At 54.6% G+C, this 53,997-nt stretch carries 69 protein-coding genes, 2 tRNA genes and 2 rRNA genes (2 of these 73 running past the window's edge); 59 read left to right on the plus strand and 14 right to left on the minus strand.

The features are described from left to right. Both SANT_RS02040 and SANT_RS02045 read right to left on the minus strand, forming a co-directional pair. Positions 1-337 carry the 5' portion of a phosphoribulokinase gene (locus tag SANT_RS02040; RefSeq protein WP_025420659.1) on the minus strand. 533 nt of this gene lie to the left of the window's left edge, so the window shows 337 of its 870 coding nt (coding positions 1-337); the start codon lies at positions 335-337; its stop codon lies off the left edge, out of view. 167 nt (positions 338-504) lie between these two features. Then, a complete protein-coding gene (locus tag SANT_RS02045; RefSeq protein ID WP_025420660.1) occupies positions 505-726 on the minus strand; it encodes a YheU family protein in 222 nt (73 codons plus the stop codon). Between the two features lie 128 nt (positions 727-854). Here SANT_RS02045 and SANT_RS02050 point away from each other — a divergent pair, with 128 nt between their 5' ends. Further along, complete coding sequence (locus SANT_RS02050; protein WP_025420661.1) at positions 855-1,457, plus strand: LysE family translocator; 603 nt, start codon at positions 855-857, stop codon at positions 1,455-1,457. A gap of 125 nt (positions 1,458-1,582) precedes the next feature. On the opposite strand, the gene SANT_RS02055 is transcribed toward SANT_RS02050, so the two are convergent. Then, positions 1,583-3,502 carry an ABC transporter ATP-binding protein gene (locus SANT_RS02055; RefSeq protein ID WP_025420662.1) on the minus strand — a complete coding sequence of 640 codons (1,920 nt, stop codon included), beginning with the start codon at positions 3,500-3,502 and terminating at the stop codon, positions 1,583-1,585. Between the two features lie 130 nt (positions 3,503-3,632). Between SANT_RS02055 and kefG the strand changes: the two genes are divergently transcribed. The 4 genes from kefG (at position 3,633) to slyD (ending at position 6,895) form a co-directional block, all read left to right on the plus strand. Next, entirely contained in the window at positions 3,633-4,196 is a 564-nt protein-coding gene (gene kefG / locus SANT_RS02060; protein WP_038668989.1) for a glutathione-regulated potassium-efflux system ancillary protein KefG, read from the plus strand. Further along, positions 4,186-6,030, plus strand: coding sequence for a glutathione-regulated potassium-efflux system protein KefB (gene kefB / locus SANT_RS02065; RefSeq protein ID WP_025420664.1), 1,845 nt, complete (start codon positions 4,186-4,188; stop codon positions 6,028-6,030). Before kefG ends, kefB begins: the two co-directional genes overlap by 11 nt. Next, positions 6,014-6,217, plus strand: a complete 204-nt coding sequence (locus SANT_RS02070; RefSeq protein WP_025420665.1) for a YheV family putative zinc ribbon protein — start codon at positions 6,014-6,016, stop codon at positions 6,215-6,217. The genes kefB and SANT_RS02070 overlap by 17 nt, the downstream gene beginning before the upstream one ends. Before the next feature lie 93 nt (positions 6,218-6,310). Continuing rightward, positions 6,311-6,895, plus strand: coding sequence for a peptidylprolyl isomerase (slyD, locus tag SANT_RS02075; protein WP_025420666.1), 585 nt, complete (start codon positions 6,311-6,313; stop codon positions 6,893-6,895). Positions 6,896-6,944: 49 nt separating this feature from the next. Here slyD and SANT_RS02080 read toward each other — a convergent pair whose 3' ends face one another. After that, a complete protein-coding gene (locus SANT_RS02080) occupies positions 6,945-7,163 on the minus strand; it encodes a protein SlyX (protein WP_025420667.1) in 219 nt (72 codons plus the stop codon). Between the two features lie 321 nt (positions 7,164-7,484). Here SANT_RS02080 and fkpA point away from each other — a divergent pair, with 321 nt between their 5' ends. The 9 genes from fkpA (at position 7,485) to tuf (ending at position 14,907) form a co-directional block, all read left to right on the plus strand. Next, positions 7,485-8,321: an FKBP-type peptidyl-prolyl cis-trans isomerase gene (fkpA, locus tag SANT_RS02085; RefSeq protein WP_025420668.1), complete on the plus strand. Its 837-nt coding sequence runs from the start codon at positions 7,485-7,487 to the stop codon at positions 8,319-8,321. A gap of 275 nt (positions 8,322-8,596) precedes the next feature. Continuing rightward, entirely contained in the window at positions 8,597-9,319 is a 723-nt protein-coding gene (locus tag SANT_RS02090) for a helix-turn-helix transcriptional regulator (RefSeq protein ID WP_025420669.1), read from the plus strand. Then, positions 9,316-9,708 (plus strand): sulfurtransferase complex subunit TusD, encoded by a 393-nt coding sequence (tusD, locus tag SANT_RS02095; RefSeq protein ID WP_025420670.1) that lies wholly within the window; start codon positions 9,316-9,318, stop codon positions 9,706-9,708. Before SANT_RS02090 ends, tusD begins: the two co-directional genes overlap by 4 nt. 7 nt (positions 9,709-9,715) lie before the next feature. Next, positions 9,716-10,075: a sulfurtransferase complex subunit TusC gene (gene tusC, locus SANT_RS02100; protein ID WP_025244017.1), complete on the plus strand. Its 360-nt coding sequence runs from the start codon at positions 9,716-9,718 to the stop codon at positions 10,073-10,075. Positions 10,076-10,090: 15 nt separating this feature from the next. Beyond that, positions 10,091-10,378 carry a sulfurtransferase complex subunit TusB gene (gene tusB / locus SANT_RS02105; protein ID WP_025420671.1) on the plus strand — a complete coding sequence of 96 codons (288 nt, stop codon included), beginning with the start codon at positions 10,091-10,093 and terminating at the stop codon, positions 10,376-10,378. Between the two features lie 133 nt (positions 10,379-10,511). Next, positions 10,512-10,886 carry a 30S ribosomal protein S12 gene (gene rpsL / locus SANT_RS02110; protein WP_011412094.1) on the plus strand — a complete coding sequence of 125 codons (375 nt, stop codon included), beginning with the start codon at positions 10,512-10,514 and terminating at the stop codon, positions 10,884-10,886. 94 nt (positions 10,887-10,980) lie between these two features. Continuing rightward, positions 10,981-11,451, plus strand: a complete 471-nt coding sequence (gene rpsG / locus SANT_RS02115) for a 30S ribosomal protein S7 (RefSeq protein ID WP_011412093.1) — start codon at positions 10,981-10,983, stop codon at positions 11,449-11,451. Positions 11,452-11,545: 94 nt separating this feature from the next. After that, entirely contained in the window at positions 11,546-13,651 is a 2,106-nt protein-coding gene (fusA, locus tag SANT_RS02120; RefSeq protein WP_025420672.1) for an elongation factor G, read from the plus strand. A 71-nt stretch (positions 13,652-13,722) separates the two neighbouring features. After that, positions 13,723-14,907 (plus strand): elongation factor Tu, encoded by a 1,185-nt coding sequence (tuf, locus tag SANT_RS02125; RefSeq protein ID WP_025420673.1) that lies wholly within the window; start codon positions 13,723-13,725, stop codon positions 14,905-14,907. Positions 14,908-15,116: 209 nt separating this feature from the next. Here tuf and SANT_RS02130 read toward each other — a convergent pair whose 3' ends face one another. The 3 genes from SANT_RS02130 to SANT_RS02140 all read right to left on the minus strand — a co-directional run bounded on the left by SANT_RS02130 (position 15,117) and on the right by SANT_RS02140 (position 17,262). Further along, entirely contained in the window at positions 15,117-16,340 is a 1,224-nt protein-coding gene (locus SANT_RS02130) for an MFS transporter (RefSeq protein ID WP_025420674.1), read from the minus strand. Further along, a complete protein-coding gene (locus tag SANT_RS02135) occupies positions 16,337-16,663 on the minus strand; it encodes a hypothetical protein (RefSeq protein WP_038668111.1) in 327 nt (108 codons plus the stop codon). The genes SANT_RS02130 and SANT_RS02135 overlap by 4 nt, the downstream gene beginning before the upstream one ends. Before the next feature lie 146 nt (positions 16,664-16,809). Then, the gene (locus SANT_RS02140) at positions 16,810-17,262 is read right to left on the minus strand and encodes a MarR family winged helix-turn-helix transcriptional regulator (RefSeq protein WP_025420676.1); all 453 of its coding nucleotides are present in this window, start codon (positions 17,260-17,262) and stop codon (positions 16,810-16,812) included. 279 nt (positions 17,263-17,541) lie between these two features. Between SANT_RS02140 and bfd the strand changes: the two genes are divergently transcribed. The 31 genes from bfd to SANT_RS02285 all read left to right on the plus strand — a co-directional run bounded on the left by bfd (position 17,542) and on the right by SANT_RS02285 (position 34,100). Next, on the plus strand, positions 17,542-17,736 hold the full coding sequence (gene bfd, locus SANT_RS02145) for a bacterioferritin-associated ferredoxin (protein WP_025420677.1): 195 nt from the start codon (positions 17,542-17,544) through the stop codon (positions 17,734-17,736). 74 nt (positions 17,737-17,810) lie between these two features. Next, positions 17,811-18,290: a bacterioferritin gene (bfr, locus tag SANT_RS02150; protein WP_025243897.1), complete on the plus strand. Its 480-nt coding sequence runs from the start codon at positions 17,811-17,813 to the stop codon at positions 18,288-18,290. A gap of 627 nt (positions 18,291-18,917) precedes the next feature. After that, positions 18,918-19,229 (plus strand): 30S ribosomal protein S10, encoded by a 312-nt coding sequence (gene rpsJ / locus SANT_RS02155; RefSeq protein ID WP_009639175.1) that lies wholly within the window; start codon positions 18,918-18,920, stop codon positions 19,227-19,229. 32 nt (positions 19,230-19,261) lie between these two features. After that, on the plus strand, positions 19,262-19,891 hold the full coding sequence (gene rplC / locus SANT_RS02160; RefSeq protein WP_025420678.1) for a 50S ribosomal protein L3: 630 nt from the start codon (positions 19,262-19,264) through the stop codon (positions 19,889-19,891). 16 nt (positions 19,892-19,907) lie between these two features. Continuing rightward, positions 19,908-20,513 carry a 50S ribosomal protein L4 gene (rplD, locus tag SANT_RS02165; RefSeq protein ID WP_025420679.1) on the plus strand — a complete coding sequence of 202 codons (606 nt, stop codon included), beginning with the start codon at positions 19,908-19,910 and terminating at the stop codon, positions 20,511-20,513. After that, the gene (gene rplW / locus SANT_RS02170; protein WP_011412086.1) at positions 20,510-20,812 is read left to right on the plus strand and encodes a 50S ribosomal protein L23; all 303 of its coding nucleotides are present in this window, start codon (positions 20,510-20,512) and stop codon (positions 20,810-20,812) included. Before rplD ends, rplW begins: the two co-directional genes overlap by 4 nt. Before the next feature lie 18 nt (positions 20,813-20,830). Further along, positions 20,831-21,652 (plus strand): 50S ribosomal protein L2, encoded by an 822-nt coding sequence (gene rplB / locus SANT_RS02175; RefSeq protein WP_025420680.1) that lies wholly within the window; start codon positions 20,831-20,833, stop codon positions 21,650-21,652. Positions 21,653-21,668: 16 nt separating this feature from the next. Continuing rightward, positions 21,669-21,947, plus strand: a complete 279-nt coding sequence (rpsS, locus tag SANT_RS02180; protein ID WP_011412084.1) for a 30S ribosomal protein S19 — start codon at positions 21,669-21,671, stop codon at positions 21,945-21,947. Between the two features lie 14 nt (positions 21,948-21,961). Beyond that, positions 21,962-22,294 (plus strand): 50S ribosomal protein L22, encoded by a 333-nt coding sequence (rplV, locus tag SANT_RS02185; RefSeq protein ID WP_011412083.1) that lies wholly within the window; start codon positions 21,962-21,964, stop codon positions 22,292-22,294. Positions 22,295-22,311: 17 nt separating this feature from the next. After that, positions 22,312-23,010: a 30S ribosomal protein S3 gene (gene rpsC, locus SANT_RS02190; RefSeq protein WP_025420681.1), complete on the plus strand. Its 699-nt coding sequence runs from the start codon at positions 22,312-22,314 to the stop codon at positions 23,008-23,010. Positions 23,011-23,022: 12 nt separating this feature from the next. After that, positions 23,023-23,433, plus strand: coding sequence for a 50S ribosomal protein L16 (rplP, locus tag SANT_RS02195; RefSeq protein WP_025243890.1), 411 nt, complete (start codon positions 23,023-23,025; stop codon positions 23,431-23,433). Next, the gene (gene rpmC / locus SANT_RS02200) at positions 23,433-23,624 is read left to right on the plus strand and encodes a 50S ribosomal protein L29 (protein WP_025243889.1); all 192 of its coding nucleotides are present in this window, start codon (positions 23,433-23,435) and stop codon (positions 23,622-23,624) included. The genes rplP and rpmC overlap by 1 nt, the downstream gene beginning before the upstream one ends. After that, entirely contained in the window at positions 23,624-23,878 is a 255-nt protein-coding gene (rpsQ, locus tag SANT_RS02205) for a 30S ribosomal protein S17 (RefSeq protein ID WP_025243888.1), read from the plus strand. Before rpmC ends, rpsQ begins: the two co-directional genes overlap by 1 nt. Positions 23,879-24,051: 173 nt before the next feature. Next, positions 24,052-24,423: a 50S ribosomal protein L14 gene (rplN, locus tag SANT_RS02210; protein ID WP_011412078.1), complete on the plus strand. Its 372-nt coding sequence runs from the start codon at positions 24,052-24,054 to the stop codon at positions 24,421-24,423. Between the two features lie 10 nt (positions 24,424-24,433). Then, a complete protein-coding gene (gene rplX / locus SANT_RS02215) occupies positions 24,434-24,748 on the plus strand; it encodes a 50S ribosomal protein L24 (RefSeq protein WP_025420682.1) in 315 nt (104 codons plus the stop codon). Between the two features lie 14 nt (positions 24,749-24,762). After that, complete coding sequence (rplE, locus tag SANT_RS02220) at positions 24,763-25,302, plus strand: 50S ribosomal protein L5 (protein WP_025420683.1); 540 nt, start codon at positions 24,763-24,765, stop codon at positions 25,300-25,302. 13 nt (positions 25,303-25,315) lie between these two features. Then, positions 25,316-25,621 carry a 30S ribosomal protein S14 gene (gene rpsN / locus SANT_RS02225; protein ID WP_025243885.1) on the plus strand — a complete coding sequence of 102 codons (306 nt, stop codon included), beginning with the start codon at positions 25,316-25,318 and terminating at the stop codon, positions 25,619-25,621. A 34-nt stretch (positions 25,622-25,655) separates the two neighbouring features. Further along, entirely contained in the window at positions 25,656-26,048 is a 393-nt protein-coding gene (gene rpsH / locus SANT_RS02230) for a 30S ribosomal protein S8 (RefSeq protein WP_025420684.1), read from the plus strand. A 13-nt stretch (positions 26,049-26,061) separates the two neighbouring features. Beyond that, positions 26,062-26,595 carry a 50S ribosomal protein L6 gene (gene rplF / locus SANT_RS02235; RefSeq protein WP_025420685.1) on the plus strand — a complete coding sequence of 178 codons (534 nt, stop codon included), beginning with the start codon at positions 26,062-26,064 and terminating at the stop codon, positions 26,593-26,595. Positions 26,596-26,604: 9 nt separating this feature from the next. Then, positions 26,605-26,958, plus strand: coding sequence for a 50S ribosomal protein L18 (gene rplR, locus SANT_RS02240; RefSeq protein WP_025243882.1), 354 nt, complete (start codon positions 26,605-26,607; stop codon positions 26,956-26,958). A 14-nt stretch (positions 26,959-26,972) separates the two neighbouring features. After that, positions 26,973-27,473, plus strand: a complete 501-nt coding sequence (gene rpsE / locus SANT_RS02245; protein WP_025243881.1) for a 30S ribosomal protein S5 — start codon at positions 26,973-26,975, stop codon at positions 27,471-27,473. A gap of 6 nt (positions 27,474-27,479) precedes the next feature. Beyond that, the gene (gene rpmD, locus SANT_RS23170) at positions 27,480-27,659 is read left to right on the plus strand and encodes a 50S ribosomal protein L30 (protein ID WP_011412070.1); all 180 of its coding nucleotides are present in this window, start codon (positions 27,480-27,482) and stop codon (positions 27,657-27,659) included. A gap of 3 nt (positions 27,660-27,662) precedes the next feature. Next, on the plus strand, positions 27,663-28,097 hold the full coding sequence (gene rplO / locus SANT_RS02250) for a 50S ribosomal protein L15 (RefSeq protein WP_025420686.1): 435 nt from the start codon (positions 27,663-27,665) through the stop codon (positions 28,095-28,097). A gap of 7 nt (positions 28,098-28,104) precedes the next feature. Further along, complete coding sequence (gene secY, locus SANT_RS02255; RefSeq protein WP_025420687.1) at positions 28,105-29,436, plus strand: preprotein translocase subunit SecY; 1,332 nt, start codon at positions 28,105-28,107, stop codon at positions 29,434-29,436. Between the two features lie 33 nt (positions 29,437-29,469). After that, the gene (gene rpmJ, locus SANT_RS23175) at positions 29,470-29,586 is read left to right on the plus strand and encodes a 50S ribosomal protein L36 (protein WP_002227352.1); all 117 of its coding nucleotides are present in this window, start codon (positions 29,470-29,472) and stop codon (positions 29,584-29,586) included. A 147-nt stretch (positions 29,587-29,733) separates the two neighbouring features. Next, positions 29,734-30,090 carry a 30S ribosomal protein S13 gene (gene rpsM, locus SANT_RS02260; RefSeq protein WP_025420688.1) on the plus strand — a complete coding sequence of 119 codons (357 nt, stop codon included), beginning with the start codon at positions 29,734-29,736 and terminating at the stop codon, positions 30,088-30,090. Positions 30,091-30,106: 16 nt separating this feature from the next. Beyond that, positions 30,107-30,496, plus strand: a complete 390-nt coding sequence (gene rpsK, locus SANT_RS02265) for a 30S ribosomal protein S11 (protein WP_025420689.1) — start codon at positions 30,107-30,109, stop codon at positions 30,494-30,496. 30 nt (positions 30,497-30,526) lie between these two features. Continuing rightward, positions 30,527-31,147 (plus strand): 30S ribosomal protein S4, encoded by a 621-nt coding sequence (rpsD, locus tag SANT_RS02270; protein ID WP_011412065.1) that lies wholly within the window; start codon positions 30,527-30,529, stop codon positions 31,145-31,147. 25 nt (positions 31,148-31,172) lie between these two features. Further along, entirely contained in the window at positions 31,173-32,162 is a 990-nt protein-coding gene (locus SANT_RS02275; protein WP_025420690.1) for a DNA-directed RNA polymerase subunit alpha, read from the plus strand. Positions 32,163-32,202: 40 nt separating this feature from the next. Beyond that, on the plus strand, positions 32,203-32,598 hold the full coding sequence (gene rplQ / locus SANT_RS02280; RefSeq protein WP_025420691.1) for a 50S ribosomal protein L17: 396 nt from the start codon (positions 32,203-32,205) through the stop codon (positions 32,596-32,598). A 482-nt stretch (positions 32,599-33,080) separates the two neighbouring features. Then, positions 33,081-34,100: an ankyrin repeat domain-containing protein gene (locus SANT_RS02285; protein WP_025420692.1), complete on the plus strand. Its 1,020-nt coding sequence runs from the start codon at positions 33,081-33,083 to the stop codon at positions 34,098-34,100. Positions 34,101-34,305: 205 nt separating this feature from the next. Here the strand turns inward: SANT_RS02285 and fhuE are convergent, their stop codons facing one another. After that, a complete protein-coding gene (gene fhuE / locus SANT_RS02290) occupies positions 34,306-36,498 on the minus strand; it encodes a ferric-rhodotorulic acid/ferric-coprogen receptor FhuE (RefSeq protein WP_025420693.1) in 2,193 nt (730 codons plus the stop codon). An 867-nt stretch (positions 36,499-37,365) separates the two neighbouring features. Here fhuE and SANT_RS02295 point away from each other — a divergent pair. The 4 genes from SANT_RS02295 to SANT_RS02310 all read left to right on the plus strand — a co-directional run bounded on the left by SANT_RS02295 (position 37,366) and on the right by SANT_RS02310 (position 40,148). Continuing rightward, positions 37,366-37,770 carry a hypothetical protein gene (locus tag SANT_RS02295; protein WP_025420694.1) on the plus strand — a complete coding sequence of 135 codons (405 nt, stop codon included), beginning with the start codon at positions 37,366-37,368 and terminating at the stop codon, positions 37,768-37,770. A gap of 985 nt (positions 37,771-38,755) precedes the next feature. Next, positions 38,756-39,148, plus strand: a complete 393-nt coding sequence (locus SANT_RS02300) for a hypothetical protein (RefSeq protein ID WP_025420695.1) — start codon at positions 38,756-38,758, stop codon at positions 39,146-39,148. 338 nt (positions 39,149-39,486) lie between these two features. Continuing rightward, a complete protein-coding gene (locus tag SANT_RS02305; protein ID WP_025420696.1) occupies positions 39,487-39,855 on the plus strand; it encodes a DUF1992 domain-containing protein in 369 nt (122 codons plus the stop codon). A gap of 44 nt (positions 39,856-39,899) precedes the next feature. Further along, positions 39,900-40,148, plus strand: a complete 249-nt coding sequence (locus tag SANT_RS02310; RefSeq protein WP_025420697.1) for an alternative ribosome-rescue factor A — start codon at positions 39,900-39,902, stop codon at positions 40,146-40,148. A 5-nt stretch (positions 40,149-40,153) separates the two neighbouring features. Here the strand turns inward: SANT_RS02310 and mscL are convergent, their stop codons facing one another. From mscL to def, 5 genes are all read right to left on the minus strand, one after another. Beyond that, positions 40,154-40,615 (minus strand): large-conductance mechanosensitive channel protein MscL, encoded by a 462-nt coding sequence (mscL, locus tag SANT_RS02315; protein WP_025420698.1) that lies wholly within the window; start codon positions 40,613-40,615, stop codon positions 40,154-40,156. Positions 40,616-40,712: 97 nt separating this feature from the next. After that, complete coding sequence (gene trkA, locus SANT_RS02320; protein ID WP_025420699.1) at positions 40,713-42,089, minus strand: Trk system potassium transporter TrkA; 1,377 nt, start codon at positions 42,087-42,089, stop codon at positions 40,713-40,715. Between the two features lie 102 nt (positions 42,090-42,191). After that, positions 42,192-43,493 (minus strand): 16S rRNA (cytosine(967)-C(5))-methyltransferase RsmB, encoded by a 1,302-nt coding sequence (rsmB, locus tag SANT_RS02325; protein ID WP_025420700.1) that lies wholly within the window; start codon positions 43,491-43,493, stop codon positions 42,192-42,194. 73 nt (positions 43,494-43,566) lie between these two features. Further along, the gene (gene fmt / locus SANT_RS02330) at positions 43,567-44,517 is read right to left on the minus strand and encodes a methionyl-tRNA formyltransferase (RefSeq protein ID WP_025420701.1); all 951 of its coding nucleotides are present in this window, start codon (positions 44,515-44,517) and stop codon (positions 43,567-43,569) included. A gap of 22 nt (positions 44,518-44,539) precedes the next feature. After that, positions 44,540-45,055 (minus strand): peptide deformylase, encoded by a 516-nt coding sequence (def, locus tag SANT_RS02335; RefSeq protein WP_025420702.1) that lies wholly within the window; start codon positions 45,053-45,055, stop codon positions 44,540-44,542. 132 nt (positions 45,056-45,187) lie between these two features. Here def and dprA point away from each other — a divergent pair, with 132 nt between their 5' ends. Genes dprA through SANT_RS02365 form a run of 6 tightly spaced genes read left to right on the plus strand, consistent with a single transcriptional unit; the run spans position 45,188 to position 48,986 of the window. Further along, on the plus strand, positions 45,188-46,309 hold the full coding sequence (gene dprA, locus SANT_RS02340) for a DNA-protecting protein DprA (protein ID WP_025420703.1): 1,122 nt from the start codon (positions 45,188-45,190) through the stop codon (positions 46,307-46,309). Then, entirely contained in the window at positions 46,281-46,754 is a 474-nt protein-coding gene (locus SANT_RS02345) for a DUF494 family protein (RefSeq protein ID WP_025420704.1), read from the plus strand. The genes dprA and SANT_RS02345 overlap by 29 nt, the downstream gene beginning before the upstream one ends. Positions 46,755-46,777: 23 nt before the next feature. Continuing rightward, positions 46,778-47,332, plus strand: coding sequence for a topoisomerase DNA-binding C4 zinc finger domain-containing protein (locus SANT_RS02350; protein WP_025420705.1), 555 nt, complete (start codon positions 46,778-46,780; stop codon positions 47,330-47,332). Then, on the plus strand, positions 47,322-47,894 hold the full coding sequence (gene tsaC, locus SANT_RS02355) for an L-threonylcarbamoyladenylate synthase type 1 TsaC (RefSeq protein ID WP_025420706.1): 573 nt from the start codon (positions 47,322-47,324) through the stop codon (positions 47,892-47,894). The genes SANT_RS02350 and tsaC overlap by 11 nt, the downstream gene beginning before the upstream one ends. Before the next feature lie 19 nt (positions 47,895-47,913). After that, positions 47,914-48,732 (plus strand): shikimate dehydrogenase, encoded by an 819-nt coding sequence (aroE, locus tag SANT_RS02360; RefSeq protein WP_025420707.1) that lies wholly within the window; start codon positions 47,914-47,916, stop codon positions 48,730-48,732. Further along, positions 48,729-48,986: a DUF1488 domain-containing protein gene (locus SANT_RS02365; protein WP_025420708.1), complete on the plus strand. Its 258-nt coding sequence runs from the start codon at positions 48,729-48,731 to the stop codon at positions 48,984-48,986. Before aroE ends, SANT_RS02365 begins: the two co-directional genes overlap by 4 nt. 109 nt (positions 48,987-49,095) lie before the next feature. Here the strand turns inward: SANT_RS02365 and SANT_RS02370 are convergent, their stop codons facing one another. Further along, positions 49,096-49,674 (minus strand): gamma carbonic anhydrase family protein, encoded by a 579-nt coding sequence (locus SANT_RS02370; RefSeq protein WP_025420709.1) that lies wholly within the window; start codon positions 49,672-49,674, stop codon positions 49,096-49,098. Between the two features lie 460 nt (positions 49,675-50,134). Between SANT_RS02370 and SANT_RS02375 the strand changes: the two genes are divergently transcribed. From SANT_RS02375 to SANT_RS02390, 4 genes are all read left to right on the plus strand, one after another. Continuing rightward, a 16S ribosomal RNA gene (locus SANT_RS02375) occupies positions 50,135-51,671 on the plus strand. Positions 51,672-51,744: 73 nt separating this feature from the next. Further along, positions 51,745-51,821: transfer RNA gene (locus SANT_RS02380), tRNA-Ile, on the plus strand. 195 nt (positions 51,822-52,016) lie between these two features. Then, positions 52,017-52,092: transfer RNA gene (locus SANT_RS02385), tRNA-Ala, on the plus strand. A 210-nt stretch (positions 52,093-52,302) separates the two neighbouring features. Beyond that, positions 52,303-53,997 (plus strand): 23S ribosomal RNA (locus SANT_RS02390) (it continues 1,209 nt past the right edge of the window). The 16S and 23S rRNA genes sit together here with 2 tRNA genes alongside, the layout of an rRNA operon.

Below are 53,997 nucleotides of genomic sequence, written 5' to 3' on the forward strand. Positions count from 1 at the left end.
TGCCGGGGACCTGATTATAAGGAACCGCTTCGTCGTAGGTATGCAAATATTTGCGCGCCTGCCCGCGTCCGCTTTCCCCATAGTGATAAAATGTTCTTTCCAGAAGATCGAAGTTATTCGCATCCGGGCCGAAATAACTCACGTGCCGACCTAAATCGCGCGCTTTACGAATGGCTAAATCCATTTCCGGCCGGGTGAAGTGGTGAAAGCTATCGCCTTCCAACTCCGCGGCGCGAATGTTCAACTGTTGAAAGATTTTGCGAAAAGCCAGGCTGGTGGTCGTGGTCCCGGCGCCGCTGGAGCCGGTAACCGCAATAATTGGATGTTGTGCTGACATGATGAGACCTTAATAGTGTTGATAACCTCTGTCAGATGACGTGCGGGCGGCCGAAGGTTATTGTTATCACGTTTGGCGCCGCAGGGCCACCGCGAGGCTTGCTCGTTTCCGCCATGCGGACGCACGGCCGGGCGCGGCGGCGGCGGGGAAGAGCCGCATCGCCGTCGCTAATCGGGGCGGAACTGACCGCGCGGCATGATGTTAATGCTTTCGTGCAGCTCCGACCACACCAGCACCGCTTCGCCGGACTGCACCTGGCGTAACACATCCGCTACCTTTTGTTGCAGGCTTTGTTCCCGCTCGCCATAATCCGTGCCCTCGCGCAGCACAAACGATTCGATCAAATTATATAACGTGGCGGGATCGATCTGCTCCCAGGGAATGATCATTCTCGGCATTTCTCCAGTGGTGGTCGGGGCGACAGCGTGACGAAATTTCACCGACAATTCGCTTGTCGAATCGGCATCGCACTGTTAATTTCATAAACGTCATCGTCGGGAGCAATAGTGCGGGATATATGGAGCTGGGTCTGTTTTTATCGATGTTGGGTTTTCTCTGGGTCGCCGCTATTACTCCCGGTCCTAATAATATGTTGCTCACCGCCTCGGCCGCCCATTTCGGCTTTTGGCGTTCCATGCCGCTGATGCTCGGCATTATGCTCGGCATGCAGTGCATGCTGCTGCTGGTGGCTTGCGGCGTCGGCAGTCTCATCACCCTTTATCCCGCCCTGCATTTTACGCTAAAAGTCGCCGGCAGCCTCTATCTGCTGTGGCTTTCGTGGAAAATTGCCACCGCCGTTTATGAAAAGCTCGATACCGACTCGGCGCCGCCGCGGCCGGTGCCATTTTATCAAGGCGGGCTGCTACAATTTCTCAATCCGAAAGCGTGGTTGATGGCCCTCGGCGCGGTGGCCAGCTTTAGCCTGGCCGGGGAGGCGTATGCGGGGTCGGTGATCGCGATAAGCATCGGCATCGCCGCCGTCAATATCGTCTCGGGCGCCATCTGGCTCGTGTTTGGTACGGTGATCGGCCGGCTGCTGAAAGGGCGGCGGGCCTGGACGCTTTTCAATCTGGCCATGGGACTGCTGACCGCGGCTTGCGTATTGCTGATTTGGCGCTGAGCGCGCTCAGCCCGTGGCGACGTTGACGCTGCCCGCGGTCCGCAGACTACTGTTTTGGCGCTCAGCCCGTGGCGACGTTGATGTCGCCCGCGGTCTGCGCAATGCTGGTGTGACGCTGAGCGCAACTATTCCGCGCTAAACGCCTGCGACAGCGTCTCCAACTGTTCCTGGGCTTCCAGCCAGCCCAGCTCCGCTTCCTCCAGCGCCGATTTCAGTTTCCCTTGCCGCTGCAGACAGTCACTCAGTTCGCTTTTGCGGGCGCTTTCGTACAGCGCGCTATCCCCCAGCCGGCCTTCCACCTCGGCCAGCTCCGCTTCAAGCGTAGCCAACTGCTGTTCATAGCGGCCGATGGCCTGACGCAGCGGCTGGGTCTCTTTACGAAATTCCGCCTCGCGCCGTTTCTGATCTTTGCGCGTCTGCGCCGTATTGACGCCGGCGGGGGACGCTTGTGTATCGTCATCCTGCGTGCGCGGGCGCTGAAGTTCGGCCAGCCACTGCTGATAATCCTCCAGGTCGCCGTCAAAGGCCGCAACCTGGCCGTCATGCACCAGGTAAAATTCATCGGTGGTGGAGCGCAGCAGATGGCGATCGTGGGACACGACCACCAGCGCGCCGGCGAAATCGATAAGCGCTTCGGTGAGCGCCTGACGCATATCCAGGTCCAGGTGGTTGGTGGGTTCGTCAAGCAACAGCAGATTGGGACGCTGCCAGACAATCAGCGCCAGCACCAGCCGCGCTTTCTCGCCGCCGGAAAAGCGCGCCGTCTGGTCGGTGACGTTATCGCCCTGAAAGCCGAAGCCGCCCAGGAAATCGCGCAGCGCTTGCTCCGACTCCTTTGGCGCCAGCCGGCTCAGGTGTTGCAGCGGCGTTTCATCGGCGCGCAAAAACTCCAACTGGTGCTGGGCGAAGTAGCCAAGCTTGATGCCTTTCGCCAGCGACACCGTCCCCGACTGTGGCGGCAGGGTTCCGGCCAGGAGCTTGATAAGCGTCGATTTACCGGCGCCGTTGCGTCCCAGCAGACCGATGCGTGAACCGGGTACCAAATTGAGCTTGATGGAGCGTAAAATCAGGTTATCGCCATAGCCGGCGCTGACTTTTTCCAGGGTGAGCAGCGGATTGGGCAAATTTTCCGGCGCGCGGAAACTGAATTGAAAGGGGTTATCCACATGCGCCGGGGCGATAAGCTCCATTCTTTCCAGCATTTTGATGCGGCTTTGCGCCTGCTTGGCTTTGGTTGCCTTGGCGCGGAAGCGATCGATGTAGTGCTGCAAATGCGCCACTTTTTCCTGCTGATGCTGGTAGAGCGACTGCTGCTGCGCCAGTTTGGTGGCGCGCTGCTGCTCGAACGACGAGTAGTTGCCGGTATATTCATTTAGGATCTGTTGTTCGATATGCAGCACCCGATTGATGATAGGATCGAGAAAATCGCGATCGTGGGAAATCAAAACAAGCGTACCCGGATAATTTCTGAGCCACTTTTCCAGCCAGATGACCGCATCCAAATCCAAATGGTTGGTCGGCTCGTCCAGCAACAGCAGATCAGACCGGCACAGCAGGGCTTGCGCGAGGTTAAGACGCATGCGCCAGCCGCCGGAGAACGCGCGCACCGGCTGCGTCAGCTGCGGCTGGCTAAAGCCCAGACCGCTCAAAAGGCTGGCGGCGCGGGCGCGAATGGTCCAAGCGTCGATGGTGTCCAGTTTCCCGTGTAGCGTGGCGATGGCATGACCATCATTTTTTTCATTGGCAACAAGTAATTCAGATTCGAGCTGACGATATTCCCGGTCGCCATCGATAACATACTCCAGTGCCGGCACGTCAAGAGCGGGGGTTTCCTGATTAACCCAGGCCATCGCCCAGTTCGCGGGCAGGCTGACGCTGCCGGCGTCGGCGCTGAGTTCTTGTTTCAACAGCGATAGCAGCGTGGATTTGCCGCAGCCGTTTTTGCCGACCAACCCGACTTTTTGCCCCGGGTTGACCGTGGCGGTGGCGTTATCCAGCAGTACGCGGGTACCGCGACGAATTTGCAACGAGGAGAAAACAATCATAAAGCGCCGTCGTTAGAGTATGTTAAATTGACATAGTTGAATGTTAAACAGGATATCGCGTCCTGATGTTATCTTTGCGAAGCATGGTAGCGGAAATCCCGCTTCCTGACGACGCTTTGGAGGGGAATTGATCTCTGAGCCGCCCAAAGTTTTGCTGTTGTACGCGCATCCTGAGGCCCAGGATTCGGTGGCGAACCAGGTGTTACTCAAGGCTGCGGCTACGCTCAGTCATGTCACCGTACATGATCTGTATGCGCACTATCCGGATTTTTTTATCGATATACCTCACGAGCAACAGCTGCTGCGCGATCACCAGGTGATTGTGTTTCAGCACCCGTTATACACCTACAGCTGTCCCGCGTTGCTCAAAGAGTGGCTGGATCGCGTGCTGACCCGCGGCTTCGCCAGCGGTGTCGGCGGCGACGCGCTGGCCGGCAAACACTGGCGGTCGGTTATCACCACCGGCGATGCCGAGAGTGCCTATCAGACCCGCGGCGCGTTAGGGGTGGAGATGGCGGATATCCTGCGTCCTTTCGCCCTGACCGCCGCGCTGTGCCGTATGCACTGGCAGCCGCCGATGATTATTTATTGGGCGCGGCGCCAGGGTGCGGCGCGCCTCGCCCGCAGCGCCAGCGAATATGCGCGCTGGCTATCGTTACCGTTGTCGTCGGAGGGTGAACGCCATGGAGAGTAGTCCCTCTTTTCTGATTGCGGTGGTGCTGTTTCTTTTTGCCGCGGTGGTGGCGGTGCCTATCGCGCAACGGCTCGGCATCGGCGCGGTGTTAGGCTACCTCGCCGCCGGCATCGCCATCGGCCCCTGGGGTCTGGGTTTTATTCGCGATGTCGATGAGATCCTGCATTTCTCGGAGCTGGGGGTGGTGTTTTTGATGTTCATCATCGGCCTGGAACTGAACCCCGCCAAGCTCTGGCATTTACGGCATTCGATATTCGGTGTCGGCGCCGCGCAGGTGGCTATCACCGCGGCGTTGCTGGGGGCTGCGCTTACCTTTACCAGCATGCGCTGGCAGGCGGCGCTTATCGGCGGCATCGGTCTGGCCATGTCCTCAACCGCCATTGCGCTGCAGTTGATGCGCGATAAAGGCATGAACCGCAATGAGGGCGGTCAACTGGGTTTCTCGGTGTTACTGTTTCAGGATATGGCCGTGATCCCGGCGCTGTCGCTTATCCCGTTTCTCTCCGGCGGCGCCGGCGGCCACGGCGATTGGATGAAAATCGGCATCAAGCTGGCGGCGTTTTTCGGCATGCTGGTGGGCGGGCGCTATCTGCTGCGTCCGCTCTTTCGCTATATCGCCTCGGCGAATGTGCGCGAAGTTTTCACCGCCGCCAGCCTGCTGCTGGTGCTGGGAGCCGCGCTGTTTATGGATCTGCTGGGCCTGTCGATGGCCCTCGGAACCTTTATCGCCGGCGTGCTGCTGGCCGAAAGCGAGTACCGTCACGAGCTCGAAATTGCCATTGAACCGTTTAAGGGGCTGCTGCTGGGGCTGTTTTTCATTTCGGTCGGCATGGCGCTGAATCTCGGCATTTTGTATGTGCACGTGCTGACGGTGCTGGCCGGGGTCGCCATACTGGTGGCGATAAAAGGCACGGTATTGTATATCCTGGCGCGGCTGTCGGGGCTTAAGCGTTCCGTCCGGCTGCAATTCGCCGGCGTACTCAGCCAGGGCGGGGAGTTCGCTTTCGTCCTGTTTTCGGCCGCCTCGGCGCAGAAAATCCTTACCGGCGATCAATTATCGTTATTGCTGGTGATTGTCACATTGTCGATGATTACCACGCCGTTAATGATGCAATTGATCGATCGTATCCTGGTCCGGCGCTATAATGCAGTTGAAGAGGACGATGAAAAACCTTTTGTCAACGACGACGAGCCGCAGGTGATCATTGTCGGTTTTGGCCGTTTCGGCCAAGTGATAGGCCGTCTGCTCATGGCGAATAAAACGCGCATTACCGTGCTTGAGCGCGATATCAGCGTCGTCAGCCTGATGCGCAGCTACGGCTACAAAGTGTATTACGGCGACGCGACCGAATTGGAGCTGCTGCGGGCCGCGGGCGCGGAAAAAGCCAGCACCATCGTGGTCGCAGCCAACACGCCCGAAGATAATATGGCCATTATCCACCTTTGCCAGCAGCACTTTCCCCATTTGCAGATTCTGGCGCGCGCGCGCGGGCGCGTTGAAGCGCATGAGTTACTGCAGGCCGGCGTGTCGCGATTTTCACGCGAAACCTTCTCCAGCGCGCTGGAGTTGGGGCGCAAGGTGCTGCAATCGTTGGGTATGCATCCGCATCAGGCCTACCGGGCGCAGCAACACTTCCGCCGGCTGGATATGCGTATGCTGCGTGAATTGATGCCCCAACCCCAAGAGGAAGGGCGGCACAGTTCGCGCGTTATGGAGGCGCGGCGCGAGCTGGAGGACATTTTCCAGCGCGAGATGCAGCAGGAACGCAGGCTGCTCGACGGTTGGGGCGAGGATGAACAACAGGGGGAACGACCCAATGACGGCAAAGCGTAAACGCTTTATCGCTGGCGCCACCTGCCCCGTCTGCCACAGCAGCGACACGCTGGCGGTATGGCGCGAGGAGAATAGTGACCGGGTGGGCTGCGTCAAATGCGGCTATAGTCAGCGGCAGGATGACGAAATGATTAGCGCGAAAAAACCGGATAAGGAACACATTATCGGTATTTTTCATCCGGAGTAGCGTGATTGACCGCTTTTTTACGGCTAAAGCTTACATACGTGCGGTTTTTGGTTAGAATCAGCGCCAAATTAGTTTCCAATGGTGGGAGATATCATGAAAGTAGCAAAAGATCGGGTGGTCAGTCTGGCCTACCAGTTGAGGACAGAAGACGGTGTATTGGTCGATGAATCCCCGGTGAGCGCACCGTTGGAGTACCTGCATGGTCATGGTTCGTTAATTCCCGGGCTGGAAAAAGCGCTGGAAGATCACGCCGCGGGCGACAGCTTTGATATCAGTATCGAAGCCAACGATGCCTACGGCCCCTACGATGAAAATCTGGTGCAGCGCGTGCCTAAAGATGTTTTTATGGGCGTCGACGAACTGGAAGTGGGTATGCGTTTCCTGGCGGAAACCGATCAGGGCCAGGTCCCGGTGGAAATCACCGAAATCGATGGCGATCATGTCGTGGTTGACGGCAACCCTATGCTGGCCGGCCAGAACCTGAACTTCCATGTGGACGTCATCGCCGTGCGTGAAGCGACCGAGGAAGAACTGGCGCACGGTCACGTTCATGGCGAACACGGCCATGATCATGGCCATGACCACGGCGACGGCTGCTGCGGCGGTCATGGCCACAGCCATGATCATGAGCATAAAGGCGGCGGTTGCGGCGGCCACGGCGGCTGCGGCTGCTACTAAGCGCGATCGGCGCGGGACCCGTGCGGGCCCCGCCATGGGCGCCACCCGCTCAGTAATGGGGCGGGGGCGTTTCCTCGCTTTGCGAAGCGATTAGCGAGGTGTTCTGCGCGCGTAACTTATCCGACAACAAGCGTAATTGCTCCTGCAGCCGGCTAATATCGCGCTGGTGGGCCACCACCGTCTGATTCAGTTCCTCAATCGTTATCTCCTGGAAAGCGACCCGTCCCTCCAATAATTCCAGACGTTGTTCCAGCTGCGATAGTTCCATCATTTTCCCCTCTCGGTACCGATCAAGACCAATGAAACCGGCGTCGCACCGTTCCCATTTCGCGGTTGCCTCGCGCGGGCAATCCCGGTAGATTCTACCTTGCTTTGCGCGGATCGCCCGTATAAAGGTCATCATTAGGCGGTGATATCAAACCGAGACGCAATGAAAATGCATTATCAGGAAACTTCTTGTTGTAAAAAAAGTCCCAGAAAGCGTTAATCAACCGGCATAGCGATTGTGTTGTGTTTATGCTCACAGCTATAGTATTTGCCTGACTTTGCTATCGACCCCGGGACCGCTATCCCAGGAAAATGGAGATTTATGAAATCATTGATTAAAGTATCGCTGCTGGCCTCTACTATGGCATTTGCCCTGAACGCAAGCAGCGCTCTGGCCGCCGATGCGGCGCCCAGCGCCACCCCGCCGGCGACCGCCGCACCCGCCAGCGCCACCTCGGACAAATTCAAAAGCAGCGAAGATCAGGCCGCCTATGCGCTGGGCGCCTCCCTGGGGCGTTACATGGATAATTCGCTGAAAGAGCAGGAAAAACTCGGGATCAAGCTGGATAAAGGTCAGCTGATCTCCGGCGTTCAGGACGCCTTCGGCAACAATAGCAAGCTGTCCGATCAAGAGATTGAAGCCACGCTGCAAAGCTTTGAGGCGCGCGTCAAACAGGCCGCCCAGACCAAAATGGAGCAGGAAGCCAAGGACAATGCCGCCAAGGGCGACAAATACCGCGCCGACTATGCCAAGCAGAAGGGCGTGAAGAAAACCGCCAACGGCGTGCTGTATAAAGTCGATAAAGCCGGCACCGGCAGCGCGCCGACCGACAGCGATACCGTGGTCGTGAACTATAAAGGCACCCTGGTCGACGGGACGGAATTCGACAACTCCTACAAACGCGGCGAGCCGCTCTCCTTCCGCCTGGACGGCGTCATTCCCGGCTGGACCGAAGGGCTGAAGCACATTAAGAAAGGCGGGAAAATCCAGCTGGTTATTCCGCCGGAGCAGGCGTATGGCAAAACCGGCGTTCCCGGTATTCCAGCCAACTCCACGTTGGTGTTTGATGTCGAGCTGCTGGATATCAAACCGGCCGCGGCCGCGCCGGCCGCCGGAGAGGCCGAGCAGGCTCCCGACGCGGGCGCGCAGCAAAAATAAGATTACCGTTATCGCCAACGGGCCGCCGCCCGTGAGCGTCGCGCAGGCCATCCCCTCGGGGATGGCTTTTTTTTGCGCGCCCTGCTGGCCAGCGCTTCTTACGCCTTTGGCCGCGGCGTGGGCGGATAGTATCTATGCGGAATAATAAAAAATCTCACCAAACACAAGGACAGCGTTTTACCGGATTTGCTAGACTAGCGGCCGGATAACAGAATTACAGCCAAATCTGCCCGATACTATCCCGGCAGATTCACAACCACGGGTGGTATTTCCACATGTCTACGTCTCTCCCACATTCTGATTCCGGCGAGCTGGATTTACTGGACGAACGTCCTTTCAGCGCCGTGGATCATGAAATTCTCGCCTCTTATGAGGCCGTCGTGGACGGTCTGGCGATGCTTATTGGCGGACATTGCGAGATTGTATTGCACTCCCTGGAGGACCTGAAATGTTCGGCCGTGCGTATCGCTAACGGCGAACATACCGGACGTAAAGTGGGGTCGCCGATCTCGGATCTGGCGCTGCGCATGCTACATGACATGGCCGGTGAGGACAGCAGCGTTTCCCGCGCCTACTTTACCCGGGCGAAAAACGGCGTCCTGATGAAATCCGTCACCATTGCTATCCGCAACCGCGAGCAGCGGGTGATAGGGCTTCTGTGCATCAATATGAATTTGGACGTGCCGTTCTCGCAGATTATGCAAACGTTTATCCCGCCGGAAACGCAGGACATCGCGACCTCGGTGAATTTTGCCTCCTCGGTGGACGATCTGGTGGCGCAAACGCTGGAGTTCACTATCGAAGAAGTCAACGCCGATCGCAACGTATCCAACAACGCCAAAAATCGACAGATCGTGCTTAATCTGTACGAGAAAGGCATCTTTGACATCAAGGACGCCATCAACCAGGTCGCCGATAGACTCAATATCTCCAAGCACACGGTGTATCTGTATATTCGTCAGTTCAAAAGCGGCGATTTTGTAGGGCAGGAGCGGTGAGTCTGAATTACTGCCTGATGGTCACCGGACCGGCCTATGGCAACCAGCGCGCCAGCAGCGCGTTACAGTTCGCCCAGGCGCTGCTGGCGTGCGGCCACCGTCTCGGCACCGTGTTTTTTTACCAAGAGGGCGTGGCTAACGCCAATCGTCTGAGCGCGCCCGCCGGCGATGAGGTGGATCTGGTGCGCGCCTGGCACGATCTGGCGCAGCAGCATCGGGTGGCGCTGCATGTCTGCGTTGCCGCCGCCCTGCGCCGCGGCGTGACCGATGCCCAACAGGCGTCGCTGCAAAACCGCGCCGGCGAGAACCTTCAGCCGGGCTTCGAGCTCAGCGGCCTGGGCACGCTGGCGCAGGCGGTGCTCGGCTGCGATCGCTTTATTCAGTTTTAAGGCCGCCATGAACCGCATCGCTTTTGTTTTTACCCACGGGCCACACGGCGACGCCGCCGGACGGGAGGGGCTTGACGCACTCTTGGCCACCTCGGCGCTGGCCGAAGATATCGGGGTCTTTTTCATCGCCGACGGCGTATTACTGCTGTTGCCGCAGCAGCAGCCGGCGCAAATTCTGGCGCGGGACTTCGTCGCCACCTTCGGCGTGCTCTCGCTGTATGATGTCGACAGGCTCTATCTCTGCGCCGATTCGGCGGCGGAGCGCGGACTGGATGCCGGCGCTGGCTGGGTGCTGGACGCCGAGTGGCTGCCGGCGGCGGATTGGCGCCAACGTCTGGCCGCCTACGATACCGTTTTGACGTTTTAACGCCGGAGGGCGCCCATGCTGTATACCCTGAGCCGTTCTCCCTATGCCTGCGATCTGGCGGCGCTGCTGCGTACCGCGCGGCCCGGCGACGATCTGCTGCTGCTGTCCGATGGCGTTATCGCCGGTCTGCGCGGCTCGCCGCCCGCCCGCGCGCTAAGCGCCTCGCCTCTGGCGCTGCACGCGCTGGAAAACGACATCGCCGCCCGCGGATTGTCTGTTCATTTTTCGCCCAATATCGCGATAATCAGTTATACTGATTTCGTCAGGCTGACCGAAAAACAGCCGCAGCAGATGGCGTGGTAAGTCAGGGTGGGTTGTATATTTCTTGACACCTTTACCCGTCAGCCATAAAATTCTGCGTCCTCGTACTTTGCCCCGCGGCATCACGAGGCGATTTATTACGTGTTTACGAAGCAAAACCCAGGAGCTTTATTGAATGGCAACGATTAACCAGCTGGTACGCAAACCGCGCTCCATGAAGGTTGCGAAGAGCAACGTTCCGGCGCTGGACGCCTGCCCGCAGAAACGTGGCGTATGTACCCGCGTATATACCACCACCCCGAAAAAACCGAACTCCGCGCTGCGTAAAGTATGCCGTGTTCGTTTAACCAACGGGTTTGAAGTCACCTCCTACATCGGCGGTGAAGGTCATAACCTGCAGGAGCACTCCGTGATCCTGATCCGCGGCGGTCGTGTAAAAGACCTGCCGGGTGTGCGTTACCACACCGTTCGTGGCGCCCTTGACTGCTCCGGTGTTAAAGACCGCAAGCAGGGCCGCTCCAAGTACGGCGTGAAGAAGCCAAAGGCTTAATGGTTCTCCGTTAAGTAAGGCCAAACGTTTTATTAACTCTGTCAAAGAACTCATCGAGTTTTGGACAATCCTGAATTAACAACGGAGTATTTCCATGCCACGTCGTCGCGTCATTGGTCAACGTAAAATCCTGCCGGATCCGAAGTTCGGATCGGAGCTTTTGGCCAAATTTGTTAACATCCTGATGGTAGATGGCAAAAAATCTACCGCAGAAGCAATCGTCTATACCGCGCTGGAGACCCTGGCTCAGCGTTCGGGTAAAGGCCATCTGGAAGCTTTTGAAGTTGCTCTGGACAACGTGCGTCCGACTGTCGAAGTCAAATCGCGCCGCGTCGGTGGTTCGACTTATCAGGTGCCAGTAGAAGTTCGTCCGGTTCGCCGCAATGCCCTGGCAATGCGTTGGATCGTTGAAGCAGCTCGTAAACGCGGTGATAAATCTATGGCTCTGCGCTTGGCGAACGAACTTTCCGATGCAGCAGAAAACAAAGGTACTGCTGTGAAGAAACGTGAAGACGTTCACCGTATGGCAGATGCCAACAAGGCGTTCGCCCACTACCGCTGGTAATCCTACCGCCGTAGTCACGCTAACCTGGCGGACGCTCATGAGCTGTCCCTGCCGGGTTGGCTCGGAATGAACGCCCCAGTAATCGAGGATTCAAATGGCTCGTATAACACCCATCGCACGCTATCGTAACATCGGTATCAGTGCACACATCGACGCGGGTAAAACCACCACGACTGAACGTATTCTGTTCTACACGGGTGTGAACCACAAGATCGGTGAAGTTCATAATGGCGCAGCCACCATGGACTGGATGGCGCAGGAGCAGGAACGTGGTATCACCATCACGTCCGCCGCGACCACCTGTTTCTGGGCCGGCATGGCCAAACAGTTTGATTCGCATCGCATCAACATCATCGACACCCCGGGACACGTTGACTTCACCATCGAAGTCGAACGTTCCATGCGCGTGCTCGATGGCGCCGTCATGGTCTACTGTGCGGTCGGCGGCGTGCAGCCGCAGTCTGAAACCGTATGGCGTCAGGCAAACAAATACAAAGTGCCGCGTATCGCGTTCGTAAACAAAATGGACCGTATGGGCGCCAACTACCTGCGCGTCGTCGAGCAGCTGAAAACCCGTCTGGCCGCTAACCCGGTTCCGATTCAGCTGGCTATCGGCGCGGAAGAAAAATTCACCGGCGTCGTCGATCTGGTGAAAATGAAAGCCATCAACTGGAGCGAAGCGGACCAGGGCGTGACCTTCACTTATGAAGACATCCCCGCCGATTTGACCGAGCTGGCTGACAAATGGCACCAGCACCTGGTGGAATCCGCAGCTGAAGCCTCTGAAGAGCTGATGGACAAATACCTGGGCGGCGAAGATCTGACCGAAGAAGAGATCAAGACCGGTCTGCGCCAGCGCGTTCTGAACAACGAAATCATTTTGGTCACCTGTGGTTCCGCGTTCAAGAACAAGGGCGTGCAGGCGATGCTGGATGCGGTTATCGAATACCTGCCGGCACCGACCGACGTTGCCGCCATCAATGGCGTGCTCGACGACGGCGAAACCCATGCTGAGCGTCATTCCAGCGATGATGAGCCGTTCTCGGCGCTGGCGTTCAAAATCGCCACCGACCCGTTCGTCGGCAACCTGACCTTCTTCCGCGTCTACTCCGGCGTCGTCAACTCCGGCGATACGGTGCTGAACTCGGTGAAGGACAAGCGCGAACGTTTCGGCCGTATCGTACAGATGCACGCCAACAAACGTGAAGAAATCAAGGAAGTCCGCGCCGGCGATATCGCCGCGGCCATCGGCCTGAAAGACGTGACCACCGGGGATACCCTGTGCGATCCGTCCTCGCCCATCATCCTTGAGCGTATGGAATTCCCGGAACCGGTTATCTCGGTTGCCGTGGAACCGAAAACCAAAGCCGACCAGGAAAAAATGGGTCTGGCTCTGGGCCGTCTGGCGCAGGAAGACCCGTCTTTCCGCGTTTGGACCGATGAAGAGTCCGGCCAGACTATCATCGCCGGTATGGGTGAGCTGCACCTTGAAATTCTCGTTGACCGTATGCGTCGCGAATTCAACGTTGAAGCCAACGTCGGTAAGCCGCAGGTGGCCTACCGCGAAACGATCCGCTCCACCGTCGAACAGGAAGGTAAATTCGTTCGTCAGTCCGGTGGTCGCGGTCAGTTCGGCCACGTATGGCTGCGTATTGAACCGATGGAACCGGGTGGCAAAGGCTACGAGTTCCTGAACGAAATCGTCGGCGGCGTGGTACCGAAAGAGTACGTTCCGGCGGTGGATAAAGGCGTTCAGGAACAGCTGAAGAGCGGTGTTCTGGCCGGCTACCCGATCGTAGACGTCCGCGTTGCCGCCTTCGATGGTTCTTACCACGAAGTCGACTCCTCGGAAATGGCGTTCAAGATCGCCGGTTCCATGGCGTTCAAAGAAGGCTTCATGAAGGCGAAACCGGTGCTGCTGGAACCTATCATGAAGGTGGAAGTTGAAACGCCTGAAGACTACATGGGTGACGTGATTGGTGACTTGAACCGTCGTCGCGGTATGATTGACGGTATGGAAGACACCACGACCGGTAAAACCGTTCGTGCGCAGGTCCCCTTGTCTGAAATGTTCGGTTATGCTACTGATCTGCGTTCACAGACTCAGGGCCGTGCTTCTTACTCCATGGAGTTCCTGAAGTACAATGAAGCACCGAACAACGTTGCTCAGGCCATTATCGAAACCCGCAGAGCCAAGTAAGCTTTAAGGGTTACAATTAATATCCCGTGCTCTCACCCGTTGGTGAGAGCATAAGAGTAAGGAATATAGCCGTGTCTAAAGAAAAGTTTCAACGCACCAAACCCCACGTTAACGTCGGTACTATCGGCCACGTTGACCATGGTAAAACGACCCTGACCGCCGCCATCACCACCGTTCTGGCCAAGGCCTACGGCGGTAGCGCGCGCGCGTTCGATCAGATCGACAACGCGCCGGAAGAAAAGGCCCGTGGTATCACCATCAACACTTCGCACGTTGAATACGATACCCCGACCCGCCACTACGCGCACGTAGACTGCCCTGGGCACGCCGACTATGTGAAAAACATGATCACCGGCGCGGCCCAGATGGACGGCGCGATCCTGGTTGTAGCCGCCACCGACGGCCCGATGCCGCAGACCCGTGAGCACATCCTGCTGGGTCGCCAGGTTGGCGTACCTTACATCATCGTGTTCATGAACAAATGCGACATGGTTGATGACGAAGAGCTGCTGGAACTGGTGGAAATGGAAGTGCGCGAACTGCTGTCGCAGTACGACTTCCCGGGCGATGACACGCCGGTTATCCGCGGTTCCGCGCTGAAAGCGCTGGAAGGCGACGAAGCCTGGACGCAGAAAATCATTGAACTGGCGGAAGCGCTGGACAGCTACATTCCGGAACCGGAACGCGCCATCGACAAGCCGTTCCTGCTGCCGATCGAAGACGTATTCTCCATCTCCGGCCGCGGCACCGTGGTAACCGGTCGTGTAGAGCGCGGCATCGTCAAAGTGGGTGAAGAAGTGGAAATCGTCGGCATCAAAGACACCACCAAAACCACCTGCACCGGCGTTGAAATGTTCCGCAAACTGCTGGACGAAGGCCGTGCCGGCGAGAACGTTGGCGTGCTGCTGCGCGGCACCAAGCGTGACGACGTCGAGCGTGGTCAGGTTCTGGCCAAGCCGGGCTCGATCAAGCCGCACACCCAGTTTGAATCGGAAGTGTATATTCTGAGCAAAGACGAAGGCGGTCGCCACACGCCGTTCTTCAAAGGCTACCGTCCGCAGTTCTATTTCCGTACCACTGACGTGACCGGTACCATCGAACTGCCGGAAGGCGTTGAAATGGTGATGCCTGGCGACAACATCAAGATGGTTGTTAACCTGATTGCCCCGATCGCCATGGACGACGGTCTGCGTTTCGCTATTCGCGAAGGCGGCCGTACCGTTGGCGCCGGCGTTGTTGCCAAAGTTATCGCTTAAGACACTACGTCTTACAGCCAATGCCGGCGTTAAGCCGGCAGCATGAAAGGGCGCCTCGGGCGCCCTTTTTTTATGGTTGCGTTTTCTGGGCGGCGGTTGCTGTCGCACTCGGGTCCGCGGCACGCATTGGGTGTTCCAACGCGTCGCGGCGCTATCGCGGCCGTGCGGGCACGGTGGTCCGGAGCATTGTCCGCTGCTTTACATCCACATTAACGTATCTGATAGTCTCGCCACCTAAAAGCGTATAAGGCCACCATGGCCGCGGCAAATCCCGCCGCTGCGCCCAGGCCAAGCGCCCAGCGCGGGCCGAAATGGTCGGCCACCCCACCGACAATAGGTGCGCCGATAGGCGCTCCACCCAAAGCGATGCCCAAACGCAGCGCCATCACCCGCCCGCGCATGGCCGGTTCGGTGGAAAGCTGCATCAGGCTATTGGTAGCATTGGTAAACGTTAGGGCGGCGACGCCGATAATGATAAGCGCCCCCGCGAAAAGCCAATAGCCCGGCGCGACGGCGGCCAGTAAACAGCCTAATCCAAATACCGCGGCGCCGCTCAGCAACGCCGTCTGGCGTGGAGCGCCGCCGCCGGCGGCAAGCAAGGCGCCCGATAAGGTACCGATAGCCATAATTGACGACAACAGACCAAAACCGCGGGCGTCGGTATGGAACACGTTAACGGCCATCGTGGATATGAAGATAGGAAAATTCAGGCCAAAGGTGCCGATAAGAAACAACATGACCAGGATGACTTTCAAATCCGGGCGGGACGCGACATAGCGAAAGCCTTCCGTCAAACTGCCTCGGGTGCGGCGCGCACGCGCATTCGCCTGCAGATCGGCGACGCGCAGGAACGATAAGGACACCAGCACCGCCAGGAAAGAGACGCCGTTAAGCAGAAAAGCCCAGCCGGTGCCGACCGAGGCAATAATGACGCCGGCGATGGCCGGTCCGACCAGGCGCGCGCCGTTATACAGGGTTGAATTAAGTGCGACGGCATTGGGCAAATCCGCATCACCTACCATTTCCGCGACAAAGGTTTGCCGCACGGGGGCGTCGAACGCCGCCGCGCAGCCGAACAATAACGCGAAAAGATAAACCTGCCAGAGTTGAACGACGCCGAATAGGGTAAGTGCGCCCAGCACCAGCGCAAGTAGGCCCATCGACGCCTGGGTGGCGAGCAGAAGTCGACGCTGATTGAAATGGTCGGCCGCAAAACCGGTCCAGGGTAACAGCAGCAGCTGCGGACCCAATTGTAACGCCATGACCGTGCCTACGGCCGAGGCGTTATGCGGCGTGAGCTGGGTCAGCACTAACCAGTCTTCCCCGGTGTTCTGCATCCAGGTGCCCAGATTGGAAACCAGGGCGCCGGCGGCCCACAAGCGATAATTGTAGAGCCGCAGCGAACGGAAAACCCCGCTTGTCGGGGGATTCATCGCCGTTGCGCCGGATTCGTGCCCTGCAGGCGGCCGAAATGCATAGCCAGAAACAGCCCCATCGTCAGAATGCCGAGCCCGATAGCGGCGGCGTCGGCGGTAATGCGGATGTCGAAATCGCCAATACGGCACAGAAACACATAACCGAGAACCAGGTTAACGCACCCCCAAAGTACGTTGACCGACGCGGAGGAAAGTCCTCGCCCTCTTGGTTTGGCAAAGGGCGTAGGAAATGCATGGCCCATTAAACCGCCGCAAAGGTGGGGCACCGCATTGGTAAGCAAAAGCCCGCCAGCGAACCAGGAAAACCAATAATGCCACATCAGAGACCTCCTTTCGGATCGCCAAGGTTGGATGCGCGTTTGCTTCAAATCGGTGTAGCCGGCCGCGGAAAGGCAACACCTATCGGGTAGGTGCACGCTTTAACGGGCGTCACTGCCGTGTTCGCTTCAAGCTGGCTAAGACCGGGTCAATAATCGGCAAGCCGCTGCAGCAACCTGACCGCGGCGGCGAGCTGCGCCTGCTCGGCGGCGGACAGCTGCATTTCCAGGGCGCCGTGCAGCCAGTCGTTCTTCGCCGAGCGATGGGCCTGCAGGCGTTGGCGAAACGCATCCGTCAAGGTGATAAGCGTTTGCCGGCCGTCAACAGGATCGGCAACGCCCATGACCGCCCCCAGCGCCTGCAGCGCCGCTACCGTGCTGCGCATAGACTGCGGACGCACGCTTTCGGCCCGCGCCAGCGCCGAAACGGTGGCGGGACCATCGCGATCCAGCCGTAGCAACACCGATTTTTGCGCAGAGGTGAAATCGTTGGGCGGTGTTTGCTCGCGCAGCCGCCGCACCAGTTTACCCAGCGAAATACGCAGCTCGCCGGCCAACGCGGCTAACGAGGTTTCTTCAGCGTTAGGAATAGGATTCGTCATACGCAGAGTATGGTCTGAACAGGGATAATCTGTACAGGTAAACTGTACAGATTAACTGTTAGTATTCATTTCCGCGCTGTTAGGACGCACAGCGGGCACAACACAGCGGCATGAACAACCGCGCGAAACGCATCGCGTCATGCCTGTAAAAAAATTGCCCCATTAAGCGGACTAAGATCAGCAGGTTAATCAACAAAACGCAAACAGCAATACTTTCGCTATTGTAATGACACGCGTTCTCATCTAAATTGGCGTGAGATTAGCCAGTGAGTACCAGCAATGTATGTTTGTTTATGTAATGCGGTAAGCGACAAAGCCATACGCGCCGCTGTGAGGCTGCACCAGCCCCAGACTTTCCAGCAGTTGAAACGATTGGTGCCGGTGGGTACCCAATGCGGAAAATGCGTCTGCGTCGCGCGCCGTATAATGGAGGATGAACTACAGCACATCGCGCCGTTGGAAAATATCGCTTAAAAAAGTAAGGTTATTCCTTTGCATTACTCTGTCGCGGTTATATTCTGATATAACACGCAACGGAGGACCTCGTCATGAAAGGTGATGCCCAGATTATCAACCATCTCAACAAGCTGCTTGGCAACGAGCTTGTGGCTATCAATCAGTATTTCCTGCATGCCCGGATGTTCAAGAATTGGGGCCTGATGCGCCTCAACGATGTTGAATACCACGAATCCATTGATGAAATGAAACACGCGGATCGCTACATCGAACGTATTCTCTTCCTGGAGGGGCTGCCTAATCTGCAGGACCTCGGCCGGCTGAATATCGGTGAGGACGTGGAAGAAATGCTGCGCTCCGATCTCTATTTGGAATTGCAGGGCGCGCAGGATTTGCGTGAAGGCATCGCCTACGCCGATTCGATACGCGACTACGTGTCGCGGGACTTAATGATAGAAATCCTTACCGACGAAGAAGAGCATATTGATTTTCTGGAAACCGAGCTGGCGCTTATCACCCGTATCGGTACCCAGAACTACCTGCAGTCGCAGCTCAAAGACGCCGCTCAGTAAGCCGGGCCGCGACGGTCACTGTCACGGGGCAACGGTGTCATCACCGCACCCCGCGCCGCTGCGCGGGGCAGGGCGCCTTATCTCCTCCTCATAACCGCCCGTTCGGGACAAAGCGTCGCTTGTCCGGCGTCGCTTTCCTTTATCGCCCGCTGAGGCAGAGCGTCGCTTATCTGGCGTCGTTTTCCTTTACCGTCGGCTGGCGGCAAGAGGCTTGGCGCATAGGGTCAAGACCTCTTCCACCGTACGCCCAGAGGAAGGAACATTGCGCCCGACTGTCAGTGCGCATAACATCAACCGCGTGCGGCCCGCGCCGAGCATGGCCTTTTTCGCCGCAGCGCTTCTCCCTTTTCGCCGCAGCGCTTCTCCCCTTTCGCCGCAGCGCTTCTCCCTTTTCACCGCCCGCGCTTGCTTCCTGTACAGATTTGCGTATAATGCGCGGGCTTGTCTTGTAGATATTACCATGACAGGCCGACCCGCTCGTCGGGTCCGCGCTGGCCGCGCAGGCGGTAAGCCAGCTAACAACATCCCCAATAGGGGGATAACACTGAACGATTACACTCCCCCATCAATCGAAATGGGTGTGAGGAGTAGTTTTTTACGTTTATAAATAATTGGAGCTCTGGTCTCATGCAGAACCAAAGAATCCGTATCCGTTTGAAAGCGTTTGATCATCGTCTGATCGATCAATCAACCGCGGAAATCGTCGAGACTGCCAAGCGTACCGGTGCCCAGGTACGTGGTCCGATCCCGCTGCCGACCCGCAAAGAGCGCTTTACCATTCTGATCTCTCCGCACGTCAACAAAGATGCGCGCGATCAGTATGAAATCCGCACTCATAAGCGTCTGGTTGACATCGTTGAGCCAACCGAAAAAACCGTTGATGCTCTGATGCGTCTGGACCTGGCTGCCGGTGTAGACGTGCAGATCAGCCTGGGTTAATCAGGTCGTTGAACGATTGAGAGGTTGAAACAATGAAGGGTTTAATCGGACGTAAAGTGGGCATGACTCGCATCTTCACCGAAGATGGCGTTTCTATCCCCGTCACCGTTATTGAAATTGAAGCAAACCGCGTGACCCAGGTTAAAGATCTGGAAAACGACGGATACCGCGCAATCCAGGTTACCGCCGGCACCAAAAAAGCCAACCGCGTAACCAAACCGGAAGCCGGTCATTTTGCGAAGGCGGGCGTTGAAGCCGGCCGTGGTCTGTGGGAATTCCGCGTCGAAGACGGCGAAGAAGTCACCGTTGGCCAGAGCATCACCGTAGAACTGTTTGCTGATGTTAAAAAAGTCGACGTTACTGGTACCTCCAAAGGTAAAGGATTTGCCGGCACTGTAAAGCGCTGGAACTTCCGTACCCAGGATGCTACCCACGGTAACTCCTTGTCCCACCGCGTTCCGGGTTCCATCGGTCAGAACCAGACTCCGGGCAAAGTATTCAAGGGCAAGAAAATGGCAGGCCAGCTGGGCAACGAGCGCGTAACCGTTCAGAGCCTGGACGTGGTACGTGTTGACGTAGAACGCAACCTGCTGCTGGTCAAAGGCGCCGTCCCGGGAGCAACCGGTGGTGACCTGATCGTTAAACCGGCTGTCAAGGCGTAACGTCGAGGAGATAGGAATGGAATTGGTATTGAAAGACGCGCAAAGCGCGCTGACTGTTTCCGAAACTACCTTCGGGCGTGACTTCAACGAAGCGCTGGTCCACCAGGTTGTTGTGGCTTACGCAGCAGGTGCCCGGCAGGGGACCCGTGGTCAGAAGACCCGTGCCGAAGTCACCGGTTCCGGTAAAAAACCCTGGCGTCAGAAGGGTACCGGCCGTGCGCGTTCCGGTAGCGTTAAGAGCCCGATCTGGCGTTCTGGTGGCGTGACCTTTGCCGCCAAGCCGCAGGATCACAGTCAGAAAGTGAATAAGAAGATGTACCGCGGGGCGCTGAAAAGCATCCTGTCTGAACTGGTACGTCAGGATCGTTTGATCGTTGTTGAACAGTTCTCTGTCGAAGCGCCGAAAACCAAGCTGCTGGCACAGAAACTGAGAGACATGGCGTTGGAAGATGTGCTGATCATTACCGGCGAACTGGACGAAAACCTGTTCCTGGCCGCGCGTAACCTCTACAAAGTAGACGTACGCGATGCTAATGGTATCGACCCGGTTAGCCTGATCGCCTTCGACAAAGTTGTTATGACGGCTGACGCTGTTAAGCAAGTTGAGGAGATGCTGGCATGATTCGTGAAGAACGTCTGCTAAAAGTACTGCGCGCGCCGCATGTTTCTGAAAAAGCATCTACCGCGATGGAAAAACACAACACCATCGTTCTCAAAGTAGCTAAAGATGCGACCAAAGCAGAAATCAAAGCCGCTGTGCATAAACTGTTTGAAGTCGAAGTCAATGACGTGCGTACCCTGGTTGTCAAAGGGAAAACCAAACGTCACGGACAGCGTATCGGTCGTCGTAGCGACTGGAAAAAAGCTTACGTCACCCTGAAAGAAGGCCAGAACCTGGACTTCATCGGCGGCGCAGAGTAAGTCGGAGGAGTAAGAACAATGGCAATTGTTAAATGTAAACCGACATCTCCGGGTCGTCGCCACGTTGTTAAAGTGGTCAACCCTGAGCTGCACAAGGGCAAACCTTATGCCCCGTTGCTGGAAACCCTCAGCAAATCCGGTGGCCGTAACAACAATGGCCGTATCACTACGCGCCATATCGGCGGTGGCCACAAGCAACATTATCGTCTGATTGACTTCAAACGCAATAAAGACGGTATCCCGGCAGTGGTAGAACGTCTGGAGTATGATCCTAACCGTTCCGCCAACATCGCGCTGGTGTTGTACAAAGATGGTGAACGTCGTTACATCCTGGCACCGAAAGGCCTGAAGGCCGGTGATCAGATTCAATCTGGCGTCGATGCGGCAATCAAAGCCGGTAACGCTCTGCCGATGCGCAATATTCCGGTTGGTTCCACCGTGCATAACGTGGAAATGAAACCGGGTAAAGGTGGTCAGCTGGCGCGTTCCGCCGGTGCTTATGTTCAGATCGTGGCTCGTGATGGCGCTTATGTCACGCTGCGTCTGCGTTCCGGTGAGATGCGCAAAATTCAGTCTGAATGCCGCGCGACCCTGGGCGAAGTAGGTAATGCCGAACATATGCTGCGTGTACTGGGTAAAGCCGGCGCCAGCCGCTGGCGTGGCATCCGTCCGACCGTTCGCGGTACGGCGATGAACCCGGTGGACCACCCGCACGGTGGTGGTGAAGGTCGTAACTTTGGTAAGCACCCGGTATCGCCGTGGGGCATTCAGACCAAAGGTAAGAAGACCCGTAGCAATAAGCGTACTGATAAGTTCATCGTACGTCGCCGTAGCAAATAATATTAGAGGATAAACCATGCCACGTTCTCTCAAGAAAGGTCCATTTATTGACCTGCACTTGCTGAAGAAGGTAGAGAAAGCGGTGGAAAGCGGTGACAAGAAGCCTATTCGCACTTGGTCCCGTCGTTCAACGATCTTTCCAACAATGATCGGTTTGACCATCGCTGTCCATAATGGTCGTCAGCACGTACCCGTTTTTGTCGCCGATGAAATGGTCGGTCACAAACTGGGTGAATTCGCGCCGACGCGTACTTATCGCGGCCATGCGGCCGACAAAAAGGCCAAGAAGCGCTAAGGTAGGAGGAAGAGATGGAAACTATCGCTCAACATCGCCACGCTCGTTCTTCTGCTCAAAAGGTTCGCCTGGTGGCTGACCTGATTCGCGGTAAGAAAGTGTCGCAAGCTCTGGAAGTTCTGACCTATACCAACAAGAAAGCTGCTGGTCTGGTGAAGAAAGTACTGGAGTCTGCCATTGCTAACGCTGAACACAACGATGGCGCAGATATCGATGATCTGAAAGTCGCGAAGATTTTCGTCGACGCTGGCCCGAGCATGAAGCGCATTATGCCGCGTGCCAAGGGTCGTGCAGATCGTATCCTGAAGCGCACCAGCCACATTACTGTGGTTGTGTCCGATCGCTGAGACTCTGGAGACTAGCAATGGGTCAGAAAGTACATCCTAATGGTATTCGCCTGGGTATCGTCAAACCCTGGAACTCTACCTGGTATGCGAATACTAAAGAATTCGCTGACAACCTGGACAGCGACTTTAAAGTTCGTCAGTTCCTGACCAAGGAATTGTCGAAAGCTTCGGTTTCCCGCGTGGTGATCGAGCGTCCGGCCAAGAGCATCCGTGTGACCATTCACACCGCTCGTCCGGGCATCGTGATCGGCAAGAAAGGCGAAGACGTCGAAAAACTGCGTAAGGTCGTAGCGGATATCGCTGGCGTCCCGGCGCAGATTAACATCGCCGAAGTCCGTAAGCCGGAACTGGACGCCAAACTGGTGGCCGACAGCATCTCTTCGCAGCTGGAACGCCGTGTTATGTTCCGTCGCGCGATGAAACGTGCCGTGCAGAACGCCATGCGTCTTGGCGCCAAGGGGATCAAGGTTGAAGTCAGCGGCCGTCTGGGCGGCGCTGAAATCGCGCGTACCGAATGGTACCGCGAAGGTCGTGTTCCGTTGCACACCCTGCGTGCGGATATCGACTACAACACCTCCGAAGCGCACACCACTTATGGTGTCATCGGCGTAAAAGTGTGGATCTTCAAAGGTGAGATCTTAGGTGGTATGGCTGCCGTTGAACAACCGGAACCGGCTGCTCAACCTAAAAAGCAGCAGCGTAAAGGCCGCAAGTAAGGAGAGTCGCTGATGTTACAACCAAAGCGTACAAAATTCCGTAAGATGCACAAAGGCCGCAACCGTGGCCTGGCAGCGGGTACGGATGTTAGCTTCGGTACTTTCGGTCTGAAAGCTGTTGGCCGTGGTCGTTTGACCGCTCGTCAAATCGAAGCAGCACGTCGTGCCATGACACGTGCAGTTAAGCGTCAAGGTAAGATCTGGATCCGGATTTTCCCGGACAAACCGATCACCGAAAAGCCGCTTGAAGTGCGTATGGGTAAAGGTAAAGGTAACGTGGAATACTGGGTTGCCTTGATTCAGCCGGGAAAAGTCCTGTACGAAATGGACGGCGTTCCGGAAGAGCTTGCCCGTGAAGCCTTCAAGCTGGCAGCAGCAAAACTGCCGATTAAAACCACCTTTGTAACTAAGACGGTGATGTAATGAAAGCAAATGAGCTGCGTGAAAAAAGCGCTGAAGAGCTGAACACCGAACTGCTGAACCTGCTGCGCGAGCAATTCAACCTGCGTATGCAGGCTGCCAGCGGCCAGCTGCAGCAGACTCACCTGTTAAAGCAGGTGCGCCGCAATGTTGCGCGCGTGAAGACGTTATTGACTGAGAAGGCGGGTGCGTAATGAGTGACCAAATCCGTACTCTGCAAGGTCGTGTGGTTAGCGACAAAATGGAGAAATCCATCGTTGTGGCCATTGAACGTTTTGTGAAACACCCGATCTACGGCAAGTTCATCAAACGTACGACCAAGCTCCACGTACATGACGAGAACAATGACAGCAATATCGGCGACATCGTTGAAATCAGCGAATGCCGTCCGATTTCCAAGACCAAGTCCTGGACGCTGGTTCGCGTTGTAGAGAAAGCGATCCTGTAAAACGGTAAGCGCGCTCTAAACAGATAAACGGCTCGTCCTTTGAGCCGTTTATTTTTTCTACCCATACACCAGGAGCGGTGTTATAATGCTGCGCCCTGTATTATGGGGTTTTTTCTTACGACCGATTCAGGTCATTAAGTATAAGTAGTAGTTGACATTAGCGGAGCACTAACATGATCCAAGAACAGACTATGCTGACCGTGGCCGACAACTCCGGTGCACGTCGCGTAATGTGTATCAAGGTTCTAGGTGGCTCGCACCGTCGCTACGCAGGCGTCGGCGACATTATCAAAATTACCATCAAGGAAGCGATTCCTCGTGGCAAAGTAAAAAAAGGTGATGTCCTGAAGGCGGTAGTGGTGCGCACCAAGAAGGGTGTTCGTCGCCCTGACGGTTCTGTCGTTCGCTTCGATGGTAATGCTTGTGTTTTGTTGAACAACAACAGTGAGCAACCTATCGGTACGCGTATTTTTGGGCCGGTGACTCGTGAACTGCGTACCGAAAAGTTCATGAAGATCATTTCCCTGGCACCTGAAGTACTCTAAGGAGCGAATCATGGCAGCGAAAATCCGTCGTGATGACGAAGTTATCGTGCTGACCGGCAAAGATAAAGGTAAGCGCGGTAAAGTAAAAAATGTCCTGTCTACCGGCAAGGCCATTGTTGAAGGTATCAATCTGGTTAAGAAGCATCAAAAACCAGTGCCGGCCATGAACCAGCCGGGCGGCATCGTTGAGAAAGAAGCGGCAATCGATCTTTCCAACCTTGCAATCTTCAATGCGGCTTCCAGCAAGGCGGACCGTGTGGGCTTTAAGATTGAAGACGGTAAGAAAGTACGTGTCTTCAAATCTAACGGCGAAACTATTAAGTAATTTGGAGTAGTACGATGGCGAAACTGCATGATTACTACAAAGACGAAGTAGTCTCTCAACTGATGAAACAGTTCGGCTACCATTCTGTCATGCAAGTCCCTCGGGTCGAGAAGATCACCCTGAATATGGGTGTGGGTGAAGCAATCGCCGATAAAAAGCTGCTGGATAACGCCACAGCCGATTTGACCGCGATTTCAGGCCAAAAGCCGCTTATCACCAAAGCACGCAAATCTGTTGCTGGCTTCAAAATCCGTCAGGGCTATCCGATCGGTTGTAAAGTAACCCTGCGTGGCGAACGCATGTGGGAGTTCTTCGAGCGACTGATTTCCATTGCTGTACCGCGTATCCGTGACTTCCGTGGCCTGTCCGCCAAGTCATTCGATGGCCGTGGCAACTACAGCATGGGCGTGCGTGAACAGATCATCTTCCCGGAAATCGACTATGACAAAGTCGATCGCGTTCGTGGCTTGGATATTACCATCACCACCACTGCGAAATCCGATGATGAAGGCCGTGCGCTGTTGACCGCCTTTAACTTCCCATTCCGCAAGTAAGGTAGGGTTACTGATGGCTAAACAATCCATGAAAGCACGCGAAGTAAAACGCGTGAAATTAGCTGATAAATTCTTCGCAAAACGCGCTGAACTTAAAACCATCATTTCCGACGTGAATGCTTCCGATGAAGAACGTTGGGATGCGGTTCTCAAGCTGCAGACTCTGCCGCGTGATTCCAGCCCGTCTCGTCAGCGTAACCGCTGCCGCCAAACTGGTCGTCCGCACGCTTTCCTGCGGAAATTCGGGTTGAGCCGTATCAAGGTCCGTGAAGCCGCTATGCGCGGTGAAATCCCGGGTCTGAGAAAGGCTAGCTGGTAAATTGTCACCAATTGAATCACGGGAGTAAAGACAGATGAGCATGCAAGATCCGATCGCGGATATGCTGACCCGTATCCGTAACGGTCAAACCGCGAACAAAACCGCGGTCTCCATGCCTTCCTCCAAGCTTAAAGTGGCAATTGCCAACTTGCTGAAAGAAGAAGGCTTTATTGAAGATTACAAAGTTGAAGGCGACACCAAGCCGACGCTGGAACTGGTACTTAAGTACTTCCAGGGTAAGCCGGTGGTAGAAAGCATTCAGCGTATCAGCCGCCCCGGCCTGCGTATCTATAAGAAAAAAGATGCGCTGCCGAAAGTGATGGCAGGCATGGGTATCGCGGTTGTTTCTACCTCTAAAGGTGTCATGACTGATCGTGCGGCTCGCCAGGCTGGTCTTGGTGGCGAGATTATCTGCTACGTAGCGTAATTGGGAGGAAAGAATGTCTCGTGTTGCTAAAGCACCCGTCGTCATTCCTGCCGGCGTAGAGGTAAAACTCAACGGTCAGGATATTTCGATTAAGGGTAAAAACGGCGAGCTGACTCGTACTATCCACGAAGCTGTTGACGTTCAGCATGCTGATAACCAGCTGACCTTTGCTCCGCGCGAAGGCCATGCCAATGGTTGGGCGCTTGCAGGCACGACTCGTGCGCTGCTGAACGGCATGGTGATTGGTGTGACCGACGGCTTCACTAAAAAGCTACAGCTGGTAGGTGTAGGTTACCGTGCTGCAGTGAAAGGTAATGTGGTGAATTTGTCTCTGGGCTTTTCTCACCCCATCGACCATCAACTGCCGGCAGGTATCACCGCAGAATGCCCGAGCCAAACTGAAATCGTGCTGAAAGGCGCTGATAAGCAGACTATTGGCCAGGTTGCGGCAGATCTGCGTGCCTATCGTCGTCCTGAGCCTTATAAAGGCAAGGGTGTTCGTTACGCCGACGAAGTCGTGCGTACCAAAGAGGCTAAGAAGAAGTAAGGTAACACTATGGATAAGAAAGCAGCTCGTATCCGTCGTGCGACCCGCGCACGCCGCAAGCTCCAGGAATTGGGTGCAACCCGCCTGGTGGTACATCGTACCCCGCGTCATATATACGCACAGGTTATTGCACCAAACGGTTCTGAAGTCCTGGTAGCCGCTTCTACTGTAGAAAAAGCTATCGTGGAGCAATTAAAGGGTACCGGTAACAAAGACGCCGCCGCCGCAGTAGGTAAAACTATTGCCGAGCGCGCGCTGGAAAAAGGCATTAAAGATGTGTCCTTTGACCGTTCCGGGTTCCAATATCATGGTCGAGTCCAGGCACTGGCAGATGCTGCCCGTGAAGCTGGCCTTCAGTTCTAAGGTGAGGGTGTAAGATGGCACACATCGAAAAACAAGCTGGCGAACTGCAGGAAAAGCTGATCGCGGTAAACCGCGTATCTAAAACCGTAAAAGGTGGCCGTATTTTCAGCTTTACCGCACTGACGGTTGTTGGTGATGGTAACGGTCGCGTTGGTTTTGGCTACGGCAAAGCACGCGAAGTTCCGGCAGCGATCCAGAAAGCGATGGAAAAAGCCCGTCGCAACATGATGAATGTCGCGCTGAACAGCGGCACCCTGCAGCACCCGATTAAAGGTGCGCATACGGGTTCCCGCGTGTTCATGCAGCCGGCTTCCGAAGGTACCGGTATTATCGCCGGTGGTGCAATGCGCGCCGTCCTGGAAGTCGCAGGGGTTCACAACGTACTGGCAAAAGCCTATGGTTCCACCAACCCGATCAACGTGGTTCGTGCAACTATCGACGCTCTTGGCAATATGAAGTCTCCTGAAATGGTCGCTGCCAAGCGTGGTAAATCCGTTGAAGAAATTCTGGGGTAATTGACCATGGCACAGACTATTAAAATCACTCAGACTCGCAGTTCCATCGGTCGTCTGCCGAAACACAAGGCAACTCTGGTTGGCTTGGGCCTGCGTCGCATTGGCCACACCGTAGAGCGTGAAGATACGCCTGCAGTACGCGGTATGGTCAATTTGGTTTCCTACATGGTCAAAGTTGAGGAGTAAGAGATGCGTTTAAATACTCTGTCTCCGGCTGAGGGTTCCAAACACGCCTCTAAGCGTCCAGGCCGCGGTATTGGTTCTGGCTTGGGCAAAACCGGCGGTCGCGGTCACAAAGGTCAGAAGTCTCGTTCTGGCGGTGGCGTACGTCGCGGGTTTGAAGGCGGCCAGATGCCTCTGTACCGTCGTCTGCCGAAATTCGGCTTTACGTCGCGCAAATCCATGGTCACCGCGGAAGTCCGCCTGTCCGATTTGGCGCACGTTGAAGGCGAAGTCGTGGATCTGAACGCGCTGAAAGCCGCTAACATCGTTGGCATCCAAACTGAATTCGCCAAAATCATGCTGTCCGGCGAAGTCAAACGTGCGGTTACCGTGCGTGGCCTGCGTGTAAGCAAAGGCGCGCGTGCCGCAATCGAAGCTGCCGGCGGTAAAATTGAGGAATAAGTAGCAGATGGCTAAACAACCGGGATTAGATTTTCAAAGCGCCAAAGGCGGACTGGGTGAACTGAAACGCAGACTTCTGTTTGTTATCGGGGCGCTTATTGTCTTCCGCATCGGCTCTTTTATTCCGATCCCTGGTATTGATGCCACCGTACTTGCGAAATTGCTCGAACAGCAGCGCGGCACCATCATAGAAATGTTCAACATGTTCTCTGGTGGTGCGCTCAGCCGTGCTTCTATCTTCGCATTGGGGATCATGCCGTATATCTCGGCATCGATCATCATCCAGCTGCTCACGGTGGTACACCCGGCGCTGGCGGAGATTAAAAAAGAGGGCGAGGCTGGCAGACGTAAAATCAGCCAGTACACGCGCTACGGCACCCTGGTGTTGGCAATATTTCAGTCAATCGGTATCGCAACCGGTTTGCCGAATATGCCGGGAATGCAAGGTCTGGTGATTAATCCAGGCTTTGCGTTTTACTTTACTGCGGTAGTGAGCCTGGTCTGCGGGACAATGTTCCTGATGTGGCTGGGTGAGCAGATCACTGAACGAGGTATCGGCAACGGTATCTCCATCATTATCTTCGCGGGTATCGTAGCGGGCTTGCCGCCTGCCATCGGCCACACCATAGAGCAAGCTCGACAAGGCGATATGCACTTCCTCGTGTTGCTATTGGTTGCAGTTCTGGTGTTCGCGGTGACGTTTTTCGTGGTGTTCGTTGAACGTGGTCAGCGTCGTATCGTCGTTAACTACGCCAAGCGTCAGCAAGGACGTCGCGTTTATGCGGCCCAGAGCACGCATTTGCCGCTGAAAGTGAACATGGCCGGGGTTATCCCGGCAATTTTCGCCTCCAGTATCATTCTGTTTCCGGCCACGATTGCATCCTGGTTCGGAGGCGGCACAGGTTGGGGCTGGCTGTCTGCGATTTCGCTCTATTTGCAGCCTGGTCAACCGCTTTATGTGTTACTATATGCGGCTGCAATCATATTCTTCTGTTTCTTTTACACGGCGTTGGTGTTCAACCCGCGCGAGACAGCAGATAACCTGAAGAAGTCCGGTGCATTTGTACCAGGCATTCGTCCGGGAGAGCAAACGGCAAGGTATATTGATAAGGTGATGACCCGCCTCACGCTGGTCGGCGCCATGTACATTACCTTTATCTGCCTAATCCCGGAGTTCATGCGTGACGCAATGAAAGTTCCCTTCTATTTTGGGGGCACGTCTTTATTGATCGTCGTTGTGGTTATCATGGACTTTATGGCTCAAGTGCAGACTCTGATGATGTCGAGTCAATACGAGTCCGCATTGAAGAAAGCAAACCTGAAAGGCTATAACCGCTAATTCGGGAAGCTTGAGAAGTTACGGAGAGTAAAAATGAAAGTTCGTGCTTCCGTCAAGAAATTATGTCGCAACTGCAAAATCGTTAAGCGTAACGGTGTCGTTCGTGTGATTTGCAGCGCTGAGCCTAAGCATAAACAACGCCAAGGCTAATATTTCCGGCATTTTTTTCTTGCAAAGTTGGGTTGAGCTGGCTAGATTAGCCAGCCAATCTTTTGTATGTCGCTGCAACATTGTTTGAGTATCCTGAAAACGGGCTTTTCAGAATGGTGTTGCCGTTAAAAATTTTAGGAGTGCATAGTGGCCCGTATAGCAGGCATTAACATTCCTGATCATAAACATACCGTTATTGCCCTAACATCAATCTACGGTATCGGCAAAACCCGCTCGCAGCACATCTGCGCGGCTACGGGTATTGCTGAAAATGTTAAGATCAGTGAGCTGTCTGAAGAGCAGATTGACACGCTGCGTGACGCAGTTGCCAAGTTTGTTGTCGAAGGCGATCTGCGCCGTGAAGTAACCCTGAGTATCAAGCGTCTGATGGACCTTGGTACCTATCGTGGTTTGCGTCATCGTCGTGGTCTTCCGGTCCGCGGTCAGCGTACCAAGACCAATGCCCGTACCCGTAAGGGTCCGCGCAAACCGATCAAGAAATAATCGGGGTGAGTAAATAATGGCTAAGGCACCTATTCGTGCACGTAAGCGTGTTAAAAAACAAGTTTCAGATGGTGTGGCTCATATCCATGCGTCTTTCAACAATACCATCGTAACTATTACCGATCGTCAGGGTAATGCGTTGGGTTGGGCGACCGCCGGTGGTTCCGGTTTCCGTGGTTCTCGTAAGTCCACGCCTTTCGCCGCACAGGTTGCAGCAGAACGTTGCGCTGAAGCAGTGAAAGAATATGGCATCAAGAATCTGGAAGTTATGGTTAAAGGACCAGGTCCGGGCCGCGAGTCTACCGTCCGCGCGTTGAACGCGGCTGGTTTCCGCATCACGAACATTACTGATGTGACTCCGATCCCCCATAACGGTTGTCGTCCGCCTAAAAAGCGCCGCGTATAACGCCGCTTTTAGGTTAGTTGGAGAAAGAAAATGGCAAGATATTTGGGTCCTAAGCTCAAGCTGAGCCGTCGTGAGGGCACAGACCTATTCCTGAAGTCTGGCGTTCGTGCGATCGATTCCAAGTGCAAAATTGAGCAACCGCCCGGTCAGCACGGTGCGCGTAAACCGCGTCTGTCTGATTACGGCGTACAGTTGCGTGAAAAACAAAAAGTTCGTCGTATCTACGGCGTGCTGGAACGTCAATTCCGCAACTACTACAAAGAAGCAGCACGCCTGAAAGGCAATACCGGTGAAAACCTGTTGCAGTTGCTGGAAGGTCGTCTCGACAACGTTGTTTACCGCATGGGCTTTGGTGCTACCCGCGCTGAATCGCGTCAATTGGTCAGCCACAAGGCGATCATGGTGAACGGCCGCGTTGTCAACATCGCTTCTTACCAGGTTACTCCGAATGACGTTGTCAGCATCCGTGAGAAAGCGAAAAAGCAATCCCGTGTTCGTGCCTCATTGGAACTGGCTGAGCAGCGTGAAAAGCCGACCTGGCTTGAAGTCGACGCTGCTAAGATGGAAGGGGTGTTCAAACGTATTCCAGAACGTACCGATCTGTCTGCGGACATTAATGAACACCTGATCGTCGAGCTTTACTCTAAGTAAGGCTTAGTACCAAAGAGAGGACACAATGCAGGGTTCTGTGACAGAGTTTCTAAAACCGCGCCTGGTAGATATCGAGCAAGTCAGTTCGACGCACGCCAAGGTGACCCTTGAGCCCTTAGAGCGTGGCTTTGGCCATACTCTGGGTAACGCACTGCGCCGTATTCTGCTTTCATCGATGCCGGGTTGCGCGGTGACCGAGGTTGAGATTGATGGTGTACTGCACGAGTACAGCACCAAAGAAGGTGTACAGGAAGACATCCTGGAGATTCTGCTCAACCTGAAAGGGCTGGCGGTGAGAGTTCAAGGTAAAGATGACGTTGTCTTGACCCTGAATAAATCTGGCATTGGCCCTGTGACCGCAGCCGACATCACCCATGATGGGGATGTCGAAATCGTCAAGCCGCAGCATGTCCTGTGCCACCTGACCGATGAAAACGCATCCATCAATATGCGTATCAAGGTTCAGCGTGGTCGTGGTTATGTTCCGGCTTCTGCCCGAATTCATTCGGAAGAAGATGAGCGCCCGATCGGTCGTCTGCTGGTAGACGCATGCTATAGCCCCGTAGAGCGTATCGCCTACAATGTGGAAGCAGCGCGCGTTGAGCAGCGTACCGACCTGGACAAGCTGGTTATCGAAATGGAAACCAACGGCACGATCGATCCTGAAGAGGCGATCCGCCGTGCGGCAACCATTCTGGCTGAACAACTGGAAGCTTTCGTTGACTTACGTGATGTACGTCAGCCGGAAGTGAAAGAAGAGAAACCAGAATTCGATCCGATCCTGCTGCGCCCCGTTGACGATCTGGAATTGACTGTCCGCTCTGCTAACTGCCTCAAGGCAGAAGCTATCCACTACATCGGTGATCTGGTACAGCGCACCGAGGTTGAGTTGCTGAAAACGCCCAACCTTGGTAAAAAATCTCTTACCGAGATCAAAGACGTGTTGGCTTCCCGTGGGTTGTCTCTGGGCATGCGCCTTGAGAACTGGCCTCCGGCAAGTATCGCTGATGAATAACCCGATCACAGGTTAAGGTTTTACTGAGAAGGATAAGGTCATGCGCCATCGTAAGAGTGGTCGTCAACTGAACCGTAACAGCAGCCATCGCCAGGCTATGTTCCGTAACATGGCCGGCTCTTTGGTTCGTCATGAAATCATCAAGACGACCCTGCCGAAAGCGAAAGAGCTGCGCCGCGTTGTTGAACCGCTGATTACACTTGCCAAGACCGACAGCGTTGCAAATCGTCGTCTGGCATTCGCCCGCACTCGTGATAACGAGATCGTGGCAAAACTGTTTAACGAGCTGGGCCCGCGTTTCGCGAGCCGCGCCGGTGGTTACACTCGCATTCTGAAGTGTGGCTTCCGTGCAGGCGACAACGCGCCGATGGCATACATCGAACTCGTTGATCGCGCTGAAGCAACAGCTCCAGCAGCGGAAGCGACTGCAGAGTAATCTGCCGTTGTGCAAGCTTGTAAAAAGCCGGGCCTAGCCCGGTTTTTTTATGCCCCAAAGTTGCCTGCCGCTTGGCGTAATACGTGTAGCGCAGTGGTTGTTTTAGCGCGCAAGCGTCCATGTCGGCGACTCAAGGCACATCCGCAGCCCGCAATATTCTCTGTTGGCGCTGCCACCGTAGCTGAGCTGAATTTTCCCTTCTGCCGACAACCGCCGCAAAAATCCCTTCCCCATTGCCGTCACCGTTTCCATAGCCGGCGATAAGGCACGATGGCATTGTCCCAAATCAACCCCTGACCTGCGCCATCGAGATAATTTATCAATTAATAAGAGCTGCATAAGATATGTGCCAATAGCGCTTCTTACTCGTCGTGTTAAAAAACTTTCGTTAATGAAAAAATGAATATACAGGGTCTAATATTGACTCAACTCAGCGTTATGGTCAGAAAAGTTACTACTTAACCCATGAGAAGGAGCGATTGATGCCTATTTCCAGTATTTCATCTTCATTAAGTCATTATCCTTTTGCCACATCAGCTTCGTCAGCGTACCTCGTCGCTGATTTGAAGAATAGGATAGTTACAGGCGATCACAATGCATTTATTGCCGCGCTGGAAAACGCCAAAGCGGCAGATATCAGTATTGATGTTGAGATTGACAGCGATAAAAACACCTTACTCATGTACGCATTAAGAAAAGGGCGTTATCACATCGCCACCCACCTTCTGGAGATGGGCGCGGATCACAAGATAACTGATGATGATGGGAACACGGTATTGATGTTGTTGTTTTCTCATTACGTCACTGATGCGGACCTCAGTGAGGCTACACGACAAGCTTTCCTCGAACTGTCGGGCAAACTGATTAACAAAGAGGGCGATATCAACAGGGTTAACGACCGAAAGGAGACGGCCGCTATGATAGCCCTATCTTCGGGCATCGATGATGACATGCTTATGACGCTTCTCGCGCTTATGGAGCCAAGGGGCTTGAATGTCAATTTATATGATGCTGATGGTCATTCGGCAATGACTAAGGCAATTATTTTTACCCCGGGGACGACCGTGGTCAAAAAAATTATTGATATGGGCTTTAAGGTCGATGATTTTGCAACATTAAGTTTTTTACAAAAACGTAGGTTACCCGGAGCAGATAACTTCATGAATTATCATCAGTACCAATATACGCCGCTGTATTTTGCTATAGAGAGAAATGATTATGATAAAGTGAAGCTTCTGCTTGATAAAGGCGCTAATGGAAATGGTTTCTCACTATGGGATGTCAATTTCAGAGGCGCAAGGAAACAAATAACGCCACTCAGGCTGGCGGAAAAATTAGGACATAAAGATATCGTCAAGTTGTTGATGGATAGAGGCTTTAATGACAGCCGGTCGTCCTCAAGATGGAACTCCTCCGACAGCGAAGAGAGTGGCACGGTTTCATTATCAGACATTGAAAGTTATCAAGATCTCCTGTTCGATAGCGATGAGCCTATTGTATGAGGGTGACGTTAGAAGACAGGCCCCGTCGCCGCCAGCATCGGGCGCGTTATGGCCGCCAATCCGGTAAATGCGATCGCTAGATGTCTATTCAGCCTCTTCTCGTCTTTTCTAGCGCGGGTAGTCGTTGCGAAATTCTGCCTATCTGCAATGGATTTATACCAACCGAGACTAAGACGGGAGCGCATGCTCCCGCCGTCATTAAGCGTTAGAAATGGTAGTTTGCTGAGAGGCTAAAGTTGCGCGGCTCGCCGTAAACGATCGTATTGGAAACGCTGGTATCGTAGGTTTTATCAAACAAGTTGTGAATGTTGGCCTGTATCGACAGATTTTTGGTCAGCTGGTAGCGGCTGAACAAGTCGACCACCGCATAGCTGCCCTGTTCCGCACGCCAAGTACCGTAGGCGGTGGAGATATCCTGGTACACGTGGTTCTGCCAATTGACCCCGCCGCCCACCGTCAAATCCGGCGCAACCTGCGGACGATAGCTGGTGAACAGTTTGAGCGTGGTGCGCGGCAGTTCCGGGCTCACCGCTTTGTTATCGCTATCGGTGGCGACATAGCGCGTGGCGCCGAACGTCATTTGCCAATTATCGGTTATGGCTCCGTTAATCTCGAATTCCACCCCTTTGCTTACGGTGCCGTCCACGCCCCGATAAGCGGTGTCGGTGGATCCTTGAATTATCTGGCCGGTGCTTTGCGCGACGTTATCCTGCTCAATTCTGAAGACGGCTAACGTTGTGGTCAGGCGGCTACCCATCCAGTCGGATTTCACCCCGATTTCATAGTTGTTACCGGTGATGGGCGCGAGGTATTTACCCGAGCTGTCGCGGTAGTTTTGTGGCTGGAAGATAGAAGTATAACTGGCGTAGGCCGACCAGTTTTCATCAATGTCATACACCAAACCCGCGTAGGGCGAGGTATGGTTTTTCTCCATACTGTAGGTCATGGCATCAATGCGCCAGTTGGTATAACGGGCGCCAATAATCAGGTTTAGCGGATCGGCTAATGAAATGCGGGTCGCTGCGTACAGCGATTTCATGTAGGTTTTATCATCCTGCGCGACGGTCTGTTGGCCCCATTGGGTTTCTGGGAAATTACCGTCATAATCGTAGAAACTCCCTAACTCGTCAGGATAAATGTTGGCCCAGGTGTTCAGGTAGCGGTTGGTTTGCCGGCTGTAGCTGCCTCCCAGCATTACGGTATGCTGACGTCCCAACAGTTCATATTTGCCGTCGGTGAACAGATCGACCGAATCCACTTTGCGCTCGCCGGTGTTCCAGCCCGTCCCGCCGACATAATCATAGCCGGCGCCATAGTTGCCATAGGGGCCGACTAATTGCCCGGTCTCTTTGTTGACTACCGCGTCCAGATACATCATCTGGCTATCAAATTTGGTATTGGTATGGGTGGCGTTTAGCGTGGCCTGCCAATTATCGGCGAAACGCTGGGTCAAAGTGACGAAAAACTTATTGATTTCTTTATCATTGTAGGCCCAGTCCGGCGCGGTGCTGTGGGCTCGGTCGTAGTGCCTGACGCTGCCATCGCTATTCCAGCGCGGCAAGCCTGCCCAGGTCGGGCTATTGGTATCGATGCGCTGATATTCGTATCCGGCGGCGAGACTCGTGGAGTCGCTCAGATCGGCATCAATGATGCCTGAGAAGAAGGTTTTCTTATTGTTATAGCGATCGAGCCACGAGTCGTTATCCTGATAGCCGGCCACGATGCGGCCGCGCACGTTGCCGCTTTCAGTAAGAGGGCTTTGCAAATCGGCCACATACCGTTGTTTGTCCCAGCTACCGTATTCGGCGGTAAGATCGCCTTTAAACTCACGGCTGGTCGCATGTTTGCGCACCATATTGATCGCCGCGGAAGGGTTGCCCGTTCCCGTCATTAGCCCATTGGCGCCTCGCACCACTTCTACCCGGTCATAGAGCGCGGTATCCGTCGCGGAATCGCCCAAGTTCCAGCGAGACTCGAAATAGGTGGGAATGCCATCGACCATGTAATTGTCTATTTGGAAACCGCGGGAATAATAGAGGTCGCGATCCGATCCTGACAGGTTCCTACTGATCCCGGTGGTGTATGTCATCACATCACCCAGCGAATGGAGCTGTTGATCCGCCATCCGCTGTTGGCTGATGATACTGACCGACTGCGGAATATCGCGCAACACCATCGGCATTTTGGTGCCGCTGGTCGTGGTCGGGACGCTGTAATCCTGATTCTGGCTGTCCGCTGCCGCGTCGGCATCGGTGGTCCCTTTCACAACAATGGTCTCTTCAGTGCTGTCGGTGGCGGCGGAAGCGGCAAAGGCGGCGCTTGGCATCAATGCCAAGGCAATGGCGGCGGCCAAATACGATGGCCCGCGCCCCATTGATGAATCATTGGCGGAAAACATTACCTCTCCTATCTCATTTGTTATCGTCAAGCGGCATCAAGGTGATGCCAATCCTGGATGTGAAATTATTTAATTTGTAATTAATGTTGGTAAAACAAATGAGAAATATACTTATTTACATTACCAATGTAAACAGATGTTGCATCATATAACTGATAATGGTCATCGTCGGAAGCACTAGCTTGAAGCACTTGGCCACCTAGCACGGCCGTCGTCGCATCGCTTTGGTCGGAAAGCTTTATTGTTGTCTAGTGAAAACCTGGGTTAATCACCTCAGTAAGTAGGATGATAGGATACGCTGCTGAGAGTAAATGCCTTAGACGCAGGAACGCTGTCTCGCTAGCGGCTCACAGCTAAACGAGGGATGTACTGTTGTATGTCGCCGCGCACAAGGCTTAAGGCCGGTTCATACCGCCGGTTTTCACACACTCGGCAGGGAGCTGCGAACTTTCTACGCGTTAAATCATATTAATAAAGTCTGGTGTTTAATTGCCGTTGTTGCTAAATCCGGAGGGGCGTTGTCACACTGTTTTCCCGGAAGAGTGTGCATGATGCACGGCGTTAAACCGAAAAAAAAACTATGATTACGAATTGATATGTTGCATTTATACACCACTCCTCATGCCTTATTATCTAAACACCTGTCAGAAAATGAGATTAGGAACAAGCTTATGTAATTGATATACAAAGATAGCATGATAAATAAAGATATAAAATCATGAAATGATTGAGCTAACGTCAGAATTCACGTCTCCAGCACCATAAGAGTTTATTCATTGCGTTCTGACTAATGCACAACATCTACTGAGGCCCGGGAAAGCTAAAGGATGTTAAAATATACGTTCGATGGGGTGGCGGAAACATTATATGTTGATGTTGTTGGCAGCAAAAATAGGAATGATGAAAATGAATACAACAGAATCTATCTTTATTCGTAACAAAATTTCGGGTGCAATCACTTCTGCTTTCGATAATAAAAACTATATCATGAAATACAAAGGAGGAAACTGCTGTAAGACTCACATGACAGCTAAAAATGGAAAGACTTACCATGTTAAGCGAAAATCTCGTAACACTTATGCCGACATCAAACGTTGTGAAATGACCGTCTTTTATGGGAACTTTTTCCACCCCGTAGCCACCATCATGATGAAGCTGGGATTTAATCATTTCGGTCAGGTAAAACTCCTGCGAGCAAGTTTGTGCAACGATGACTATTTTCGATTACAGAAGTTCGGTAAAAGGGGGGGTGAAATAATCTTATGGAGATAACGTTATGGCGCCCTGCCTTCTACTGGGCAAGCTCCATTTAATCTGTAAAGAAGGTTGCCAGTCTTCCCCCTTGAATAAAACGATTTAATTTGAATTTACCCAGACTAAAAATTATCGTGAACGAAGCTATGGACCGGGTGCGTCAAGAGAAATACCCTCCTTATGACAGCTGTCGCTTAATGATTAACCAAGATATTGTGACTGTAAAAATACGTCTTTGTCAAAAAGGTTTTTTTTCTAAGGCATATATGCGCCTGACGTCCGTGATTGTTGGCTTCTGTATTTATCAATGAATACAACAAATGGCTGGCTTCTCGAACCGTCTTTAATCACGCTCGCCACCTGCGAGGAAAGGCTGTCAAGCGATGTGTATTGCTGAGGTCGCCAAAACTAGCTCTATTAGTTAGCCTGATAAAGATAAGAGCCATCAGCTTGCTCAGTCTCAAAGATGTATCGTTATCACCCCGTGGCCTGATCCCGCCAATCTGTTGAAGCGAATTGCTTATACAAAAGTTCAAATTACCAGGATAATCAATGACGGATATCTTCCTTAACGCTAAATTATACGCGTGAATTGATTACGCGTAAATTCTTTCGATACATAGATTGAGTGCATCGCGATGACAAAACCCAGTGCCTGCGTTTGAATTTAATATTAAATATAACGACTGCCCTATACCTAACTAATATTAAAGAATCATTAGTCATTTTTTGAACTATTGGTTAGCGTAATTAACACTATTATATGAAATGAGAGACGTGGCAGCAGAACCTGCGATAGTGTTGAAAATAATTTAACAAGCAGTTTTTCTTGAATAAAGTTAATGGTGACGATGTTGCTGTCGTTAAATTCTCGTTTGATTGTCAAACAACATGCCTCATTTTTTTGGTGTTAACCATGCTGATAGAATTCTTTCATCGGCCAGGAGAAACTTCTGCTTCGATAATTCACTAAGCTTAATTTTTTTACTAAAAGGAATACAATATGTCAATTACACAAGGCAAGGATGGATTCACTCTTAATATTCGTTTGGTGGATAATATTAATAATGAAGAAGGTAAGTTTAAAATGTCTTTTAGTGGCGGTAGGCTTGGTATCGTCGAGGACATCAAATCTGTCAAAGGCTTAGGTGAACTGGGATATACTCCTTTGACGCCTGTCACCGAAGCTACCTTGTACGAGTGCAATGTTTCTGTCGCTCGTTACCCGGAAAACGATTTGCATATTACAGGCAAGATTGGTATTCGTATCGATCCAATGATGGAGACGGTCAGAATAGTTAATTCTGAATTTAAAGGCCCCGGAAATATTGAATTGGTCGCCCAAAAAGTCGGCAAAGATAAGATCGATTTTGTGGTCTATTCAATTAGTAGATAAGTAATCTTTGGTGTTTATGTTTACTTAGTCGTACATCTTGACAGATTTACAGCAAACTTACTGAAGAGTGTTTTTCACAAAAAGCACTCTTTTATGCCTCCGCCAATGCTATACTAGGGTGATATCTAAAGCGTCAGCGCTTTCGTCTTCCCTTAACGCGTAATCAACAGCACGCTGGCCCACAGTGGTATGCCGGCTGTTGTCGTCTAGTGCGAGTAAGCGGTAGTTTAATCCCTTTATGAGGTTGTGACGATATCTTGCGTTCGGTTAGTATAACGCTAATTTAACCCGGGCCGTATCGGGCGACTGCCTTGTGTTAAACACGTTGAGGTAACACAATGGGACTCATTGACGACTGGGCCGAACGTCATATACAGCAAGCGCAGCAGGCGGGAGAGTTTGATGCGCTGCCTGGCTATGGCAAGCCGCTGCAGTTGGATGACGACAGCGCCGTGCCGGAAACGCTGCGTACCGGCTACCGGCTGCTCAAAAACGCCGGCTACCTGCCGGCGGAGCTGCAGGATCGCAAAGAAGCCTTGCAGCTTGCGGATCTGCTCCACACGCTGTGCGAGGACGACCCTCGTTTCGCGCCTCTGGATGCCAGGCTGCGGCTGTTGGAGATGAAGCTGCGACAGTCCGGGCTCAGCACAGATTTTTTACATCAGCATTACCAGCAACAACTGCGCGCGCGTTTTGCACGAACTTGACGCAAAAGCGCTAGCGCATTAATCAACTAGACGAGAGAACGGCTATGAAAGAAAACTATCGCCACACCAAAGGCACTATTCAAGACAACGCGCTTGCGGCACTGCTGCACGATCCGCTGTTTCGTCAACGGCGCGAAAAAAATAAGAAAGGGAAAGGCAGTTACAATCGTAAACACCAGCAGGGGAAGAACTGGGAGGCCAGTGGCAAACGCATCATTGATACGGTTGCCACTGGTTTTCTGGTTTGCTGCCGAACAGCGTGTGGATTAACGTTTTCGGCTGCGGCCCGTTAATTACCTTAGAGTTTAGGCGGCGGCGTTTGGCCGCTTATCGTCGTTGTACCCGGCGCTACGGCATTGTTTTGCTGTTTCAAGAGATCGCGAATCTCGGTAAGCAGCGTCTCTTCCGCACTCGGTTTCGGCGGCTCGGCCGGTTTTTCCGCCTCTTTGCGATGCATTCTGTTAATAAGTTTAATGATACAGAACACGGCAAAGGCTACGATGATGAAATCAAAGATATTTTGCAGGAAAATACCATACTCCATGACCACCGCCGGCGTGTCTCCCTGCGCCGGCTTGAGCACCCAACTGAATTGCTTAAAATCAATCCCGCCGATCAGCAACCCCAGCGGCGGCATGATGACGTTGGCCACTAAAGAAGAGACGATTTTGCCGAAAGCGGCACCGATGATAATACCGACCGCCAGGTCGACCACGTTGCCACGCATCGCGAATTTGCGGAATTCTTGTAAGAAACTCATAGGCTTGCTCCATCATTTGTGAATGAACTAAGTCTAACAAAGGATGAATGATTTACCAGGGGGTATTTTTCCGAATAGGCCTTCGACATGTCGATGCTTAAAGGAAAAAGGGACTGGGTTGGAACAACCGTTCCACATCGCTGACAAACTTTTTATCGGTCAGGAACATGATCACATGGTCGCCCTGTTCGATACGGCTGTTGCGATTGGCGATAATCACTTCATCGCCGCGCACAATCGCGCCAATGATAGTGCCGGGCGGCAGTTTGATGGCGTCAATATGGCGGCCAACCACCCGCGAGGTGCTCTCGTCGCCGTGTGCGATGGCCTCAATCGCCTCCGCCACTCCCCGCCGCAGCGAGGAGACGCTGACGATATCTGCCTTGCGCACATGCCCCAGCAGCGCGGATATCGTGGCCTGTTGTGGAGAAATAGCGATGTCGATAACGCTGCCCTGCACCAGATCCACATAGGCGCGCCGCTGGATAAGTACCAATACCTTTTTCGCGCCCATCCGTTTGGCCAGCATGGCGGACATGATATTGGCTTCATCGTCGTTGGTGATGGCGATAAAAACGTCGATCTGCTCAATATGCTCCTGCGCCAGTAGCTCCTGATCGGAGGCATCGCCATAAAAGACGATAGTATCATGCAGCCGTTCCGCCAGCTCCGCGGCCCGCTCTTGATCGCGCTCAATCAGCTTCACGCTGTAATCTTTTTCCAGCCGATAAGCCAGGCCGGCGCCGATATTACCGCCGCCGACAATCATAATGCGCTTATAGGGCTTTTCCAGCCGCTGCATTTCGCTCATCACCGCGCGGATATGCTGCGAGGCGACCACGAAAAATACCTCATCGCCCGCCTCGATAATCGTCGAACCCTGCGGGCGGATTGGCCGGTCCTGGCGAAAAATCGCCGCGACGCGCGTTTCGATGTGCGGCATATGTTCGCGCAGGGAAGAGAGGGCATTGCCGACCAGCGGCCCACCATAATAGGCCTTGACCGCCACCAGGCTAACTTTGCCTTCGGCGAAATTGACCACCTGCAGCGCGCCGGGATACTCAATCAGTTTATAGATGTTATCGGTGACCAGCTGCTCGGGGGATATTAAATGATCGATAGGCACCGCTTCCGGCGAAAACAGCCGCTCCGCCTCGCGGACATAATCGTGGGAGCGGATGCGGGCGATACGGTTAGGGGTTTTGAACAGCGTATAGGCTATTTGACAGGCAATCATATTGGTTTCATCGGAGTTGGTGACCGCCACCAGCATATCGGCATCCTCCGCCCCGGCATCGCGCAGAACCCGCGGATGGGATCCGTGCCCCTGGATCGCGCGCAGATCAAACTTGTCCTGCAACTGACGCAACTGGTCAGGATTGGTATCGACGATGGTGATGTCATTATTCTCACCGACCAGGTTTTCCGCCAGCGTTCCGCCGACCTGCCCCGCACCAAGGATAATAATTTTCATAATTGACCCGTTGTGTTCAGCCAAGCACGCCGTTAGCGGGCGGGGGCACCTGTTATCAAGCGCGCCGTTAGCGGGCGCACGCTCCTGTTATTATGCATGCCGTCAGGGGGCCTGCGTCCCTTTTATCATCTTAGCGTAAAAGAAACCATCGCCCGACGCCGGCGACGGTAAGCATTGCATCCCGGGAGCGGCGGCATCGCCCGTTTCCTGCAACCGGGCGTCAGGATGGCCGGCGAGAAAAGCGGCGATTTGGCCGCGGTTTTCCTCCGGCAGAATTGAACAGGTGGCATACAGCAACGTGCCGCCGGGCTTTAGGATCCGCCAGGCGGCGTGCAGGATCTGCCGCTGCAGTTCGGCCAGCTCGGCGATATCCCCGTCGCGGCGCAGCCATTTGATATCTGGATGCCGGCGTATAACGCCCGTCGCGGAGCAGGGCGCATCCAGCAGAATGCGATCGAAAAGCCGATTATCGCACCAGTCTTCCGGCGTACGCCCGTCGCCAATGATGATCTCCGCCTGCATGCCAAGCCGCTGCAGATTGTCATGGATTCGTGCCGCGCGCTGCCCGTCCACATCCACCGCGGTGACTCGCGCCGCGGGCGCGATCTCCAAAAGATGGGTGGTCTTGCCGCCGGGAGCGGCGCACAGATCAAGGATGGTCTCGCCGTCCTGCGGTGCCAGCAGCAAGGCGCAGCCCTGTGCCGATGCATCCTGCACCGTTACCCAGCCCCGATCGAAGCCGGGCAGGAGGCCGACGTTGCACGGTACCTCCAGCCTGATGGCGTCGGGCAACTGCGGGTGCGCGACGGCGGCAATAGCCGCATCGGCCAGCAGCGCCAGATAGGCGTCACGGCTGTGGTGCCGGCGGTTGACCCGCAGCCACATCGGCGGCCGTTGGTTGTTGGCGTCGATGATCTGCGCATACTGCGCCGGCCAGGCGGCCAGGATCCGTTTTTGCAGCCAGGAAGGATGCAGGTGGCGGATGTCCAGTTGCGCGGCCTCGGCCAGCAACGCTGCCTGCTGGCGTTGGAACTGGCGCAACACGCCGTTAATCAACCCTTTGAGCTGCGGCCGTTTCAGCGCCACAGCGCCCTCTACCGTCTCCGCCAGCGCGGCATGGGCAGGGATGCGGGTGTAGATCAACTGATACAAACCGACCATGAGCAGGTAATGAACCGGCCGCTGTTTACCGGTCAACGGTTTTTCCATCAGCTGGCGCAGGATCCATTCCAACTGCGGCAGGACGCGCATAATGCCGAAACAGAGCTCCTGCAGCAGCGCACGGTCCTTTTCGTTCAAGGACGCCTGTAACGGCGGCAACAGGGCGCCGAGGGACTGGCCTTGGTCCAGCACCTGCGCTACTGCCTTGGCGGCGATAACGCGAAGATTATAGTGTGTTTTCATAGCAGACCGGGCCATGGAGGCTCTCGCCATATAACCGGTGGCCAACGCCGCCGGCTCACCCTTCAGGTGAAGATTAATCCAGAAGCGTACCGGGAATAAACCATTCGCGGCGTGAATTGAGTAAATCCTGAACCGGCATCGCCTTTTTACCCGCCGGCTGCAACTGCGTGAGCGTTAGCATGCCCTGGCCGGTGGCGATGTGAATGCCGGCCTTGTCCGCGGCCACAATCGTGCCTGGCGCACATGACGCCGTCTGCCGGGCGTCTACGCTTGCGGCCCAAACTTTGATTGGCTGCCCCGACAGCGGAAAATAGCTGATGGGCCAGGGGTTGAAGGCGCGGATACAGCGCTCAAGCTGCGCCGCGGGCAGGCACCAGTCGAGCCGGGCTTCGTCTTTGCTGAGTTTGTCCGCATAGGTCGCGAGCGCGTTGTCTTGTGGCTCGGCTGCGGCGCGGCCGGCGGCAAGCTGCTCAAGCGTGGACAGTAGGGCGTCCGGCCCGATTTGCGCCAATTTGTCATACAGCGAGGCACTGGTGTCGTTGGGCTCAATAGCACAGGTAGCCTTATGCAGCATGGCGCCGGTATCGAGGCCGGCATCCATCTGCATAATCGTTACGCCGGTTCGGTCGTCGCCGGCCCATAATGCTCGCTGAATCGGTGCCGCCCCGCGCCATCGCGGTAATAGCGACCCATGAACGTTAATGCAGCCAAGGCGCGGCAGGTCCAGGACCGCCTGAGGCAGGATCAGGCCATAGGCCACCACCACCATGATATCCGCCTTCAGGGCCGCCACCCACCCTTGCCCTTCGGGTTTGCGCAGCGAAGAAGGTTGAAATACCGGGAGGCTATGCCGCTCCGCCAACTGCTTGACCGGGCTGGGCGTCAATCGGTTGCCGCGTCCGGCGGGCCGGTCCGGCTGGGTGAAAACGCCGACCACCTGATGTTGGGCGCGAATCAGCGCGTCCAAATGGCGCGCGGCAAAATCCGGCGTACCGGCGAAGATAATACGTAAAGAGTCGGACACGATGATTCCTATGGCGTTTGGGTTACTTTTCCGCCCGCGCGGTCATACGCGCCAGTTTTTCCATTTTTTGACGAATGCGCTGACGTTTTAGCGGCGAGAGATAATCAACAAACAGCTTGCCGACCAGATGATCCATCTCGTGCTGGATACAGATTGCCAGCAGATCGTCCGCCTCCAGCTCGAAGCTGTTACCGTCGCGATCCAGCGCCCGCACTTTCACCTTCTCCGCCCGCGGTACGAAGCCTCGCTGATCGGGAATCGACAGACAGCCTTCATCAATACCGGTCTCGCCGCTTTTTTCCAGCAGTTCGGGATTGATCAGCACCAGGCGCTGATCGCGGTTTTCCGAGACATCAATAACGATGATCCGCTGGTGGATATCAACCTGGGTGGCGGCCAGGCCGATCCCCTCCTCGGCGTACATCGTCTCAAACATATCATCCACGATGCGGCGGATGGCGTCATTGACGTCGGCGACAGGTTTGGCGACTTTGCGCAACCGCTCGTCGGGATAATGTAATACCTGCAATAATGACATAGTGGTCTGAATCTGCATCTGAGTATGAAAACGATATTTACCCTTATTCTAGACATTTCCGGGGCTGATTGACAGCATTGGACGGGAAATGTCCCGGCGTTGGCCGGTCGCCAAGTCAGGGAAGGAGGGGAAATGCCGTTGAGCGAAATATGGCTGCGCATGGCGGCGGTAAAGGGGGTAAACGGCGCTCGGGCCAGAGAATATCTAGCCAAAACGGCGGATTCGGCGCCGCTGGACCCGCAAGCGCTGTTAAATGCGGTTTTAACCCCGCGACAGCACCAGCGCTATCGTCGCTGTTCGCCAAGCGAATTGGAGAATGCGCGCCGCTGGTTGGCGCAACCGGGTCACCATTTGCTTGCTATCAACGATGCACGTTATCCCCGCCGCCTCGCCGCCCTCGACTGCCCGCCGCCGGCGCTCTTTATCGCAGGGGATCCTGCCTGTCTGGACACGCAACAGCTGGCGATGGTCGGTAGCCGGCAATGCAGCTTATACGGTAAACAGTGGGGTGATTATTTCGCCAGCCAGCTCGCGGCTGCCGGCCTGACAATCACCAGCGGTCTGGCGCTCGGTATCGATGGCGTTTGCCACCGCGCCGCGCTGGCCGCTGGGGGAAAGACCGTGGCGGTGTTGGGCTGTGGGATCGGTTACGGCTATCCGCGCCAGCATCGCCGGTTGGCCGCCGAAATTGTCGCGCAAGAAGGCGCGCTGATATCGGAGTTTTTGCCCCATGCGCCGCCGCTGGCGATGCATTTTCCCTTTCGTAACCGTTTGATAAGCGGGTTAAGCCTGGGGGTATTGGTGGTTGAGGCGGCAATAAAAAGCGGTTCGCTGGTCACGGCGCGCTGTGCGCTGGATCAGGGACGAGAGATCTTTGCCTTGCCAGGCCCGCTGGGCAGCCCGTCCAGCGCCGGTACCCATTGGCTTATCCAGCAGGGCGCGACGCTTATTAGCCGCCCGGAGGAGATATTTGAACACCTGTGCAGTGACTTAAAATGGCTGGCGTCGAATAAGACGGAAATTATTTCTGCACCAGAATGCGAAGTTAAATTGCCATTTGCCGATGTGTTGGCTAACGTAGGGGATGAGGTTACACCTGTTGACGTCGTCGCTGAACGTGCCGGCCAACCTGTGCCAGAGGTGGTGGTGAAACTGCTCGAACTGGAGTTAGCAGGATGGATCGCAGTTGTACCCGGCGGCTATGTCCGATTAAGGAGGGCAGGCCATGTTCGACGTACTAATGTATTTGTTTGAAACCTACATCCACAATGAAGTCGAAATGCGCGTGGATCAGGATAAATTGACCGATGACCTTACCCGAGCGGGCTTTCATCAGGACGATATTTATAATGCGTTAAACTGGCTGGAGAAATTGGCTGATTTGCAGGACGGGCAGGGCAGAGCTTTTGCGCTGAATGCCGATCCGCTTGCCATGCGTATCTACACTGATGAAGAGAGTCAGTTCCTGGATACCGACTGTCGTGGTTTCTTATTATTTCTTGAACAGATTCAGGTGTTGAACCTTGAAACCCGCGAAATGGTTATCGATCGTGTGATGGCGTTGGACGCGGCGGAATTTGATTTAGAAGATCTGAAGTGGGTTATTCTTATGGTGCTGTTTAATATTCCAGGCTGTGAAAATGCCTATCAGCAAATGGAAGATCTGGTTTTTGAAGAAGACGAACAGCGTCTGCATTGATGCATTAAAGATGACGTAACGCTATGACCAAAGCTGCGCTTTTTTCCGCGAAGCACACGGCATCCTGCCCCCAATGCGGGGCAGAGCTTGTTATTCGTTCTGGACAGCATGGCCCCTTTCTGGGCTGTTCTCATTACCCGCAATGCGACTATATTCGCTCCCTAAAGCCCCAGGGCGACGGGCATGTAGTGAAAGTGCTCGAAGGACAGCTTTGCCCGGAATGCCAATCAACGCTGGTATTGCGTCAGGGGCGCTTCGGTATGTTTATCGGCTGCTCGAACTATCCCGAATGCGGCCATATTGCGCCCACGGCGGTAGCTGACGCTACGGCATTTACCTGTCCCCAATGCCGCACCGGCAAACTTGTGCAACGGACCTCGCGCTTTGGTAAAAGTTTTTACGCCTGCGATCGGTATCCCGCCTGTAAATATGCATTGAATAATCAGCCCGTGGCGGGGGAATGCGCGTATTGCCATTTCCCGCTGTTAATGGAGAAAAATACCGCCCGCGGCGCAAAGCGGTTTTGTGCCGATAAAGGCTGCGGCAGGCCGGTAGCGACAAACGATAATGAAGAATGAAACTCTCTTGCCTGACCTGACAAATGTAGTGACGGCGCTGCGCCAGCAGCAGGTTATCGCTTATCCGACAGAGGCCGTGTTCGGGTTAGGCTGCGATCCGGACAGCGAAAGCGCGGTTCAGGCGCTGCTTAAGCTAAAACAGCGCCCGTGGCAAAAAGGGTTGATCCTGGTTGCCGCGCATTACGCCCAGCTCACGGATTATATTGACGACAGCGCGTTGGATAATGCCGCGCGGGAGCGGATGTTCGCCTGTTGGCCGGGCCCCGTTACTTGGGTGGTACCGGCCCGCCCCACAACACCGCGTTGGTTAACGGGGCAATACGCATCACTGGCGGTACGCGTCAGCGCATTTGAACCGGTGCGGCGTCTTTGCCTAGCTTTCGGCAAGCCGCTGGTGTCCACTAGCGCTAATTTGACCGGGCTGCCGCCGGCGCGTACCGCCGGCGAAGTGCGTGAGCAATTAGGCGCCGCTTTTCCGGTACTGGACCAAGCGGTGGAGGGGCGGCGCAATCCTTCTGAAATTCGCGATGCCCTAAGCGGCGAATTAATTCGCCAGGGCTGACTATCACCGGAGTGACACCATGGATACCTATGCCGTTTTTGGTAATCCGATTAACCATAGTCGGTCACCGCGCATTCATGCGCTCTTTGCCGCCGAAACCGGTTTAGCCCACCCTTATGGCCGCGTGTTAGCGCCGCTGGACGGTTTTGAGCAAACGCTGCGGCAGTTTTTCGACGCGGGAGGATTAGGGGCGAACATTACCCTGCCGTTTAAAGAACGTGCGTTTTCGTTGTGCGATCAGCTCACCGAGCGCGGGTCTTTGGCCGGGGCGGTGAATACCATCAAGAAACTACCGGATGGCGCATTACTGGGGGACAACACCGACGGCATTGGGTTGGTCAGCGATTTGCAGCGTCTCGCTCTATTGCGCCAAGACAGCCGGGTGCTGTTAGTGGGCGCCGGCGGCGCGGCGCGGGGGGGTATCTTGCCGCTGCTGGCCTACGGCTGCAAAGTGGTGCTGACCAACCGCACTTTCCCCCGCGCACAAGAGCTGGTGGAATTTTACCATCACGTCGGCGATATCAGTGCGCTGCCGCTGGAGCGCCTCGGCACGCCGGATTACGACCTGATCATTAACGCGACATCCACCGGGGTGCAGGGGGGGATCCCGCCGCTGCCGGCCTCCGTCATTACGCCTGCGGTCTGCTGCTACGATATGTTTTATCAACAAGGCGAAACGCCGTTCATCGCCTGGTGTCGCCGGCACGGTGCGCTGCACTGCGCCGATGGGCTCGGCATGCTGGTGGGCCAGGCGGCGTCGGCCTTCTTCCTATGGCATGGCGTATTGCCCTCGGTTTTGCCGGTGCTGGAAACCCTGCGCGCGGAGCTGGCTGCATGAACCAGGCGATACATTTCCCGGATCTGGAGCAATGGGATGCCGAGCGTCAAAGCGTGTGCTTTCCAGCGCTGGTAGGTGGGATGCGCGCGGAGTGCCAAGTCAGCGCGGGCTGGTTGTATAGCCGCTTTTCGTCCGCGGCTGCTGAGTCCCATCCTCTGGCGCTCTTTCGTCAGCATCGCCTGGACGTCGAGGATGCAATGGAGTCGCTTATCGCTCAGGGGATGGATATTGACGGCCGATACTGCTTATCCTGAAACGAGGGTATATGCCCATTGTTTGGAGCAGGAAAGCGTTTTTTAAGGCCAGAAGCGGTATCCCAAAAGCTCCGCCGATAAAAAACCAGGTTGCGCGATAATCATAAATTTAACGTTCTTCTACAGGCGGCCGCTGTTTATCCGTCTGGTTCAGATAGTCATCCTTCCACTGGACATAATTATTGGCCGAGTAAATGAGATTATCGATTTCCGCGGGCGTCAGGCGACGGACCCGCCGAGCCGGACTGCCAAAATAGAGATAGCCGCTATGTAGGCGTTTACCGGACGCCACCAGGCTTCCGGCGCCAATGACGACCTCATCTTCGATGACGGCGCCATCCAGAATAATGCTTCCCATTCCAATCAGGACACGATTGCCGATAGTGCAGCCATGCAACATGGCTTTATGCCCCACCGTGACCTCATCACCGATAACCAGGGGATGTCCCGCCGGGTTGCGCTCGGAGCAATGGGTCACGTGTAATACGCAGCCGTCCTGAATATTGGTGCGCGCGCCGACATGCACGCGGTTGACGTCGCCACGAATAGCGACCAGCGGCCAAATACTGACATCGTCGCCAAGGGTGACATGACCGATGACCACGCTGCTGGGATCGATCATGATCCGCTCGCCGAGTTGAGGGGAGGTGTCTCGGTAAGGACGCAGCGGTCCAACGTGCTGAGGCATGATAAGGATCCTTGTGTGGGCTACTGAACAGACTGTATCGTCTTAAAAGCGTTTGTGACAACCTTCCTCGTCCGTCATGTGCCGTTTTTGCGCAGACGATCGCTTAAGATCAAAGCGGAAGGGATGAAAAATAAACAGTCAGCGGCAAAAGATCAAAAAAGGCTTGTGCAATAAATTCGGATCCCTATAATGCGCCTCCATCGACCGGTCATGTGAATATCATCACAGTGAACGGGAGGGTTCAGAAACAGGCGAAACGGCTTGACACTGAATGAGGAAGGCGTAATATACGCCACCTCGCGCCAGCCCGATGACGGCAGCGCAGCGCTCTTTAACAATTTATCAGACAATCTGTGTGGGCACTCACAAGACGATATCGATACACGAAATATCAAGTCTTGAAGAGTGAACAACGAATATTCATAGAATACCAGTTTTAATTCTTTGAGCATCAAGCTTTTAATTGAAGAGTTTGATCATGGCTCAGATTGAACGCTGGCGGCAGGCCTAACACATGCAAGTCGAGCGGCAGCGGAAAGAAGCTTGCTTCTTTGCCGGCGAGCGGCGGACGGGTGAGTAATGTCTGGGGATCTGCCCGATGGAGGGGGATAACTACTGGAAACGGTAGCTAATACCGCATAACGTCGCAAGACCAAAGTGGGGGACCTCGGCCTCACACCATCGGATGAACCCAGATGGGATTAGCTAGTAGGTGGGGTAATGGCTCACCTAGGCGACGATCCCTAGCTGGTCTGAGAGGATGACCAGCCACATGGAACTGAGACACGGTCCAGACTCCTACGGGAGGCAGCAGTGGGGAATATTGCACAATGGGGGAAACCCTGATGCAGCCATGCCGCGTGTGTGAAGAAGGCCTTCGGGTTGTAAAGCACTTTCAGCGGGGAGGAAGGCGATGGCGTAAATAGCGCCATCGATTGACGTTACCCGCAGAAGAGCACCGGCTAACTCCGTGCCAGCAGCCGCGGTAATACGGAGGGTGCGAGCGTTAATCGGAATTACTGGGCGTAAAGCGTACGCAGGCGGTCTGTTAAGTCAGATGTGAAATCCCCGGGCTCAACCTGGGAACTGCATTTGAAACTGGCAGGCTAGAGTCTCGTAGAGGGGGGTAGAATTCCAGGTGTAGCGGTGAAATGCGTAGAGATCTGGAGGAATACCGGTGGCGAAGGCGGCCCCCTGGACGAAGACTGACGCTCAGGTACGAAAGCGTGGGGAGCAAACAGGATTAGATACCCTGGTAGTCCACGCTGTAAACGATGTCGATTTGAAGGTTGTGGCCTTGAGCCGTGGCTTTCGGAGCTAACGCGTTAAATCGACCGCCTGGGGAGTACGGCCGCAAGGTTAAAACTCAAATGAATTGACGGGGGCCCGCACAAGCGGTGGAGCATGTGGTTTAATTCGATGCAACGCGAAGAACCTTACCTACTCTTGACATCCAGAGAACTTGGCAGAGATGCCTTGGTGCCTTCGGGAGCTCTGAGACAGGTGCTGCATGGCTGTCGTCAGCTCGTGTTGTGAAATGTTGGGTTAAGTCCCGCAACGAGCGCAACCCTTATCCTTTGTTGCCAGCGATTCGGTCGGGAACTCAAAGGAGACTGCCGGTGATAAACCGGAGGAAGGTGGGGATGACGTCAAGTCATCATGGCCCTTACGAGTAGGGCTACACACGTGCTACAATGGCGCATTCAAAGAGAAGCGATCTCGCGAGAGTCAGCGGACCTCATAAAGTGCGTCGTAGTCCGGATTGGAGTCTGCAACTCGACTCCATGAAGTCGGAATCGCTAGTAATCGTGGATCAGAATGCCACGGTGAATACGTTCCCGGGCCTTGTACACACCGCCCGTCACACCATGGGAGTGGGTTGCAAAAGAAGTAGGTAGCTTAACCTTCGGGAGGGCGCTTACCACTTTGTGATTCATGACTGGGGTGAAGTCGTAACAAGGTAACCGTAGGGGAACCTGCGGTTGGATACCTCCTTACCAGACGATACGTTCAAGTGACGTGTCCACACAGATTGTCTGATAACTGTAACGAGCAAGAAAAACCTTCTATAGGCTTGTAGCTCAGGTGGTTAGAGCGCACCCCTGATAAGGGTGAGGTCGGTGGTTCAAGTCCACTCAGGCCTACCAGTTCCGCTTATCCCGATGAATGAGACCGCAGCGTGTTGCCGCCAGGCAAGCGTGTCAGGCGGTGTCCGGCATGCGGCGAAAAGGGAGACTGGCTGTCGTCCTGTTTACTGACTGTGATGAACGAGGCATTACCTGTGCACGCAGGTAGGCGGACTCAGCGCGGGTGACCGACGGCATATGCAAGGTGAACGACTTGGGGCTATAGCTCAGCTGGGAGAGCGCCTGCTTTGCACGCAGGAGGTCAGCGGTTCGATCCCGCTTAGCTCCACCATTCCGTCATGGAATGTTTTTGTCATCCTGTGGGATGAGAGGTTTTTCTGTCGTTGACTTATTTCAGAGCGCGTTTATCGAGCGCGCTGCGAAATACCGCTCTTTAACAATCCGGAACAAGCTGAAAATTTGAAACACATGCTGAAGTGCAAACTCAGTATGCGAGTCTCTCAAACGAAGTAAGCAAACCTGAGACAGCTCAGGGTTGTGAGGTTAAGTGACTAAGCGTACACGGTGGATGCCTAGGCAGTCAGAGGCGATGAAGGACGTGCTAATCTGCGAAAAGCGCCGGTGAGCTGATATGAAGCGTTATCAGCCGGCGATGTCCGAATGGGGAAACCCGGTGCAACTCGTTGCATCATCGTTAAGTGAATCCATAGCTTAACGAAGCGAACCAGGGGAACTGAAACATCTCAGTACCCTGAGGAAAAGAAATCAACCGAGATTCCCCCAGTAGCGGCGAGCGAACGGGGAACAGCCCAGAGCCATCATCAGCTTGCGCATCAGGAGAACGGTCTGGAAAGTCCGGCGACAGAGGGTGATAGCCCCGTATCCGAAGGTGCGCTTGTTGTGAGCTCGATGAGTAGGGCGGGACACGTGATATCCTGTCTGAAGATGGGGGGACCATCCTCCAAGGCTAAATACTCCTGACTGACCGATAGTGAACCAGTACCGTGAGGGAAAGGCGAAAAGAACCCCGGCGAGGGGAGTGAAATAGAACCTGAAACCGTGTACGTACAAGCAGTGGGAGCATCCTTCGGGGTGTGACTGCGTACCTTTTGTATAATGGGTCAGCGACTTATATTCTGTAGCAAGGTTAACCGTATAGGGGAGCCGCAGGGAAACCGAGTCTTAACTGGGCGTCTAGTTGCAGGGTATAGACCCGAAACCCGGTGATCTAGCCATGGGCAGGTTGAAGGTTGGGTAACACTAACTGGAGGACCGAACCGACTAATGTTGAAAAATTAGCGGATGACTTGTGGCTGGGGGTGAAAGGCCAATCAAACCGGGAGATAGCTGGTTCTCCCCGAAAGCTATTTAGGTAGCGCCTCGTGACGTCATCTACGGGGGTAGAGCACTGTTTCGGCTAGGGGTCCATCCCGGATTACCAACCCGATGCAAACTGCGAATACCGTAGAATGTAATCACGGGAGACACACGGCGGGTGCTAACGTCCGTCGTGAAGAGGGAAACAACCCAGACCGCCAGCTAAGGTCCCAAAGTCATGGTTAAGTGGGAAACGATGTGGGAAGGCCCAGACAGCCAGGATGTTGGCTTAGAAGCAGCCATCATTTAAAGAAAGCGTAATAGCTCACTGGTCGAGTCGGCCTGCGCGGAAGATGTAACGGGGCTAAACCATGCACCGAAGCTGCGGCAGCGACACGTAAGTGTTGTTGGGTAGGGGAGCGTTCTGTAAGCCTGCGAAGGTGGCCTGTGAGGGCTGCTGGAGGTATCAGAAGTGCGAATGCTGACATAAGTAACGATAAAGCGGGTGAAAAGCCCGCTCGCCGGAAGACCAAGGGTTCCTGTTCAACGTTAATCGGAGCAGGGTGAGTCGACCCCTAAGGCGAGGCCGAAAGGCGTAGTCGATGGGAAACAGGTTAATATTCCTGTACTGGGTGTGACTGCGAAGGGGGACGGAGAAAGCTAGGTTCGCCGGGCGACGGTTGTCCCGGTTCAAGCGTGAAGGTGGAATGAGCAGGCAAATCCGCTCATTCTCAACACTGAGGCGTGATGACGAGCCACTACGGTGGTGAAGGAATTGATGCTACGCTTCCAGGAAAAGCCTCTAAGCTCCAGGTCACATCGAATCGTACCCCAAACCGACACAGGTGGTCAGGTAGAGAATACCCAGGCGCTTGAGAGAACTCGGGTGAAGGAACTAGGCAAAATGGTGCCGTAACTT

Source organism: Sodalis praecaptivus (genome assembly GCF_000517425.1).
GTDB classification, from domain to species: domain Bacteria; phylum Pseudomonadota; class Gammaproteobacteria; order Enterobacterales; family Enterobacteriaceae; genus Sodalis_A; species Sodalis_A praecaptivus.

Coding starts and splice junctions, on each gene's coding strand:
- SANT_RS02045 (WP_025420660.1), bottom strand. CDS start 726: ATGATCATTCCCTGGGAGCAGATCGATCCCGCCACGTTATATAATTTG.
- SANT_RS02050 (WP_025420661.1), top strand. CDS start 855: ATGGAGCTGGGTCTGTTTTTATCGATGTTGGGTTTTCTCTGGGTCGCC.
- SANT_RS02055 (WP_025420662.1), bottom strand. CDS start 3,502: ATGATTGTTTTCTCCTCGTTGCAAATTCGTCGCGGTACCCGCGTACTG.
- kefB (WP_025420664.1), top strand. CDS start 4,186: ATGGAGAGTAGTCCCTCTTTTCTGATTGCGGTGGTGCTGTTTCTTTTT.
- SANT_RS02070 (WP_025420665.1), top strand. CDS start 6,014: ATGACGGCAAAGCGTAAACGCTTTATCGCTGGCGCCACCTGCCCCGTC.
- slyD (WP_025420666.1), top strand. CDS start 6,311: ATGAAAGTAGCAAAAGATCGGGTGGTCAGTCTGGCCTACCAGTTGAGG.
- SANT_RS02080 (WP_025420667.1), bottom strand. CDS start 7,163: ATGGAACTATCGCAGCTGGAACAACGTCTGGAATTATTGGAGGGACGG.
- fkpA (WP_025420668.1), top strand. CDS start 7,485: ATGAAATCATTGATTAAAGTATCGCTGCTGGCCTCTACTATGGCATTT.
- SANT_RS02090 (WP_025420669.1), top strand. CDS start 8,597: ATGTCTACGTCTCTCCCACATTCTGATTCCGGCGAGCTGGATTTACTG.
- tusC (WP_025244017.1), top strand. CDS start 9,716: ATGAACCGCATCGCTTTTGTTTTTACCCACGGGCCACACGGCGACGCC.
- tusB (WP_025420671.1), top strand. CDS start 10,091: ATGCTGTATACCCTGAGCCGTTCTCCCTATGCCTGCGATCTGGCGGCG.
- rpsL (WP_011412094.1), top strand. CDS start 10,512: ATGGCAACGATTAACCAGCTGGTACGCAAACCGCGCTCCATGAAGGTT.
- rpsG (WP_011412093.1), top strand. CDS start 10,981: ATGCCACGTCGTCGCGTCATTGGTCAACGTAAAATCCTGCCGGATCCG.
- fusA (WP_025420672.1), top strand. CDS start 11,546: ATGGCTCGTATAACACCCATCGCACGCTATCGTAACATCGGTATCAGT.
- SANT_RS02130 (WP_025420674.1), bottom strand. CDS start 16,340: ATGAATCCCCCGACAAGCGGGGTTTTCCGTTCGCTGCGGCTCTACAAT.
- SANT_RS02135 (WP_038668111.1), bottom strand. CDS start 16,663: ATGTGGCATTATTGGTTTTCCTGGTTCGCTGGCGGGCTTTTGCTTACC.
- SANT_RS02140 (WP_025420676.1), bottom strand. CDS start 17,262: ATGACGAATCCTATTCCTAACGCTGAAGAAACCTCGTTAGCCGCGTTG.
- bfd (WP_025420677.1), top strand. CDS start 17,542: ATGTATGTTTGTTTATGTAATGCGGTAAGCGACAAAGCCATACGCGCC.
- bfr (WP_025243897.1), top strand. CDS start 17,811: ATGAAAGGTGATGCCCAGATTATCAACCATCTCAACAAGCTGCTTGGC.
- rpsJ (WP_009639175.1), top strand. CDS start 18,918: ATGCAGAACCAAAGAATCCGTATCCGTTTGAAAGCGTTTGATCATCGT.
- rplC (WP_025420678.1), top strand. CDS start 19,262: ATGAAGGGTTTAATCGGACGTAAAGTGGGCATGACTCGCATCTTCACC.
- rplD (WP_025420679.1), top strand. CDS start 19,908: ATGGAATTGGTATTGAAAGACGCGCAAAGCGCGCTGACTGTTTCCGAA.
- rplW (WP_011412086.1), top strand. CDS start 20,510: ATGATTCGTGAAGAACGTCTGCTAAAAGTACTGCGCGCGCCGCATGTT.
- rplB (WP_025420680.1), top strand. CDS start 20,831: ATGGCAATTGTTAAATGTAAACCGACATCTCCGGGTCGTCGCCACGTT.
- rpsS (WP_011412084.1), top strand. CDS start 21,669: ATGCCACGTTCTCTCAAGAAAGGTCCATTTATTGACCTGCACTTGCTG.
- rplV (WP_011412083.1), top strand. CDS start 21,962: ATGGAAACTATCGCTCAACATCGCCACGCTCGTTCTTCTGCTCAAAAG.
- rpsC (WP_025420681.1), top strand. CDS start 22,312: ATGGGTCAGAAAGTACATCCTAATGGTATTCGCCTGGGTATCGTCAAA.
- rplP (WP_025243890.1), top strand. CDS start 23,023: ATGTTACAACCAAAGCGTACAAAATTCCGTAAGATGCACAAAGGCCGC.
- rpmC (WP_025243889.1), top strand. CDS start 23,433: ATGAAAGCAAATGAGCTGCGTGAAAAAAGCGCTGAAGAGCTGAACACC.
- rpsQ (WP_025243888.1), top strand. CDS start 23,624: ATGAGTGACCAAATCCGTACTCTGCAAGGTCGTGTGGTTAGCGACAAA.
- rplN (WP_011412078.1), top strand. CDS start 24,052: ATGATCCAAGAACAGACTATGCTGACCGTGGCCGACAACTCCGGTGCA.
- rplX (WP_025420682.1), top strand. CDS start 24,434: ATGGCAGCGAAAATCCGTCGTGATGACGAAGTTATCGTGCTGACCGGC.
- rplE (WP_025420683.1), top strand. CDS start 24,763: ATGGCGAAACTGCATGATTACTACAAAGACGAAGTAGTCTCTCAACTG.
- rpsN (WP_025243885.1), top strand. CDS start 25,316: ATGGCTAAACAATCCATGAAAGCACGCGAAGTAAAACGCGTGAAATTA.
- rpsH (WP_025420684.1), top strand. CDS start 25,656: ATGAGCATGCAAGATCCGATCGCGGATATGCTGACCCGTATCCGTAAC.
- rplF (WP_025420685.1), top strand. CDS start 26,062: ATGTCTCGTGTTGCTAAAGCACCCGTCGTCATTCCTGCCGGCGTAGAG.
- rplR (WP_025243882.1), top strand. CDS start 26,605: ATGGATAAGAAAGCAGCTCGTATCCGTCGTGCGACCCGCGCACGCCGC.
- rpsE (WP_025243881.1), top strand. CDS start 26,973: ATGGCACACATCGAAAAACAAGCTGGCGAACTGCAGGAAAAGCTGATC.
- rpmD (WP_011412070.1), top strand. CDS start 27,480: ATGGCACAGACTATTAAAATCACTCAGACTCGCAGTTCCATCGGTCGT.
- rplO (WP_025420686.1), top strand. CDS start 27,663: ATGCGTTTAAATACTCTGTCTCCGGCTGAGGGTTCCAAACACGCCTCT.
- secY (WP_025420687.1), top strand. CDS start 28,105: ATGGCTAAACAACCGGGATTAGATTTTCAAAGCGCCAAAGGCGGACTG.
- rpmJ (WP_002227352.1), top strand. CDS start 29,470: ATGAAAGTTCGTGCTTCCGTCAAGAAATTATGTCGCAACTGCAAAATC.
- rpsK (WP_025420689.1), top strand. CDS start 30,107: ATGGCTAAGGCACCTATTCGTGCACGTAAGCGTGTTAAAAAACAAGTT.
- rpsD (WP_011412065.1), top strand. CDS start 30,527: ATGGCAAGATATTTGGGTCCTAAGCTCAAGCTGAGCCGTCGTGAGGGC.
- SANT_RS02275 (WP_025420690.1), top strand. CDS start 31,173: ATGCAGGGTTCTGTGACAGAGTTTCTAAAACCGCGCCTGGTAGATATC.
- rplQ (WP_025420691.1), top strand. CDS start 32,203: ATGCGCCATCGTAAGAGTGGTCGTCAACTGAACCGTAACAGCAGCCAT.
- SANT_RS02285 (WP_025420692.1), top strand. CDS start 33,081: ATGCCTATTTCCAGTATTTCATCTTCATTAAGTCATTATCCTTTTGCC.
- fhuE (WP_025420693.1), bottom strand. CDS start 36,498: ATGTTTTCCGCCAATGATTCATCAATGGGGCGCGGGCCATCGTATTTG.
- SANT_RS02295 (WP_025420694.1), top strand. CDS start 37,366: ATGTTGATGTTGTTGGCAGCAAAAATAGGAATGATGAAAATGAATACA.
- SANT_RS02300 (WP_025420695.1), top strand. CDS start 38,756: ATGTCAATTACACAAGGCAAGGATGGATTCACTCTTAATATTCGTTTG.
- SANT_RS02305 (WP_025420696.1), top strand. CDS start 39,487: ATGGGACTCATTGACGACTGGGCCGAACGTCATATACAGCAAGCGCAG.
- SANT_RS02310 (WP_025420697.1), top strand. CDS start 39,900: ATGAAAGAAAACTATCGCCACACCAAAGGCACTATTCAAGACAACGCG.
- mscL (WP_025420698.1), bottom strand. CDS start 40,615: ATGAGTTTCTTACAAGAATTCCGCAAATTCGCGATGCGTGGCAACGTG.
- trkA (WP_025420699.1), bottom strand. CDS start 42,089: ATGAAAATTATTATCCTTGGTGCGGGGCAGGTCGGCGGAACGCTGGCG.
- rsmB (WP_025420700.1), bottom strand. CDS start 43,493: ATGAAAACACACTATAATCTTCGCGTTATCGCCGCCAAGGCAGTAGCG.
- def (WP_025420702.1), bottom strand. CDS start 45,055: ATGTCATTATTGCAGGTATTACATTATCCCGACGAGCGGTTGCGCAAA.
- dprA (WP_025420703.1), top strand. CDS start 45,188: ATGCCGTTGAGCGAAATATGGCTGCGCATGGCGGCGGTAAAGGGGGTA.
- SANT_RS02345 (WP_025420704.1), top strand. CDS start 46,281: ATGTTCGACGTACTAATGTATTTGTTTGAAACCTACATCCACAATGAA.
- SANT_RS02350 (WP_025420705.1), top strand. CDS start 46,778: ATGACCAAAGCTGCGCTTTTTTCCGCGAAGCACACGGCATCCTGCCCC.
- tsaC (WP_025420706.1), top strand. CDS start 47,322: ATGAAGAATGAAACTCTCTTGCCTGACCTGACAAATGTAGTGACGGCG.
- aroE (WP_025420707.1), top strand. CDS start 47,914: ATGGATACCTATGCCGTTTTTGGTAATCCGATTAACCATAGTCGGTCA.
- SANT_RS02365 (WP_025420708.1), top strand. CDS start 48,729: ATGAACCAGGCGATACATTTCCCGGATCTGGAGCAATGGGATGCCGAG.
- SANT_RS02370 (WP_025420709.1), bottom strand. CDS start 49,674: ATGCCTCAGCACGTTGGACCGCTGCGTCCTTACCGAGACACCTCCCCT.